The organism is Poseidonocella pacifica (assembly GCF_900111875.1).
GTDB lineage: Bacteria > Pseudomonadota > Alphaproteobacteria > Rhodobacterales > Rhodobacteraceae > Poseidonocella > Poseidonocella pacifica.
Map to the genome: position 1 here is coordinate 457,916 of NZ_FOJU01000002.1, position 57,148 is coordinate 515,063.

The 57,148-nt window shown below is 60.2% G+C and carries 54 protein-coding genes, 1 tRNA gene and 1 pseudogene (1 of these 56 only partly in view); 27 read left to right on the forward strand and 29 right to left on the reverse strand.

Annotated features, from left to right (window positions below):
* Positions 1–108: 108 nt before the first annotated feature.
* Positions 109–1,047, reverse strand: a complete 939-nt coding sequence (locus BM234_RS07350; RefSeq protein WP_092062527.1) for an ArdC family protein — start codon at positions 1,045–1,047, stop codon at positions 109–111.
* Between the two features lie 411 nt (positions 1,048–1,458).
* Here BM234_RS07350 and BM234_RS07355 point away from each other — a divergent pair, with 411 nt between their 5' ends.
* Positions 1,459–2,019 carry a hypothetical protein gene (locus tag BM234_RS07355; protein ID WP_092062530.1) on the forward strand — a complete coding sequence of 187 codons (561 nt, stop codon included), beginning with the start codon at positions 1,459–1,461 and terminating at the stop codon, positions 2,017–2,019.
* A 35-nt stretch (positions 2,020–2,054) separates the two neighbouring features.
* On the opposite strand, the gene BM234_RS17250 is transcribed toward BM234_RS07355, so the two are convergent.
* Both BM234_RS17250 and BM234_RS07360 read right to left on the reverse strand, forming a co-directional pair.
* On the reverse strand, positions 2,055–2,783 hold the full coding sequence (locus BM234_RS17250; protein WP_139226778.1) for an E2 domain-containing protein: 729 nt from the start codon (positions 2,781–2,783) through the stop codon (positions 2,055–2,057).
* 65 nt (positions 2,784–2,848) lie between these two features.
* The gene (locus BM234_RS07360) at positions 2,849–4,450 is read right to left on the reverse strand and encodes a nucleotidyl cyclase domain-containing protein (protein WP_092062533.1); all 1,602 of its coding nucleotides are present in this window, start codon (positions 4,448–4,450) and stop codon (positions 2,849–2,851) included.
* Between the two features lie 129 nt (positions 4,451–4,579).
* Between BM234_RS07360 and BM234_RS07365 the strand changes: the two genes are divergently transcribed.
* The 5 genes from BM234_RS07365 to BM234_RS07385 all read left to right on the forward strand — a co-directional run bounded on the left by BM234_RS07365 (position 4,580) and on the right by BM234_RS07385 (position 10,755).
* A complete protein-coding gene (locus BM234_RS07365) occupies positions 4,580–5,455 on the forward strand; it encodes a WYL domain-containing protein (protein WP_175501216.1) in 876 nt (291 codons plus the stop codon).
* Complete coding sequence (locus BM234_RS07370) at positions 5,434–6,339, forward strand: cyclic nucleotide-binding domain-containing protein (RefSeq protein ID WP_092062539.1); 906 nt, start codon at positions 5,434–5,436, stop codon at positions 6,337–6,339. The genes BM234_RS07365 and BM234_RS07370 overlap by 22 nt, the downstream gene beginning before the upstream one ends.
* A 760-nt stretch (positions 6,340–7,099) precedes the next feature.
* A complete protein-coding gene (locus BM234_RS07380) occupies positions 7,100–9,217 on the forward strand; it encodes an HD domain-containing protein (protein WP_139226779.1) in 2,118 nt (705 codons plus the stop codon).
* Positions 9,210–9,500: a hypothetical protein gene (locus BM234_RS17255; protein ID WP_139226780.1), complete on the forward strand. Its 291-nt coding sequence runs from the start codon at positions 9,210–9,212 to the stop codon at positions 9,498–9,500. The genes BM234_RS07380 and BM234_RS17255 overlap by 8 nt, the downstream gene beginning before the upstream one ends.
* 247 nt (positions 9,501–9,747) lie before the next feature.
* Positions 9,748–10,755, forward strand: coding sequence for a hypothetical protein (locus BM234_RS07385; protein ID WP_139226781.1), 1,008 nt, complete (start codon positions 9,748–9,750; stop codon positions 10,753–10,755).
* Between the two features lie 17 nt (positions 10,756–10,772).
* Here BM234_RS07385 and BM234_RS07390 read toward each other — a convergent pair whose 3' ends face one another.
* Positions 10,773–11,531 carry a hypothetical protein gene (locus BM234_RS07390; protein ID WP_092062552.1) on the reverse strand — a complete coding sequence of 253 codons (759 nt, stop codon included), beginning with the start codon at positions 11,529–11,531 and terminating at the stop codon, positions 10,773–10,775.
* Positions 11,532–11,732: 201 nt separating this feature from the next.
* Between BM234_RS07390 and BM234_RS07395 the strand changes: the two genes are divergently transcribed.
* Both BM234_RS07395 and BM234_RS07400 read left to right on the forward strand, forming a co-directional pair.
* The gene (locus tag BM234_RS07395; RefSeq protein ID WP_092062554.1) at positions 11,733–12,071 is read left to right on the forward strand and encodes a hypothetical protein; all 339 of its coding nucleotides are present in this window, start codon (positions 11,733–11,735) and stop codon (positions 12,069–12,071) included.
* A pseudogene (locus BM234_RS07400) lies at positions 12,068–13,063 on the forward strand (recombinase family protein); the annotation flags it as partial. The gene BM234_RS07395 and the pseudogene BM234_RS07400, both read left to right, overlap by 4 nt.
* A 535-nt stretch (positions 13,064–13,598) precedes the next feature.
* On the opposite strand, the gene BM234_RS07405 reads toward BM234_RS07400, so the two are convergent.
* Positions 13,599–13,685 (reverse strand) — tRNA-Leu (locus BM234_RS07405).
* Positions 13,686–13,803: 118 nt separating this feature from the next.
* Entirely contained in the window at positions 13,804–15,423 is a 1,620-nt protein-coding gene (locus BM234_RS07410) for a peptidoglycan-binding domain-containing protein (protein ID WP_092063284.1), read from the reverse strand.
* Between the two features lie 142 nt (positions 15,424–15,565).
* Here BM234_RS07410 and lipB point away from each other — a divergent pair, with 142 nt between their 5' ends.
* Together lipB and ctaD are read left to right on the forward strand one after the other, a co-directional pair.
* Complete coding sequence (gene lipB / locus BM234_RS07415) at positions 15,566–16,276, forward strand: lipoyl(octanoyl) transferase LipB (RefSeq protein WP_425439238.1); 711 nt, start codon at positions 15,566–15,568, stop codon at positions 16,274–16,276.
* 133 nt (positions 16,277–16,409) lie between these two features.
* On the forward strand, positions 16,410–18,086 hold the full coding sequence (gene ctaD / locus BM234_RS07420; RefSeq protein ID WP_092062560.1) for a cytochrome c oxidase subunit I: 1,677 nt from the start codon (positions 16,410–16,412) through the stop codon (positions 18,084–18,086).
* Between the two features lie 204 nt (positions 18,087–18,290).
* Here ctaD and BM234_RS07425 read toward each other — a convergent pair whose 3' ends face one another.
* On the reverse strand, positions 18,291–18,725 hold the full coding sequence (locus BM234_RS07425) for a CBS domain-containing protein (protein WP_092062563.1): 435 nt from the start codon (positions 18,723–18,725) through the stop codon (positions 18,291–18,293).
* 182 nt (positions 18,726–18,907) lie between these two features.
* Here BM234_RS07425 and BM234_RS07430 point away from each other — a divergent pair, with 182 nt between their 5' ends.
* Positions 18,908–20,215, forward strand: coding sequence for a cytochrome-c peroxidase (locus tag BM234_RS07430; RefSeq protein ID WP_092062566.1), 1,308 nt, complete (start codon positions 18,908–18,910; stop codon positions 20,213–20,215).
* On the opposite strand, the gene BM234_RS07435 is transcribed toward BM234_RS07430, so the two are convergent.
* Positions 20,212–21,705 (reverse strand): CRTAC1 family protein, encoded by a 1,494-nt coding sequence (locus tag BM234_RS07435; protein WP_092062569.1) that lies wholly within the window; start codon positions 21,703–21,705, stop codon positions 20,212–20,214. The two genes, BM234_RS07430 and BM234_RS07435, sit on opposite strands and share 4 nt — an antisense overlap.
* Complete coding sequence (locus BM234_RS07440) at positions 21,702–22,961, reverse strand: ROK family protein (RefSeq protein ID WP_092062572.1); 1,260 nt, start codon at positions 22,959–22,961, stop codon at positions 21,702–21,704. The genes BM234_RS07435 and BM234_RS07440 overlap by 4 nt, the downstream gene beginning before the upstream one ends.
* Before the next feature lie 218 nt (positions 22,962–23,179).
* Here BM234_RS07440 and xylF point away from each other — a divergent pair, with 218 nt between their 5' ends.
* From xylF to lpxK, 10 genes are all read left to right on the forward strand, one after another.
* Positions 23,180–24,205: a D-xylose ABC transporter substrate-binding protein gene (gene xylF / locus BM234_RS07445; RefSeq protein WP_092063288.1), complete on the forward strand. Its 1,026-nt coding sequence runs from the start codon at positions 23,180–23,182 to the stop codon at positions 24,203–24,205.
* 80 nt (positions 24,206–24,285) lie between these two features.
* Complete coding sequence (locus tag BM234_RS07450; RefSeq protein WP_092062575.1) at positions 24,286–25,581, forward strand: sugar ABC transporter permease; 1,296 nt, start codon at positions 24,286–24,288, stop codon at positions 25,579–25,581.
* A gap of 3 nt (positions 25,582–25,584) precedes the next feature.
* Entirely contained in the window at positions 25,585–26,352 is a 768-nt protein-coding gene (locus BM234_RS07455; protein WP_092062578.1) for an ATP-binding cassette domain-containing protein, read from the forward strand.
* Positions 26,352–27,791, forward strand: coding sequence for a xylulokinase (xylB, locus tag BM234_RS07460; protein WP_092062581.1), 1,440 nt, complete (start codon positions 26,352–26,354; stop codon positions 27,789–27,791). The genes BM234_RS07455 and xylB overlap by 1 nt, the downstream gene beginning before the upstream one ends.
* Complete coding sequence (gene xylA, locus BM234_RS07465) at positions 27,788–29,086, forward strand: xylose isomerase (protein ID WP_092062584.1); 1,299 nt, start codon at positions 27,788–27,790, stop codon at positions 29,084–29,086. Before xylB ends, xylA begins: the two co-directional genes overlap by 4 nt.
* Before the next feature lie 174 nt (positions 29,087–29,260).
* Complete coding sequence (locus tag BM234_RS07470; RefSeq protein ID WP_092062587.1) at positions 29,261–30,607, forward strand: TldD/PmbA family protein; 1,347 nt, start codon at positions 29,261–29,263, stop codon at positions 30,605–30,607.
* Entirely contained in the window at positions 30,600–31,382 is a 783-nt protein-coding gene (locus tag BM234_RS07475; protein ID WP_281247938.1) for an inositol monophosphatase family protein, read from the forward strand. The genes BM234_RS07470 and BM234_RS07475 overlap by 8 nt, the downstream gene beginning before the upstream one ends.
* Positions 31,383–31,441: 59 nt before the next feature.
* The gene (locus BM234_RS07480; protein WP_092062589.1) at positions 31,442–31,684 is read left to right on the forward strand and encodes a DUF4170 domain-containing protein; all 243 of its coding nucleotides are present in this window, start codon (positions 31,442–31,444) and stop codon (positions 31,682–31,684) included.
* Positions 31,685–31,688: 4 nt separating this feature from the next.
* Positions 31,689–32,846 (forward strand): 3-deoxy-D-manno-octulosonic acid transferase, encoded by a 1,158-nt coding sequence (locus tag BM234_RS07485; RefSeq protein WP_092062592.1) that lies wholly within the window; start codon positions 31,689–31,691, stop codon positions 32,844–32,846.
* Entirely contained in the window at positions 32,846–33,829 is a 984-nt protein-coding gene (gene lpxK / locus BM234_RS07490) for a tetraacyldisaccharide 4'-kinase (protein WP_092062595.1), read from the forward strand. Before BM234_RS07485 ends, lpxK begins: the two co-directional genes overlap by 1 nt.
* A gap of 2 nt (positions 33,830–33,831) precedes the next feature.
* On the opposite strand, the gene BM234_RS07495 is transcribed toward lpxK, so the two are convergent.
* Positions 33,832–34,506: a DsbA family protein gene (locus BM234_RS07495; protein ID WP_092062598.1), complete on the reverse strand. Its 675-nt coding sequence runs from the start codon at positions 34,504–34,506 to the stop codon at positions 33,832–33,834.
* 15 nt (positions 34,507–34,521) lie between these two features.
* Positions 34,522–35,025 (reverse strand): DUF721 domain-containing protein, encoded by a 504-nt coding sequence (locus BM234_RS07500; protein WP_092062600.1) that lies wholly within the window; start codon positions 35,023–35,025, stop codon positions 34,522–34,524.
* A gap of 81 nt (positions 35,026–35,106) precedes the next feature.
* Here BM234_RS07500 and BM234_RS07505 point away from each other — a divergent pair, with 81 nt between their 5' ends.
* Together BM234_RS07505 and BM234_RS07510 are read left to right on the forward strand one after the other, a co-directional pair.
* Positions 35,107–36,162: an A/G-specific adenine glycosylase gene (locus BM234_RS07505; RefSeq protein ID WP_092062602.1), complete on the forward strand. Its 1,056-nt coding sequence runs from the start codon at positions 35,107–35,109 to the stop codon at positions 36,160–36,162.
* 32 nt (positions 36,163–36,194) lie between these two features.
* Positions 36,195–37,343: an alkane 1-monooxygenase gene (locus tag BM234_RS07510; RefSeq protein WP_092062605.1), complete on the forward strand. Its 1,149-nt coding sequence runs from the start codon at positions 36,195–36,197 to the stop codon at positions 37,341–37,343.
* 63 nt (positions 37,344–37,406) lie between these two features.
* Here the strand turns inward: BM234_RS07510 and ftsH are convergent, their stop codons facing one another.
* From ftsH to BM234_RS07575, 13 genes are all read right to left on the reverse strand, one after another.
* Positions 37,407–39,323 carry an ATP-dependent zinc metalloprotease FtsH gene (gene ftsH / locus BM234_RS07515; RefSeq protein ID WP_092063295.1) on the reverse strand — a complete coding sequence of 639 codons (1,917 nt, stop codon included), beginning with the start codon at positions 39,321–39,323 and terminating at the stop codon, positions 37,407–37,409.
* Between the two features lie 80 nt (positions 39,324–39,403).
* Positions 39,404–40,636, reverse strand: a complete 1,233-nt coding sequence (tilS, locus tag BM234_RS07520; protein ID WP_092062608.1) for a tRNA lysidine(34) synthetase TilS — start codon at positions 40,634–40,636, stop codon at positions 39,404–39,406.
* Entirely contained in the window at positions 40,633–41,457 is an 825-nt protein-coding gene (gene ybgF / locus BM234_RS07525; RefSeq protein ID WP_092062611.1) for a tol-pal system protein YbgF, read from the reverse strand. Before ybgF ends, tilS begins: the two co-directional genes overlap by 4 nt.
* A 14-nt stretch (positions 41,458–41,471) precedes the next feature.
* Positions 41,472–42,002 (reverse strand): peptidoglycan-associated lipoprotein Pal, encoded by a 531-nt coding sequence (pal, locus tag BM234_RS07530; protein ID WP_092062613.1) that lies wholly within the window; start codon positions 42,000–42,002, stop codon positions 41,472–41,474.
* Positions 42,003–42,105: 103 nt separating this feature from the next.
* Positions 42,106–43,431 (reverse strand): Tol-Pal system beta propeller repeat protein TolB, encoded by a 1,326-nt coding sequence (tolB, locus tag BM234_RS07535; protein ID WP_092062616.1) that lies wholly within the window; start codon positions 43,429–43,431, stop codon positions 42,106–42,108.
* On the reverse strand, positions 43,428–44,567 hold the full coding sequence (locus BM234_RS17445) for an energy transducer TonB (protein ID WP_175501217.1): 1,140 nt from the start codon (positions 44,565–44,567) through the stop codon (positions 43,428–43,430). The genes tolB and BM234_RS17445 overlap by 4 nt, the downstream gene beginning before the upstream one ends.
* A gap of 6 nt (positions 44,568–44,573) precedes the next feature.
* Positions 44,574–45,053 carry a protein TolR gene (gene tolR / locus BM234_RS07545; RefSeq protein WP_092062619.1) on the reverse strand — a complete coding sequence of 160 codons (480 nt, stop codon included), beginning with the start codon at positions 45,051–45,053 and terminating at the stop codon, positions 44,574–44,576.
* A gap of 1 nt (position 45,054) precedes the next feature.
* Complete coding sequence (gene tolQ, locus BM234_RS07550; RefSeq protein ID WP_092062622.1) at positions 45,055–45,750, reverse strand: protein TolQ; 696 nt, start codon at positions 45,748–45,750, stop codon at positions 45,055–45,057.
* A gap of 120 nt (positions 45,751–45,870) precedes the next feature.
* Positions 45,871–46,257 carry a tol-pal system-associated acyl-CoA thioesterase gene (gene ybgC / locus BM234_RS07555; RefSeq protein ID WP_092062625.1) on the reverse strand — a complete coding sequence of 129 codons (387 nt, stop codon included), beginning with the start codon at positions 46,255–46,257 and terminating at the stop codon, positions 45,871–45,873.
* Positions 46,247–48,550 carry a ribonuclease R gene (gene rnr, locus BM234_RS07560; protein ID WP_092062628.1) on the reverse strand — a complete coding sequence of 768 codons (2,304 nt, stop codon included), beginning with the start codon at positions 48,548–48,550 and terminating at the stop codon, positions 46,247–46,249. Before rnr ends, ybgC begins: the two co-directional genes overlap by 11 nt.
* Positions 48,551–48,604: 54 nt before the next feature.
* Positions 48,605–49,213 carry a TIGR04282 family arsenosugar biosynthesis glycosyltransferase gene (locus tag BM234_RS07565; RefSeq protein ID WP_245752542.1) on the reverse strand — a complete coding sequence of 203 codons (609 nt, stop codon included), beginning with the start codon at positions 49,211–49,213 and terminating at the stop codon, positions 48,605–48,607.
* Positions 49,182–50,333 (reverse strand): succinyl-diaminopimelate desuccinylase, encoded by a 1,152-nt coding sequence (dapE, locus tag BM234_RS07570; protein WP_092062631.1) that lies wholly within the window; start codon positions 50,331–50,333, stop codon positions 49,182–49,184. The genes BM234_RS07565 and dapE overlap by 32 nt, the downstream gene beginning before the upstream one ends.
* A gap of 3 nt (positions 50,334–50,336) precedes the next feature.
* Positions 50,337–50,675, reverse strand: a complete 339-nt coding sequence (locus BM234_RS07575; RefSeq protein WP_092062634.1) for a hypothetical protein — start codon at positions 50,673–50,675, stop codon at positions 50,337–50,339.
* Positions 50,676–50,743: 68 nt separating this feature from the next.
* On the opposite strand from BM234_RS07575, the gene BM234_RS07580 reads away from it, so the two are divergent.
* From BM234_RS07580 to BM234_RS07595, 4 genes are all read left to right on the forward strand, one after another.
* Positions 50,744–51,130, forward strand: a complete 387-nt coding sequence (locus tag BM234_RS07580) for a rhodanese-like domain-containing protein (RefSeq protein WP_245752543.1) — start codon at positions 50,744–50,746, stop codon at positions 51,128–51,130.
* A 68-nt stretch (positions 51,131–51,198) separates the two neighbouring features.
* Entirely contained in the window at positions 51,199–52,812 is a 1,614-nt protein-coding gene (locus tag BM234_RS07585) for an FAD/NAD(P)-binding protein (RefSeq protein WP_092062639.1), read from the forward strand.
* Positions 52,813–52,870: 58 nt separating this feature from the next.
* Positions 52,871–54,127: a hypothetical protein gene (locus BM234_RS07590; protein ID WP_092062642.1), complete on the forward strand. Its 1,257-nt coding sequence runs from the start codon at positions 52,871–52,873 to the stop codon at positions 54,125–54,127.
* On the forward strand, positions 54,124–54,855 hold the full coding sequence (locus tag BM234_RS07595; RefSeq protein WP_092062645.1) for a COG3904 family protein: 732 nt from the start codon (positions 54,124–54,126) through the stop codon (positions 54,853–54,855). Before BM234_RS07590 ends, BM234_RS07595 begins: the two co-directional genes overlap by 4 nt.
* A 265-nt stretch (positions 54,856–55,120) precedes the next feature.
* Here the strand turns inward: BM234_RS07595 and rpmD are convergent, their stop codons facing one another.
* The 5 genes in view from rpmD to rpsH are tightly spaced (at most 12 nt apart) and all read right to left on the reverse strand, a layout consistent with a single transcriptional unit that may run on beyond the window.
* Positions 55,121–55,306, reverse strand: coding sequence for a 50S ribosomal protein L30 (rpmD, locus tag BM234_RS07600; RefSeq protein WP_092062649.1), 186 nt, complete (start codon positions 55,304–55,306; stop codon positions 55,121–55,123).
* A gap of 12 nt (positions 55,307–55,318) precedes the next feature.
* Positions 55,319–55,882, reverse strand: coding sequence for a 30S ribosomal protein S5 (rpsE, locus tag BM234_RS07605; protein WP_092062652.1), 564 nt, complete (start codon positions 55,880–55,882; stop codon positions 55,319–55,321).
* An 11-nt stretch (positions 55,883–55,893) separates the two neighbouring features.
* Positions 55,894–56,253 (reverse strand): 50S ribosomal protein L18, encoded by a 360-nt coding sequence (gene rplR / locus BM234_RS07610; protein WP_092062655.1) that lies wholly within the window; start codon positions 56,251–56,253, stop codon positions 55,894–55,896.
* An 11-nt stretch (positions 56,254–56,264) separates the two neighbouring features.
* A complete protein-coding gene (rplF, locus tag BM234_RS07615; protein WP_092062658.1) occupies positions 56,265–56,798 on the reverse strand; it encodes a 50S ribosomal protein L6 in 534 nt (177 codons plus the stop codon).
* Between the two features lie 10 nt (positions 56,799–56,808).
* Positions 56,809–57,148: the 3' portion of a 30S ribosomal protein S8 gene (gene rpsH / locus BM234_RS07620; RefSeq protein WP_092062661.1), read on the reverse strand. 53 nt of this gene lie beyond the right edge of the window; only the last 340 of its 393 coding nucleotides appear in the window; its start codon lies beyond the right edge, outside the window; the stop codon is at positions 56,809–56,811.

The following is a 57,148-nucleotide window of genomic DNA, read 5'->3' on the forward strand; positions in this document are numbered from 1 at the left end:
TACTTTGGGCCTGCCTCTACGGCGTAAGCGCTGCGGCGCAGAGCTTCGGCTATAATCCCTATAACGACTATTACACAGAGATGATGCTCATGCGGCTTGGCATGATGCTCATCGCCCCCACCCGCAAGGGCAAGGGGGTTTCGCATACGCGGCAACCTCCTTGTCGTCTTCGATGAGCGGCTGAAGTCCGTGCAGATAGTCGGCGGCACGCTGGGCATGCGCGGCGGCGGCAAAGATCGCGCGCTTGTCATTCTTCAAAACCTTCAACCAGCTCTGGATATAGGCCGCGTGATCTTCGCCTGGCTCAGGGGTGAGACCCAGATCAGCACACAGGAACGCCGCGCCAAGCTCGGCAACCAGCTCTTCGCGGGCGTAGCCTTCATCGCCCCATTTCTTGCGGCCAAAGTCACGGGCAAGGCGCGTGTCGTGCTTCGTCCAGTGGGTGAGCTCATGCGCCAAGGTGGCATAGTAAGCTTCGGGGCTCATGAAGCTTTCAAAGACGGGCATCTGCACATGATCGCTGCCACCTGCGTAATGGGCAGAATTCCCACCATGGCGGATGTCGGCACCGGTTGTCGCAAAAAATGCATCTGCATGCGCGATCCGTGACGCTGGGTCAATCACCGGATCGGGCTTGGTGTAGTAATGATCCGGTAAGCCCTCGATCTGCTCGACGTTGAACACGGTGTATCCCTTCATAAAGGGGATAGAGCGCTCTTGCTCGCTGCCGTCGTCCTGCTCCTCGGTTTTGGTGATGGTGTTGGCATAGACCACGAGATTGCCGCGCTCGCCTTTTTTCACTTGGGCGCCAAGCTCCTTGGCCTGCTTGAAGGTCATCCAGTACGGGGAGAAAAATCCGCCTTCGATCGCTGCTCCCCACAGCATCAGAATATTGATGCCGTTATAGGGTATGCCGCTATGGCGTAGCGGCTTGATGATCCGCCCATCTGCGTTGCCTGAGTTCCAAGGCTTCAGCCATGAGAGCTCGCCCTTTTCGAGATCGGCAATAATCTTGTCGGTGACTTTCTGATAAACATCTTGTTTCATTGGCTTTTCCTTTCCTAGGTTACCGGTTGCGCATGCAACCGGGACTAGGCCCGCGCCAATGAGCGGGGGGATGGCCGTCAAGACCGTGTCCGGTGGAGGGGGATCACCCGACCTGCACTGACCGAAGGGAAGGAAGGTTGGGGAGACCGCCGGACACGCCCGAAGCCAAAGCGAAGGGCTTGGTCTTGATGGCCTGGGGGCTGCAAGCCCCAAGCAGAACAACAGAGCTGTCAGCCCCAAAGGGCTGGTATTGTTCTAGAAACACGCAAGGGATGGATGCCGGATGGCCGAGACTGTCTGCCAGGCTCGGTTTACGACAGCCCGACCACGTGAGGGGTGCGCCCAACGTTTTCACAGGCCAAAATATGCGGTATGATGGATGTAAAGAAATTATAGCCGAATGATGAACTCATGCCATTAACCATACAAATTGTTCCCTGCAACTTTGTCGGTGATTTCAAGGTTGGCGACAATCTTGTATATAACGCTGGCGTTCTGACGGATCTCGCACAAAATAACGAGGATGGACGCTTCAATAAGCTAATCTCTTTGCAAGCGGGTTCTATCCTGGAGGCCTCGATGGCGGAGATAATCTTCCGTGCGCAGAATTTTAACCGAGAGGGCGTGCCAAATATTTTGGAGGCAGACAGGCAAGAGATTGCAGGAAAGAAGATAGACAAATTTAACAACACAATCGATGTCTTCCGGAAGTATAGTATTATAGACGGTATAGGTGGAGGCATTTATGAAGATCTTCACGTGATCCGGAAATTCAGAAACAAGATCCATGTTCAAGACGATATCAGTATTGCGGGTGTATCGCGTGATGAGGTCATTGCATTCGACAATGGCCGAATGGAATGGATCGCCAACAAATCGTATGAAACCATCTTCTTCCTATCCCAAAATTACTCCAGACCAAGGGGCATCGCAAACTTCGTCGGAGACCTTAGGCTTCCACGCTTTGATTAGTGCTTTGAAAAAGTGAGCTGGGGCGCTTTGATCGATTAGCTTTTCCTGAGCGGGCAACGCTTCATAGTGCCGCAGCAAACTCGGCGCTCTACTTTCAAACTATCGACTATGCGAGTTTCGATGCGCTGTCGTTCATGCTCGTTCAGCACCAAGTCTTCAATAACTTTTCGGTTAGGACATTCCGCACGCAATATTGGCTTATGCGCACGATTACAGCCAGCGTCACAGCTAGTGACATAGCAGGACGCTTTCCTAAGGAGTTTGTGTTTCCAGGTGCAACCGCGCGGGCAAGGGCTTCGGGCATTGACAACCCTGTCCCTCTGTTTGGAAATACGGGGCAACTGTTCAGCAAGCCAACCTTTGCCGCGGAAAATGGCATTCCATAGATCATCCTTCCAACCTAGCGGCTCTGCCAGTGCTTCCATTTTGATCTGTATGTGCGCTGCATCGCCGTGGCTTAGACCTGATCCCAACGGCCATATGCCTCGCTTTTTCGCGTAGACTTGGTTTGCAAGATAAACTGCTAGGTAAGACCACCACGTCTTCGCGGCCTCCGTATCCTCTAGCGGATGCTCCGAACGAAAGAACACGCAAAACGTGCTGTCAGGATTGATATGTCGTTCCAGACAAAATTCAGGAAGCTGACGTTGGTCCTGCACCTCACTGACCGCGACGCCTCCATGCTCAGATACCTCTAGCATCAGCCAAAACCCGCCAGGAAATGAGCCGCCGAGGCCGGGCGGCGAAGCCAGAACGGTTGCCATCTCTTGCTGTCTTTCCTTGATGCTCACCCATTCTGGTACGCTCCGGAGTAGTTGTTGGACGGCATTCATTTCGGCTTGAAGTGTGCCCGTGGCTGAGGAACCTGGCTAGGGACGTGAGCCCTCGCATAATTCGGGCTGGCTACCGCCGCCGGAGCGACCGAAAGACAGACAGCAACATCATCGTAGTCGAGGCTGGCGGCATATCCGTCCTTGTCCAGAAGGTCTTCGAGCGCGACGGGAGCGACGCGCAGAGCCCGAGGCCCAAGTTTGACGCCATTATCATCGCACTCGCGCTGCATCTGCTCCGAACGCGTGGTGGCGACGCTCGATGCTACTCGGACAGAGCGATCTCCGCGAATACCGATGCGAGAAATCGGAGTCTGCCCAAGCTCCATACCGATGGCCAAGCCAAGACTCTCAAGATTACCAAGTACAAACTTGCACAGGTCGAACGAAGAGTGCAGGCCGCCAGCGCACTGAGCAGCAGTCGAAACGCTCATGCGCTCATCAGTTTCGATGCGGCTTCCTTCTGCCAGGAGCGCATGGATACAGTCTCCGATGAACCTTACCTTTCTGCCACCAAAGTCTTTCTCGACAACGTTCTGAAATTCTGAACGAATAACGTGGAGCGCCCGAACAGCTTCACGAATAGCCCCTGAGGCGACCGCACGGTCGATGTAGTCTGTATATCCAGACAGGTCAGCGTACATGGATACCAAGGGCATCCTGATTGAACGGCTCGGCGAAAGCTCAGCGTAGTCGATCTTGCTGAGTGGGGGCTCCCTGTAGGAGAAGCTGAAACTCGGATCGGTGAAGTCAGGAAATTCTCCGCGGCGGATTTCTTCTTTCCAGCCAGCAACAACGTCCTGAGTATAGCCTTGACGATCCTGGACACCGAACACCATCCTCCCGCTCGCATCTTGCCGAGCAGCATTAGTGACAATGTCTGTTTGCGACAGTGCTACGAACTCGTTGATGATGCCGAACTCTTGAAGTTTCAGGAGCGCGCGCACCTTGTCCGATACATAAACCCCGGGTTCCTTGCCAAAAGCCAGCTTTGCAGAGTGATTGGCAGCGCTGCCGAGGAACATCGGCTCTTGCTCGCAGCCTGTTCCGTTGTTGATGGCAACGCATGTGCCAACATCAATGCCGATACGAAACTCAGCGCTGAATTCACTTCTGGCAAGCTCTCGGTTCGCCGCATCAGCAACGCGCTGGAAGTCATCGATAAACGCGAAGGCCTGAGCTAGGGTGTCGCGGGTAACGCCATGTTTTCCGGGCTCCAGCACAACAGCGTGAACGCGCCCGTTGTGGAAATCCACGCGCTGCGCGGCTGAGGTCTCAATAGCGCGGTCCGCCGCACTATAATAGAGGTGAAGCAGACGCATGGCACGCTCATGTGAAGCTTCTGTCTCGTGGCCCTCCTCAAGGCGGAACTCGTCGTAGTTGGTAATCGCAATGTAAATCTGGACGGTGTCCACCACGATTGCCTTACCTCTTGGCAAGCTGAACAGTGGCGGCGTGGAGGGCAGCTTCTGCGCTGCGCGCATAGCCATGTCTTCCTGATACAGGCGGTAATAATCTTCGAAACGCAGAACATTAAAGTCCGGCGCCTCCCCCTTGAGCTTGTTGATGCGCGCAAGCGCTGTTGCCTCGTTCCAGGCCATCACCATCTTCCTTTCTGCGCCACCGGATGACCCGCCGCGCCGATTCTATTTTTTGCTACTATCCTATATTTTAGGACTATTCTATTGATTGTCAATATGCTATTCTTTGCGGGGGAGGATAGGAGCGCCATGAAGCACGAAATCATCAAGCCGAGCCAACGAAAACGTTATGAATTCATTGAGTTCCAGTTGATGTGGGGTGGAACAATCGGGCGTAAGCTACTCAAGGACAAGTTTGAGATATCCCTGCAGCAAGCGACTCTCGACCTCACATCCTACCTCGACCTCGCCCCCAAGAACATGTCCTACGATCCGCGTCAGAGGACATATGTGGCTCGGACCAGCTTCCGCCCCGTGTTCATCAAGGGGGAAGCCAAAGAGTACCTTCACCATTTGGAGATGTTGCATTACGGCTACCGCGACGCTGACGAGATATGGCCCGCCAGCATTCCCGCTTTCGATGCAGTTGCTGCCTCCTCCAGAAACACAGACCCCAAAACACTGAAAGCAGTCCTACGGGCAATAAGAGACCGTCATTGCCTCGAAGTCATGTATGTCTCGCTCAGCTCTGAATCGGAGAGACCTCGCTGCTTATATCCACATGCAATTGCGAGCGATGGTCACCGCTGGCATATGCGGGCATATGATGAAGACAATGATCGACACTCTGATTTTGTCCTCTCAAGGGTCGAAACGATCAAAGCCAAAGAGGACAGCGCGAGAGACTTACCCGAAGACAAAGAGTGGTCAACAATTGTGGATATTCGACTGCGGCCTGACCCTTCCTTGGGCGAGAGGCAGCGCAGGCGCCTTGAGATCGAGTACAATATGAAGGGCGGAGAGCTTGAGATTAATGTGCGCCAAGCGATGGTTTTCTACTATCTTCGATTCTACGGCTTTAATCCGCATGAAACACAAGACGGAATGATTCGGAACGTAAGCAGCTTCTCGCTAAATATTGTTAACTTGAAAGAAATAGAAGAATGTATTGGTCGGCGAAGCTAAAGAAATTGATTGGGTGGGAAAGCGAGGCCAAACTGCCTGAGCTCTTCTCCGGCGATGGCGTACCGGACCTCGTCAAGAAAACACTTCGAGAGAACCCTGCCATTCGAGGCAACTCGACAATTATAGACAGGTTATTAGGTCAAGGAAGGGTTGAGTTTTTTCGCAGGGGCGACTGCTTGATTCATGAAGGCGGTCAGGATAATGATGTATTTTTCCTCCTCGCGGGTGAAGTGGATATCGTCTTTCGGCGCCAGCTTGGTTCAAAGCGTGTTGCTCCGAATCAAGTCGGTGAGATGGCAGCGATTGAGCTCGGAAGCAAGAGAACGGCAAGTGTATACGCCCTAACAGATGAAGTCGCGGCGCTTAAGGTCTCGGGACAAGAGTTTAACCGCATTTGGACAGACAACCCAGAGTTTCAAAAAAACCTCCAAATAGAGATGACAGCCCGCCACCGCGAACGAATTGCTGCTGGAGAAGTTGCGAAGCGTAATAATTCCTCTTCTTGGTTCTTGATTTCCGCTGGAGTGGGATTGGCGTCGTGTCTTATGACATGGCTACTTCTTATCCCGCCCTTTTGGAGCCATGATGCCCGCCTGGCAGCAACCGTGATGACTGGTTTTGGGTTGTTTGTACTGATGCTTCTTCATAACCCAGCTTTCTTTTGGAGGCGATGCTTTGGGCTCGTCTTGTTTGCGATGGTGGGAGTCTTGGCCCTTGCTCAGTTTGTGTCTGTGGAGGCAGAGAACGGATTTGGCAGTTTAAAGATTGAAATTCATTCGGGCGAAACCGAAAGTGACTGGAAGCAGAATCTTATCAATCAAGCTGCTTTCGTCTTCACTCTAAGTATTTGCGCATGGATGGATCGTAGGATTAACCCAGACTAGGATTAGGCGCTTGTAAAATAAGGCTGGCATTTAGAAGGAATGAGAGGTTGCACTGAACGAAGATTTTAATAAAGAAGTTGGATCGATTTTTAGCGACCACTGGGATTTCTTGGTGATCAAACGGGCAGCCGTTTGTGCATGGTTCGGTGCAGGTGGAGGAGGCATGTCTCCAAGCCCTGTGAGTGGCTCCAAGGGCGCGATAGCCCATGGTCTTCCTGAAAGGATCGATGGGGCGCAGGGAGAGCGAAGTCTCCTTGCGAGTGGTTGACCGGCGATACGGTCTCTTGGCTTCGGAGGGGTTCAATGCCCTGGAGGAGCCAACGGCCGGGGGGATGCAACGGGGACGCGCAGCGGGTCCCTTTGCCAAGATGTGTGGTACTACCACACACATCTTGCGGCTTCGCAGAAGTCGGAAGTTGCCCGAAGGGTCGCAGCGCTATCGGGTCAGCACGACCCACATCTCGCGCCATCTCCAATGATGAAGATAGCTTAACGGCCGAAGTACTTGCGGTCGAACTTCTATCCTAGTTAAGGGAAGCGAGGGCTCTGCGCACTAGTCGTATAGAAAATTGCTACGAATGGGCGCATAAGATCCAAGTCACGGTTCGATATTCGTCATTGTGATACTGGCTTTGTCTTTCCAGAAAAGTGAGGCGCAGAAGGAACATAGCTGATACTTATAGCGTTATCTAAGGAGCTTTCAGCTTGACAGAAAGGCCAGATAGCGAGTTTCCTGCGGGAATAGAAACAGGAGATAAACTTGCCAGTCGTAGGACTTTCTCACCCCCGCGCCATCACGCCGATCTCAGACCCTCTTCATGGTAGGATGGAGTTCACTATTTTTGATCGCGACCTGATCGACTCTCAGGTATTTCAACGACTTCACTTCGTTCTTCAGAACTCGATAAATTATGTATCTTTCCCTTCGAACAAGAACACAAGGTTCCCCCATTCACTTGGAACTGCCCACCTTTGTGGCCAAATGTTTAAATATGGCCTCTCAAATTCTCAACCCGAAACTCTCGACGCCTTCCTTAATGATGCTGCAGATTTTTTAAAACATCTCGTCGAAGTCTTGGCCAAGGCGCCGGGTGGAACATCGCTAGGTGAGGCAAATGAAGATTCCATTATTAGATCTTGTCTAAGCGCTCATAAAGCCACGATTTCGGGTAGAAGCAACTTTCTGCATGCGCCCCTGCAAGAAAAAAGATCAATAGATAGAGTAAGACTTACAGATACTTTTGGCGAAGCGAAATTTACTGCAGAATTTATTTCAGATACCTACTGGCAAGCATTGAGGCACTACGCATTATCGCACGATCTCGGCCATCTCCCTATGAGCCACGCGTTTGAACGAGCTATTGAAAGTGCATCAGAACTGATGCGATTCTATGGAGGGAGCAGCGAACTAATCGACGAATACGATATGCATCACAGTGAGCTTCGCAAGGATTTCTACGGCATTCGAAAGAATAGAGATAGGTATCTAGAAGAGTTTTCAGAAATTCTCAAGGTTGAGAACTCGGCACTATCTACCGAAGCATCGCTCAAAGAAGTTCACGAAATAAGAAGCATCTTTCTATACAACTACTTTGCCATGGAAGAGAGCGCCCCCACACTCGGATTTGAGGAGAAGCGCCTAGGAGCTAGTAGCAAGGACATTGAAATATATAGCGATATAATTCAAAGATTGTCGCTATCAATTACACTCTCCAAAACCACGACTAAGTCGAAACGAGAAAAAGTTCACCCCTTCTCCTTCTTGAACTCGTTGAGGTGCATAGTAGACGGATGCGTAGATTGCGATAGGTTAGATTATTCGGCGCGTGACCTACTTGAAGCGGGGGCGCGATTCGGAAATTTCGATTTAGAAAGAATTGTAAAGAGCTCTGTATTAGTATCTAAGAACTACGATGATAAGGGGCGAGTTTACGCACTTGGGTTCCACCATCGCGGCACTCATGGAATTGAGCAATTCTTCGAGAGCCGCTATCAAGGATATAAATACGTAATCAACCATAGAGCAGCCTTCAGGTCAAACGCTTGCATGGAGAGGCTGATTGGACTTTTGATTGCTTATTCATACATTTTTCCAGATCGAAGGATCTCAAAAATTCTGACGCGCTATGGATATATATCATTTGATGAGAGTACAGGACGGATATCTGCGCTTCTTCCTGCGCTAAGGGAATTCATTAATAGAATAGAAGACAACTCACTTCGTTCAATGCTTTACGAAGTGAAGCAAGCGTGCAGCGATCTCCGTAAAACGAGCGATCCAGAAGAGGCTTCATTTACGCGCAATTCTACGGCTCAGCCTAAAGATATGTTGGACGAGATATCAAATCTAGCAGATGTAATACTATTCCGTGACTTCTCGAAAATTGCTACCCTTTTCAAAGATTGGTCAATTCTCGAGGTTCTTGAACGCGCGACGAACACTCCACTGAGGAATCAAAGGTCAAAATTCAAATCTTTTGTAGATTGGATGACAGAGGAACGAGACCTTAATACTGAAAATTTTCAGAAATTTGTTTTTAAAGAGTCGTTGAGAGAATTTGGAAATCCTGTTATTGTATTTCTAGGTACCCTCAGTCCAAAGGGAGTAGACATTAAAGACTCCACCTTCTTTTTTGAAGAGCAAGTCTGGATTGAAGATAGTTTTGGCCGCATACAAACGGCGCTTAACTATTCTTCTGGGTTGAGGCTGATGAAAAATCGTGCGGGCCGTGAGGAGCGTATACGAGTTTACGCGATCTCTGACGACATGAAGTCTAAGAGCTCTGATAAACTTGAAGCGCTCGAAAGGTACGCGCTCGAGTATCTTAATGAACGATGGCAAAGTTGGAATCAAGAAAAGGAGAAAGATCATGCATAACTTATCAGAACGGCAAAAGTATGTTGCGCTCAGCAGTTTAGCTTCATCAGAGAGAGCTCTCGGCTACGATGAATTGATTGCAAAAATGACTGAGGTCTCGATCGAAGAGTTTAACACTAAGAGCTCCGTTGAAACTCCGAAATTTCTACCTTCTCTTATCACCGAGTTGGTCCGTGAGGACTTTGCCGTGATGGCAGCACCGGATCGATGGAAAATTACGGACCGTGGAGCGCGCGTGTTGAAGAGAATTTCCAGTCGAATTCGACCTAAATCACCTGCCTAACACTCACAATTTTTTTGGTCTTTCGGAAGCTATGGGACCTCTTTTCTGAGGCTCTCGTTTTTGCGCTTCGAGACGCTTCGTTCACTTAGAAGGTTCCGCCGACCTATTCTTTAAATCAGCACCTTGGGACATGATCATTCACAGAACTTCGAGTTTGCAAATTGCACCTCCCATCGAGAAGATGCTTCTTTCACTTAAAGATTGAATACCAGATAGGGTTAGCACAAATACGAGGGACCTGTTTGAGTTGAACGAGGAGCGAATACTTCGCACGGCATTGGATTCGGCCATTAGTCGCTATTATGGCCGCGTCGGCGAACCTTTTCACTCTAATGTGAAACTTGACCCGATCGATCGCCCTGATTTTCACGCTGTCGTCTTTCCTACTACGGATGGTATATGTATCGAAGCAAGCAACAGCGTGGTCGAGCGCCTAGCGGCAGTTTGGGAAAAGGTAAACGCACTCTCTTCGGACCTACCAGCGGAGCATCAGCTCCAACTGCTCGGCGATCCTGATCATGTCGTCGATATGGCGCTCCGCTGGCTGATGCAGCATGAATTGAACCATGCTGCCGTCGGCCATTTCAAGCTGACGGATGGCGCAGCGCTTGTCGAAGGCGGCGGCGAGAAAGCCTTCAGTGCAGCCACACGGCGCTCACGAAAGCCTTCTCCCTTGGAAGCTTTGCCGGAAACTGATCAAAAGCTGGCTTCTCTTTGCTTGGAACTCCAGGCCGACCACGATGCGACCGAAATCGTCCTGGGGGCCTATTCTGCCGAGAACCACACCCTGTTTCGTTACTACGCGATATGCATCGCGCTTGTGATCTTTGTCATCGAGCAGGTCGATCGGGAGAACGCCAGGGAAGAGATCACGCATCCCAAGGCTTCCACGCGACTGTTTCAGCTTCTCGCTTATCTTGTCGAGCTGCCTTACATCCCCGCCTACAAGCGAGCCTATGCGGAAGGCCTTACGGAGATGCCCGAAGACTATCTTCCGCCGCGCGACGAATTGGAGCGATATAGCGCAGATGTGTTCGCGCCGGTCTTCGCCGCATGCGAAATTATGGCCGAAGCGATCGAGCTCCCCGGCATCATCAATGAGCTCGGCGGTGTTGAGGCCTTCTTCGCGGATATCAACCGCGCCGTGTTTGAGGGGCATGACAGCATCGACGCCTTTGTGACGCCCTGCGCGGTTCAATGGGCGTCACTCAAGCCGCTCAATGAGCGCCTGCTCAAGATGCTGGGATGGAAGTAGACCTCTTGGCTTAGCCCCTACGGGATAAAGAGGACATGCGCCTCGTAGACGTTGAGCGTCTTGTCCTCATATCGCCGTGCCAGCTCACCAATGTTTGTTGCCATGCGCTTGTCAGGCGAGGTGACAATGACAAAGCGATGCTCGCCGGAATCATCGACCTCGTAGAGCGGGGCCGGTTTTCCCTTGGCGTCGCGCGGAAGTAACGAAACCCCTTCGCCAACAGGTATCCTGAAGTGCTCTTCACTTTCTCCAAGTGCGAGCGGATGCCACACCTTGCCATAGCGCTCGAACCCGATGGCAAAGCCGGGACGGTCCGATGTCAGTTCCAGACAATAGGCTTGTCCCATACGGAGCCTGGTCACGTTCTGCGGGGCATCACGGACGCGCTTACCGATCCCGAATTCCACGCGGACCTTTACGATCTGTAGACCGCCCGGCTGTTTGCGGTGATCGATAAAGCGCTCGAAAGCCACAAGCGGCGATAGGGCGAACAGCTCTTTATCCTTGGCGTGCGCCCGCTCGAAATGGTGGTCGATGATCCACTTGTGGATCAACTGCGCGCGGGTAGCCGAGATCTTCCCCGCCCTGAAGTTATCCGCGTAACCTGTGCCCAAGACAACCTTGGGACCGATGGCTGCGAGGATTATTGCCTCTATGTGTTGGCCGGTGATTGAAGCGATCTCACGTGCGACCGTGTAGAGCCGCTTGATCCATTCAACCCGGTCTTCGCGCGGCAAGCCCTTCCAATCGATATCTTCAAATTTTTTGTCCATCATCAATACCCGCTCTCACCCGCAGAATACCGGGGATTGAAGCCTGTTTGTCCGTCTAATCTCAAGCCCGATTTGCTGCTTCACGGCAAATAACGCTTTGAGAATTAGGACTTTTGTCCTAAGATGTTCTCTTTATGTTCTCGCAACGGGACAAAGGAGAGCACGAACCAGACAAAGGCCCAGAAGGGCGGAAAGGATAAGCCGATGACACGGGCAGAAGAGACGAGCACAGCGCGCAGCGCATCCCCCACACTGACCATCGATTGGGAGGCTTACGCCGCCCTGCTGGAAGAAGGGGAGCATAGCGAGGCAGAGGCGCGCGAGTTGATCGAAACGCTCTGGAGCATCGTTGTCGCCTTTGTCGATCTGGGCTTTGGCATCCATCCCGTCCAACAAGCCTGTGGAGAAGGATCGGAAAATGCGGAAAGTCTCACGCCCGATGTGCTATCCTCATTCCTGAACTCAGCAAAGCAAGAGCAACAGGAAACAGCTGCGACGGAGGAGGACCACCCTCGTGACGCAGGCGAAAGGAGTCCATCATGAAAGGAGAGGCAACCATTCAGTCCCAGAAGGCCGTGATCTATTGCCGCGTATCCGGCGCCAAGCAGGTGCGCGAGGGCGATGGCCTGCATTCCCAGGAAACCCGCTGCCGGGAATATGCGAAGTATAAAGGCTATGAGGTTCTAGACGTCTTCACCGACGACATGACCGGCAAGGCCTCGGCCCGACCGGGCATGCAATCCATGCTGGGCTTTCTGCAAATGAATGCAGACGCCTCATCGAAGATCGTGGTCATCATCGATGATATCAGCCGCTTGGCCCGTGGCCTGACCGCCCACCTGGAATTGCGTCAGTCTCTCCTGCAAGCGGGCGGCAAGCTGGAAAGCCCGTCCATCGAGTTTGGCGAGGACAGCGACTCCATTCTTGTCGAAAACCTCCTCGCCTCCGTGGCCCAGCATCAGCGGGAGAAGAATGGCGAGCAGACGGCCAACCGTATGCGGGGGCGTTTGCTCAACGGCTATGCCGTCTTCCCCGCCCCGATCGGCTATCGCTATGAGAAGCGCTCCGGTGAAGGCAAGCTGCTGGTGCGGGATGAACCCTTGGCCTCCATCGTGCAGGAAGTATTGGAGGGCTATGCGTCTGGCCGGTTTGAAACACAGGTCGAGATCACCCGCTATCTGGAATCCATCCCTGCGTTCCCGAAAGACCTGCCCAATGGCAAAATCCGCCAACAGAAGGTCAGCGATATTCTGAACCGCGTGATCTATGCAGGTCATATCGAACATGAGCCCTGGGGCGTCACACGCCGGAAGGGTAAGCATGAACCATTGATCTCATTGGAGACCTATGAGCGCATCCAGGCACGCAAGGCGGCGCGGAACGTCGCGCCCATGCGCAAAGACCTGAATGAAGACTTCCCCTTACGTGGCTCACTCACATGCGCGGACTGCGGAAAGCCTATGACCTCCTGCTGGTCGCGGAGCAGCACCGGCAAGCGATATCCCTATTATTGGTGCAAGACGAGCGGCTGCACCGCCTATCGAAAATCCATCCGCAGCGAGAAAATCGAGGGGCAGTTTGAGACGATGTTGCGCAACCTCTCTCCAACGAAAGGCCTGCTCTCGATTGTCACTGCCATGTTCAAGGATGCCTGGAGTCAGCGGCAGGATCAGATCGATGCCAGCCAAACCGATCTCAAGCGCCAGATCACGGAGATCGAGTCAAAGACAGCGAGCCTGCTCGATCGCATCGTCATGAGCGAAAACCCAAGTGTCATCGCAGCCTATGAGAAGCGCATCACGGAACTGGACAAGGAAAAGCTGATCCTGGCCGATAAGCTCGATCAAGACAGCAAACCGCTGCACCCCTTCGCCGAGATGTTCGAACTTTCTTTGGACTTTCTCTCAAGCCCTTGGAAACTCTGGGAAAGCGGCTCACTTGCGCTGCGCAAAACAGTCCTTAGACTGGTCTTGAACGAGCCTTTGTCCTTCGATCCCAAAACGGGGCTTCGAACGCCGCAAGTGACTGTTCCGTTTCGATTTTTAGGGATGAGCACAGAAAACTGTGAAATGGTGCGGTCGAGAAGACTCGAACTTCCACGGGTGTTACCCCACAGCGACCTCAACGCTGCGCGTCTACCAATTCCGCCACGACCGCACTGTCTTGACTTGGTGAGGCGCTCTTTAGCTGAGGCATCGGGGCACCTCAAGAGACATTTTCCAAAAATTCGCACGACATGGGGCGGGCACGCGATTGGCGCCCGCCGGCAGTCTTGTCACTCTGATATCTGGAAGGTCGGCAGGCCGACACTCGCCTCGACCGGCTGCGGCATCGTCCCGCCCCCACCAAGTTGGACGGCTGCGGCTTGGATGAGGTTAACCCGCTCCGGCTGACCGGGCGCGAAGACCGCGGCCGCGCCGCCGGAAATCGCGGAGGTTGCACCGTCATACCAAGCGGTTGCCATATCAGCCCGCTCAGGCGCGCCGAACCCCAAGGCAAGGTGATGCCCCAGCAATTCGCCGTAGGGAGCCTCCCCCATTGCGCTAAGCAACAGCGCGGAGCCGATCGCCACATCCATATCCTCGGTGCGGTATCCCGTTCCAAGGCAGATCTTTGCCGTTCCGGACAGTTGCGCGGCATCCAATCCACTGTTGAGGACGAAGGCTCCGACATCCCGCAGCACCTCATCGCGCGGCTTGATCGCGATGGAGGCGGCATAGGGCTTGAGGGCCGGGCCATACTGACCGCACATCTGCGCCACTTGTGCAGCGCTCACACCTTGAAGCGCTTGGCCCATCTGATCCGAAACCTCCATCGAGAAAGCCCGGGCGAGACAGAATTGCTCGTTCAGGACGAGCATGGGCTCGCCCATCGTAGCCAAGGTGACGAAACCGCCATTGGCGTTGGTCAGCAGACTGACCTTGCTACAATGACTGCCCAGCGTTGGCTTGGCAGAGGCAAGACCGGTGGTGGGGAGCAAAGGCAGAGCCGCCATAACCGTACCCGGGGTCTCGGTTGCGGGTGCCGGAGTGGGCATGGGGGCCGCCGGTGCGGCCGCGGGAATTGGCGTCTGCGCAATGGAACACGTTGCGCCAGAACACGAGAAATTGGCCGGGACCGGATTCGAAGCCAGCATGTTGTTGCGCGCATAGCCATTCGAGGTGGAGACGAAGACCATCGTCTGACACTGGTTCGCACCACACCAATAGCTCGACCCGCTATAGGAGGTATCGAGAATGTAGTCGGTCCGGCCATCCCCGTTCAGATCAGCAAGCTGGATGAACCCCGACCGCTGAAGGAGTTGTTCAGCAGAAGGGTCCGAGCTTTCGGCGACCTCATCCACTGCTTGCGAGACTTCGATCGGCAGCCCGGAGTACCCAGCTTTTGGCACCTCTACCGCTGCGACCGTGCCGCCTGACATGATGTCCCGCTGTGCCTTGAGCAATGCCTTCGCGCCCAAGGGACTGGTGGAGACAAGCCGCATCGCGTCCGCTGCGCCGCTGGTGCCACGATGATAGGCACCGACAAGGACAGATCGTTCGTATTCGTTGAGCGTGCCCGTCACGGGAAACGCCATGAACGCCTGATAGCTCGACACCGCGCTGCGCGTCCGGCTGCCCATCACACCATCCGGGGACCCAGCGGGAAATCCGAAATAATTCAGGGAGGTCTGCAGTTCCCGCGTTTGCGCCCTTGCGGGGGATGGTTTGGCGGTCCGATACACTGTGCGGGTTTGGGTTCGCGGCTGTTGGCGCTGATTGTTCATGATCGCGCCGCCGATCATCCCGCCGATGATCCCGCCGACAATATCGGCCCCATCCGCTGCGGCTTGTTGCACTGGCGCCAAGGCCACGCCAGCCGCCACGGCCATTCCAATAACGGATTTGCTCACCATGATCTGTCCCTCGAATTGATCCACCACTAAAGGGATAAATCTACCACGATTCCTTGCCGTAGGGTTAAGAAATTCGATTATTGGTGCCACCGGCGCTTCTCGATTGAATCGCAGTGAATTGACAATGAACTTCAAGCGGGCCATGCCGCTGGCCTCGTCAGGAGGGCATGAAATGGTGGAATGGATCGTCAGCGAGGGACTCACCGACTATGCCGACGCGCTGGCGCGGATGGAAGCACGCGCCGAAGCCATCGCGACCGGAAGCGCCGAAGAAGCCATTTGGCTGCTGGAACACCCCCCTCTTTACACCGCTGGCACGAGTGCTCAGCCGCAGGATCTTGTCGATGCTGATCGGTTTCCGGTGCACCAGACGCGGCGCGGCGGCCAGTATACCTATCACGGGCCGGGCCAGCGGGTCGCTTACGTCATGCTGAACGTGGGCCAGCGCGGCAAGGACGTGCGGCAATTCGTGAAGCACCTTGAAAGCTGGGTGATCGCAACTCTGGCGGAGTTCAACCTGCGTGGCGAGATCCGACAGGGCCGCGTGGGCGTATGGGTCCCTCGCCCCGACAAGCCGCTTGGGCTTGATGGCGCACCACAGGAGGACAAGATTGCCGCCATCGGCATCCGCTTGCGCCGCTGGGTTTCGTTTCATGGAATCTCGATCAATGTGGAGCCAGACCTCAGCCATTTTGACGGAATCGTCCCCTGCGGCATTCGCGAACACGGCGTCACGAGCCTCGTGGACCTCGGCCTTCCGGTGAGCATGGCCGATCTTGACCTTGCTTTGATGAAGAGTTTCGAGTCGATCTTTGGAGATCGACCCATGCAGGCGGCCCACAGCGCGCCATGAGACGCACCGCGAAAAAATATGTTGCTGCGGCAAAAGCGTGCATTGCCCCCCCGAAGCACGCATTCTAAAACATGCATTGAAGCACCGCGCGTGAGGCGACTCCCGCGGCCACAATTCAATTGAGGAGGCAGACATGGCGGACGCAGCCATTCACGGCCACGAACACCACGATCAGCGGGGCTTCTTCACCCGTTGGTTCATGTCGACCAACCACAAGGACATTGGCATCCTCTACCTCTTCGTAGCGGGCGCCGTCGGGTTCATCTCGGTGGCCTTTACCGTCTATATGCGGATGGAACTGATGCACCCGGGCGTACAATACATGTGCGCGGACGGGTGGCGTTTCTTCGGCGGAATGGGTGGAGAAACCTGCGCACCGAACGGGCACCTGTGGAACGTGATGATCACGTACCATGGCGTGTTGATGATGTTCTTCGTGGTCATTCCTGCGCTCTTCGGCGGTTTCGGCAACTACTTCATGCCGCTCCAGATCGGCGCGCCGGACATGGCGTTCCCGCGGATGAACAACCTCAGCTTCTGGCTCTACGTCGCCGGCACCTGTCTGGGCATCGCGTCCCTGCTCGCTCCCGGCGGCAACGGACAGCTCGGCTCAGGGGTTGGCTGGGTGCTTTACCCGCCGCTCTCGACCTCCGAGGCCGGAATGTCGATGGATCTGGCGATTTTCGCGGTGCACGTCTCCGGCGCATCCTCGATCCTCGGCGCGATCAACATGATCACCACCTTCCTGAACATGCGCGCTCCCGGCATGACGCTCTTCAAGGTGCCGCTTTTCGCGTGGTCGATCTTCGTGACTGCATGGCTGATCCTTCTGGCCCTCCCCGTCCTGGCCGGCGCCATCACGATGCTGCTGACCGACCGTAACTTCGGCACGACCTTCTTCCAGCCTTCTGGCGGCGGCGACCCGATCCTTTACCAGCATATCCTGTGGTTCTTCGGACACCCCGAGGTCTACATCATCATCCTGCCCGGCTTTGGCATTATCTCCCACGTGATCGCCACGTTCTCGCGCAAGCCGGTCTTTGGCTATCTGCCGATGGTCTGGGCACTGATTGCGATCGGCGTGCTGGGTTTCGTCGTCTGGGCGCACCACATGTACACCGTGGGCTTGTCCCTGACGCAGCAGAGCTACTTCATGATGGCCACCATGGTGATCGCGGTACCTACGGGGGTGAAGATCTTCTCCTGGATCGCGACGATGTGGGGCGGATCGATTGAGTTCAAAACCCCGATGCTCTGGGCCTTCGGCTTTCTGTTCCTCTTCACCGTGGGCGGCGTGACGGGCATCGTGCTGAGCCAGGCCGGGGTCGACCGCGCCTATCACGATACCTACTATGTCGTTGCGCACTTCCACTATGTGATGTCGCTCGGGGCGGTGTTCTGCATCTTTGCGGGGATCTACTTCTACTTCCCCAAGATGTCCGGCCGCATGTATCCTGAATGGGCCGGGAAACTGCACTTCTGGATGATGTTCATCGGTGCAAACCTGACCTTCTTCCCCCAGCACTTCCTGGGCCGTCAGGGCATGCCGCGTCGCTACATCGACTATCCTGACGCGTTCGCAACGTGGAACTATGTCTCATCATGGGGTGCCTTCCTCTCCTTCGCATCCTTCCTCTTCTTCATCGGCGTCATCTTCTACAGCCTCGCTCGCGGGCCCCGCGCAACTGCCGCGAACCCGTGGAACGAATACGCCGATACGTTGGAGTGGACCCTGCCCTCACCCCCGCCGGAGCATACGTTCGAACAGCTCCCGAAACGGGAAGACTGGGACAAACACCCGGCACACTGATCGCCAAAGGCCCGGAGGAAACTCCGGGCCTTCTTGTTTGGTGCCGACAACGAAGTCTTGGTTAGATTTCATTCTTTTGAATCGGATGCAGTGTCACTGCTCCTGTTCGGCAGACGTCACCTATCCTTGCATTGGTCAGAATCAAAAAGGCCCGGACGGGGCGTGACGATCCCCCTTCCGAGCCAAAGAGACTTGGGTAATCGCTCAGCCGTATACGGCTTGCATCCCTGAGTAGTCGCGGAACCGTTCCACGAGAAGGCGGTTCTCGGTCGGGATATCCCGCATGGAAATCATCCCGATCAGCTTGTTGCCGGCATCGCAGACCGGCAGGTGGCGAAACTGGCCAGCCAACATGATATCCATCGCCGAGGCGGGGCTATCTTCCGGCCCGAGGGTCACGGGTTCACGGGTCATCACCTCGGAAACGAGCGTGGTCGACGTGTCTCTTCCACCGATGACACAACGTCGAATAACATCGCGCTCACTGAGAATACCGACCAGACGCCCGTTTTCCACTACGGGTAGAGCGCCAATATTGCGCGTGCTCAGGATCATGCAGGCCTCCCCCACCGTGCGAGTCGCGTCGATCGAAAACATGGGCCTATCGCTGAGCAGTTCGGAAATTGATTTGATATACATGGGTTTAATCCGCCACTGAAAGAATAACCCTTACGTAACACTTTCTTCGCGAACGTCAGAGTGAGAGATTCCTGACCTTCCGGGCAGGACGCCACTGAAACCTCCCGAGCCAACTTCGTTGCCCAAGAGCCTTGAACGAAATCCAACGGTGGTGTTCTCTGCGCCCGTCTTGGGAGTACGCGATGAAACTGTCGAAAATCATAGGCGCTTTGCTGGTGCTTCTCGCGCGCCCCATCGCCGCGGACCCTCTCCCCGACCCTATCACCGGCGACGCCTACCGAAAGACCGACCCGGTCGCCGTTCGGCTTGGCCAGCTTCTCTTCTATGATCCGATCCTGTCGGGAAACCGCAACATATCCTGCGCCTCCTGCCACCATCCCCGGTTCGGGACGGGAGATGGCGTCTCGCTGAACATCGGTGAAGGCGGGCTGGGTCTTGGCCCTGACCGTGTGGCCGACCCGCTCAACCCGCCAGAGGAACTGGTTCCCCGAAACGCACCCGCTCTGTGGAACCTCGGCGCGCATGAATTCACGGTGCTGTTCCACGACGGTCGCATCGAAACAGACCCCTCCCGCCCAACTGGATTGCGCACGCCGCTAGAGGATGAGATGGTCGAAGGGTTCGCCAATGTACTTTCGGCGCAGACAATGTTTCCGGTCCTCAGCCAGGATGAGATGGCCGGGCACTATGCCGAAAACGATGTGGCAAAGGCGACGAGACAAGGGTTGATCACTGGCCCCGGCGGATCTTGGGACCGTATTGCCCGGCGGGTCACCGCATTGCCCGAGTACCGGGCGGGATTCGAGGAATGGCTCGGCAAGCCTGGGGCAGAGGTCACTTTTGCGGATATCTCTAATGCGATTTCCGACTTTATAGCCGCAGAATGGCGCGCGGATCAAAGCCCGTTCGATGCACATCTTCGCGGAGATATGCCTTTGGAGGGCAGTGCCCTGCAAGGTATGACACTCTTTTATGGCGAGGCCGGCTGTTCCTCCTGCCATTCAGGGCCGTTTCAAAGCGATCACAGTTTCCACGCCATGGGCGTCCCGCAATTTGGCCCTGGAAAAGCGGCGAGGTTCGAACAGCACACCAAGGATCTTGGGCGCATGCGCGTCACCGGTCGCGCCGAGGATGCTTACGCGTTTCGCACCCCGAGCTTGCGCAATATTACGGTCACCGCTCCCTATGGGCATACGGGAAGCCACCTGAATCTGCGGGCATTTTTGTTGCACCACATAGATCCCCGGAGGCCCTACGATCCTGCGCAGGCGGTGCTTCCCGTCGCCCTCCACGATCCCTTCAGGCCATTGCTGGACCTCGACGAGGCGGAAGCCATCCTTGCGGCTGTCCCCACGTCAGAGATCATACTGGATGAAGCAGAGATTGATGCGATCCTCGCATTTCTGAATGCTTTGACCGATGAAGGCGCGGTCGCGGGGCGGCTTGGGGTCCCCCACACGGTCCCCAGCGGCCTGCCAGTCGATCGCTAACGCACCAAGTCGATTCGCGTGTTGGCATCGACGTTCTGCCATGCACTGTGCGTCCCATCGGGCCAACGGACTCGCACCTCGACCTTGGCGGCGTTGCCCAAACCGAAGTGCCGCGGGAGCAGACTTCCACTGACATGCCCGCCGCCCACGGTGATCTCCTGCACCATATTCTTGCCCGGCAGACGCACCTCTACCCGCGCGCCCACCGCATCCCGGTTCGGACCCGCCTGTCGGGGTCGAACAGCGATCCAATTCCCCGCCTCGCTGAGGTTGCGGTACATCTCTGCGGGAGCGCGACGGTTCACGACGATGAGGTCCAATCGACCGTCAAGATCCAGATCCGCCAATGCCGCGCCCCGAGAGCGCGCAGTACTGGCAACACCTGCAGAATTGCCCGCCTCTTCGAATTGGCTGTCCGCCGTTTGCATGAGCAGGTTGTTTGGATCGTAGCTCGCATTCGAAGGCATCTGATCGACGTTGCCTTTGGCGATGAACAGATCATCTCGGCCATCATTGTCGATATCGCCGAACTCGGCGTGCCAACCGGTAGATGGGCGGCCATCGTCGCCCAGAAATGGCCGCTGGGCATAGGTGCCGATATCGTAAGGCGCTTGATCATACCCGCCATCAGGCCGCGCGATCTGAAGCAGTTGATCCCCCATGGAGGTAAGCATGACCTCCGGACGGGCGTCGCCGGTAATGTCACGGCTGGCGATCCCCATGCCCCAGATCGAAATTCGTTGCCAGCCGTCATCCTCCGACAACCAGTCAAGGTCGGACAAGCTCAGCAATTGCTCGTGCCCGTCCCGCAAATAATAGTGGCGGTCATTCGAGATGCGCAGATCAGCCGGGCCGTCCCTACCCCGGTCGGAGAAGAGCATGGAGAGGGCACAAAACCCCGGCGTCAAAACGTGAGGTGGGCCAAATCGCCGTCCTTCGGGGCGATAGAGCGCGTTGTCATCACAGGTACCGAATGGTCCGTCGGGATCTTCGCGGTCCACGTAGTTTCCCACGGCGAGGGTGGGCCATTCTGCGCCCTGCTCCCATGTGGCTGAGAACGCAGTGGACCATGCGGTGCCGCCGTCAAATCCCCATTCATCGTTGGCAAGCGCGAACTGACAGCCCCCCAGCCCGCGATAGAGGTGATTCTCACCCACGCGGAGCACCGCAAGATCGAGATGGCCATCGCCGTCGATATCAAGCGGATAGGCCCCCGTCACGCCTGTCTCAGGTTCAAAATCGCCACGTTCGAAACGAAACCCACCCCGATTGAGGTAGAGCGCCGCCGGGTTCGTGCCGCCGGCCATAAACACCTCCGGCAGGTCATCCCCGTTACAGTCAAATGTCGCGACCCCGCCACCGACGAAATGCTCCCATCCGCCGTCGTAGACGTGCGGCGACGGGAGTGCCTCCATCAGATCAAAGCGCGGATCGGCCTGCGCGGCCCCGGCAAGAAGCCCGCCAAGGAGAACGATACTCGCATACCTCATACCACGACCTCTGGCCGCGCGGTGCGCCGGGCCGAGGCCGCCGCAAGCGCGAGTGTGGCCGCCCCCCGAGCCCAGACGAGCCCGCCCCAGGCGTTGATCTCAATGTCCGGCACATTGCGACCTGCATCGACGGCCAGCTGGCGCGTCTCATTCAAAACGTCCTCGGCATAGAGGTAATCGAACTTCATCCGTGCACCTGACAGGACGATCAGTTCCGGATCGAAAAGGGATATTACGTTCGCGAGCCCGACAGCGAGGAAACGCCCCGCCCGGCGAAAGATCGTGCGCGCAGCTTCGTTGCCTGCCTTGGCCTGATCGTACAGGCTTTCGAGTTGCACCTGAGCCGGGACGGGTTTTCCGCGCACCTGTTGCATGGCGACGGAAGCTTCGCGGACCAGCGCATAGTCGGCGACGTAGGCTTCAAGACACCCACGCTGACCGCAACGGCACAGAGCCCCATCCAGTTGCACCTTGGTATGCCCAAGCTCCAGCGCGGCACTATGAGTTCCGCGATAGAGCTTGTGCCCGGTCACGAGACCCATCCCCAAACCATTCTCGATAGTGATGACGGCAAAGCTTTCGACGCGCCGCCCCGCCCCGTACCAAAGCTCCGCGAGGGTGACGAGATTGGCATCGTTGTCCACTTCGACCGGAACCCCCAGCCGCGCGGACAAAAGCTCCGCCATGGGGACGTTCCGCGCCTGCATGATGGGCGACCACAGGATCGTGCCGTTTGCATTGTCGACAACACCCGGCAATCCAAGCCCCAGGCTGTCGATCTGTTCCATACCTATGCCTGCCGCCATGGCGAGCTTGAGAAAGACCCGCTCAGCCTCGTCAACCAAGGAGACATCCGCCCCCGGCCTGCGAGGGATGGCCACGTCGGCAATGGCCTTGCCCGCATAGTCGAGGATGATCCCCGAGTGCACCTCATCGCTAAGCATGACACCGGCGACATATCCCGCTTCGCCGCGCACCTTGAGCGCGACCGGCGGGCGACCCCGGTTACGGTCGCGTTTGGTGCCCGTCTCCACCTCTTCGAGCAGGCCCTGCTCCAAAAGTTCGGCGACGAGGTTGGTGACAGTGGCGGGACTGATCGCCAACCGCTTGGCTACGTCGCGACGTGAAATCCGGCCACATGATCGCACGCAATCATAGACCTTTTGCCGGAGAGCCGGTGTATCTTCGGTCTGAACCGGTACCATCGGCCCGATTCCATCCCTCGGCAGCTTGAGTTCCCGCAGGCGTCCGCGCATCTCCACCCTTAATTTTTCTCGCAAACAAATTCAGGGCAGCAATCCTGCCATTCGCCTGCGAACCTCCCCTTTGAAGACAGGTTATGCCACGTATTACGCATCGTGAAGACAAAAAAGACAAAATTTATTTTGACAGATAAATTAAGTTGCGCGATGCTTCAGCCCGCGTGGCACGATCTGCCGCGTCGTCAGAAATGGCGATCACATGGGAGGAAATCATGCGTAAAGCATTTCTCGCGGCGGCGCTTGCGTCGTCCGCGCTGACTACAGCCGCATTCGCACAGGACATCACCGTTGGCGTAAGCTGGTCCAACTTTCAGGAAGAGCGCTGGAAAACCGATGAGGCCGCCATCAAGGAGGCCCTCGACGCAGCCGGCGCCGCCTACATCTCATCCGACGCACAATCGTCTTCGGCCAAGCAACTGGCAGACATCGAAAGCCTGATTGCTCAGGGCGCCGATGCGCTGATCATCCTCGCGCAGGACTCGCAGGCCATCACCCCCGCTGTTCAGGCTGCTGCCGACGAAGGTATTCCGATCGTGGGCTATGACCGTCTGATCGAAGACGCCCGCGCCTTCTACCTGACCTTCGACAACGTCGAAGTTGGCCGGATGCAGGCCCGTGCCGTGCTCGAAGCCGCGCCCGAAGGCAACTACGTCATGATCAAGGGCTCCCCCACTGACCCCAACGCGGATTTCCTCCGCGGCGGTCAGCAGGAAATTCTGCAGGAAGCCATCGACAGCGGTGCGATCACCATCGTCGGCGAAGCCTATACCGATCAGTGGTTGCCCGCCAACGCACAGCGCAACATGGAATCGATCCTGACCGCCAACGACAACAACGTCGACGCGGTTGTCGCTTCCAATGACGGCACCGCCGGTGGCGCGGTGGCAGCACTTGCCGCCCAAGGCATGGAAGGCATTCCCGTTTCCGGACAGGATGGCGACCACGCGGCGCTGAACCGCATCGCCAAGGGCACCCAGACGGTTTCGGTCTGGAAAGACGCCCGCGACCTCGGCAAGCGCGCCGCGGAAATCGCTGTGGAGATGGCAAACGGTACGGAAATGACCGCCATCGAGGGCGCGGCGGAATGGACCTCTCCTGCCGGAACCACGCTCGTGGCGCAGTTCCTCGAGCCCGTTCCGGTGACGCAGGAGAACCTCTCCGCAGTCGTCGATGCCGGCTGGATCGAGAAAGACGCATTGTGCCAAGGCGTCGAAGCTGGCCCGGCACCCTGCAACTGATCCCGCTCCGGATCTTGTGAACCTACCGCCTTCACCCCCTCGCGGGTGAAGGCACAACCGCCCGTACGGGACTTCTCATCATGACCGACACCAAAGAGACTGCCGCCCGCGCGCGGAAGAAGCAGAGTGCATTCGCAGCCCTTGAAATCGACACCCGCCTTCTGGGAATGATCGGGGCCTTTATCGCCGTCTGCCTCGTTTTCAACATCCTCACCGAAGGGCGCTTTCTCACGCCCCGCAACGTGTTCAACCTGACGATCCAGACAGTGTCCGTGGCCATCATGGCAACCGGTATGGTCTTTGTGATCGTCACCCGGCATATCGACCTGTCCGTCGGGGCCTTGCTGGCAACCTGTTCGGCCGTCATGGCGATGACCCAGACAATGGTGGTGCCCGAATGGCTTGGCCTCGGGTTGGGTCATCCGCTGACCGCGCCTATTGCAATCGCCGTGGGCTGCGTCGCCGGAATGGCGATCGGGGCCTTCCACGGGTGGCTCATCGGGTATCTGACGATCCCGGCATTCATCGTAACGCTTGGCGGTCTGCTCGTCTGGCGCAACGTGGCATGGCACCTGACCAGCGGCCAGACCATCGGCCCCCTCGACGAGACCTTCCAACTCTTCGGCGGCATCAACGGAACGCTGGGCGAAACATGGAGCTGGATCTTCGGTATCGTCGCAGTTCTCGCCGCATGGTTCGGCCTCTTTACTGCGCGTCGCTCCAAGATCCGGCATGAGTTCAAGGTCAAACCGATCTGGGCGGAACTTGTCCTTGGCGGGCTCATCGCTTCGGCGATCCTTGGTTTCGTGTCATTGCTCACAGCCTATGAAATCCCGACCCGACGCCTTGAACGGATCTTCGAAGCCGCGGGGCAGGTCATGCCCGAAGGTCATACGCAGGGTTATGGCGTGCCGATTTCGGTCCTCGTGCTGATCGTCGTGGCGATCATCATGACCATCGTGGCACAGCGCACGCGCCTTGGCCGGTACATCTTTGCCACGGGCGGCAACCCCGACGCCGCCGCGCTTGCGGGGATCAACACGCGGATGCTCACGGTCAAGGTCTTCATGATCATGGGGCTTCTCTGTGCGATTTCCGCCGTGGTCGCTTCGGCCCGCCAGACCTTTCACTCCAACGATATCGGCACGCTGGATGAACTCCGCGTCATCGCCGCCGCAGTGATCGGCGGAACAGCCCTCGCGGGCGGCTCTGGCACCATCTACGGCGCGATCCTCGGCGCGCTCATCATGCAGTCACTGCAATCGGGCATGGCCATGGTGGGCGTCGACGCCCCTTATCAGAACATCGTGGTCGGCATGGTCCTCGTCCTCGCCGTCTTCGTCGACATCCTCTATCGCCGCCGTACAGGAGACTGAGCCATGGCCAAAGTTGACCGCTCGGGCACCCCGCTCGTCGAACTTCGCAACATCTCCATCGCGTTTGGCGGCGTTCATGCCGTGGATGACGTCTCCGTGGATCTCTATCCCGGTGAGGTCGTCGGGCTTCTGGGCCACAACGGAGCCGGCAAATCGACCCTGATCAAGTGCCTCTCGGGCGCCTATCAGGCCGATTCCGGGGAAGTTTTCGTGGATGGCAAGAAGGTGTCGATCCGCAACCCACGGGATGCGCGGGATCATAACATCGAGACGATCTATCAGACTCTCGCGCTTGCCGACAATCTGGACGCGGCCTCCAACCTGTTCCTCGGGCGGGAGATCACCAGCGGCATCGGGCTGGTGGATGATGCCCGGATGGAAGCCGAGACGCGCAAGATCATGGGGCGTCTCAACCCCAACTTCCGCAAGTTCAATGCCCCTGTTTCCGCTCTTTCGGGTGGGCAGCGTCAGTCCGTCGCGATCTCCCGCGCGGTCTACTTCAATGCGCGCATCTTGATCATGGATGAGCCAACCGCAGCGCTCGGGGTCGAAGAAACCCGTATGGTTGCGGAGCTTATCGATGAGTTGAAACGGCAGGGTCTCGGGATCTTCCTGATCGATCACGACATCCATCAGGTAAAGACACTTTGCGATCGGGCGTCCGTGATGAAGAACGGCAAGCTTGTGGGAACCGTGGATGTCGATGACGTGACCGAGGACGACCTGCTCGGGATGATCATCCTCGGCAAACAGCCGGAAAAGGCTGCCTGATGTATCTCGGTCTTGATCTCGGCACTTCCGGGCTGAAGGGCGTCCTTATCGACGATGCGCAGCGCATTGTTGCCGAGGCCACGACCCCGCTGTCCGTGTCCCGCCCGCATTCCGGGTGGTCGGAGCAGGTCCCTGCGGATTGGCTGTCGGCCGCCGGCAACGTGATCGATGCCATCGCGGCGGAGTGCGACATGGCGTCGGTGCGCGCCATTGGCCTCTCGGGGCATATGCACGGGGCAACCCTGCTGGATGCCTCCGGCAATGTGCTGCGTCCCTGCATCTTGTGGAACGACACGCGCGCGTACGCCCAAGCGGCACAGATGGATGCCGACCCCAAGTGGCGCGAGATTACGGGGAACATCGTCTTCCCCGGTTTCACCGCCCCGAAAATCGCTTGGGTTCGGGCGCAAGAGCCGGACATCTACGCGCAGATCGACAAGGTTTTGCTTCCAAAAGACTACCTGCGTCTTTGGCTGACTGGTGAGGCCGTCTCCGAAATGTCGGATGCTGCGGGGACCAGTTGGCTCGACACCGGCGCGCGGGACTGGTCCGATACATTGCTCGCGGAAACCGGACTGTCGCGCTCGGCAATGCCGAGGCTTGTCGAAGGTTCCGCCCCCTCCGGTACACTTCGGGCGGAATTGCAAAGCCGCTGGGGATTCGGGTCAAACGTAATCGTCGCGGGCGGCGGGGGTGACAATGCCGCCTCCGCGGTGGGTGTCGGCGTGGTCCGTCCGGGCGAAGCTTTCGTCTCGCTCGGCACATCGGGCGTGCTTTTCGCCGCCTGTGAAGCCTACCGCCCGGATGCCGCAAGCGCGGTGCATACCTTCTGTCATGCGCTGCCGGATACGTGGCATCAGATGGGGGTAATCCTGTCGGCCACGGACTCTCTTAATTGGTACGCCGGGCTGACCGGGACCGATGCCGCGACCCTGTCGGGGGAACTCGGCGACTTGACCGGCCCCGGATCCGCCCTCTTTCTTCCCTATCTCGGTGGCGAACGCACCCCCCACAACGATGCCCGTATACGCGGGGCGCTGACAGGCATCGAACACGCCACCGACCGCCCCGCAGGCACCCGCGCCGTCATGGAGGGCGTGGCCTACGCGGTGCGCGATAGCTTCGACGCGCTTCGCGCAACGGGAACGGAGATCGACACACTGATCGCCGTGGGCGGTGGAAGCCGGTCGAACTACTGGCTTCGCCTCATCGCCACCGTGCTGGATCTCCCCATCCAGGTGCCTGCGGAGGGCGATTTCGGCGCGGCCTTTGGTGCCGCGCGGCTTGCGATGATGGCCGCTGGCGACGGCGGGCCCGACATCGCCACCCGACCGGACATCGCGCGCGTTGTCGCGCCGCAGCCCGAACTCCATGACGACTTCATGGCGGCACATGCCCGCTACCGAGATACCTACCAAGCTCTCAAGGACCTGACATGACCGATTTCTTTTCCGGCATCGAGCCGATCAAATTCGACCCCGCCGCCCAGTCCGACCTCGCCTATCGGCACTATGACCCCGATGAGATGGTCATGGGGAAACGCCTGGAGGATCATTTGCGCTTTGCCGTCGCATGGTGGCACAGCTTCGTGTGGGAGGGCGGCGACCCCTTTGGCGGACGCACCTTTGATCGGCCGTGGTTCGGCAACGAAATGGACCTCGCCAAGATGAAGGCGGATGTGGCCTTCGAGATGTTCGCGCTGCTCGGCCAGCCCTTCTATTGCTTTCACGATGTCGACATCCGCCCCGAAGGCGACAGTTTCGCGGAGAACACCCGCAACCTCGAAGAGATCGTGGACTATCTCGGTGAAAAGATGGCTGCTGGCGGGCCAAAGCTTCTTTGGGGCACGGCGAACCTCTTTTCCCACCGCCGGTTCATGTCGGGCGCGTCCACGAACCCCGACCCGGATGTCTTTGCCTTCTCCGCCGCGACCGTCAAAACCTGCATGGACGCGACGCACAAGCTGGGCGGGGAAAACTATCTGCTTTGGGGCGGGCGCGAGGGCTATGAGACGCTGCTCAATACGGATCTTGGCCGCGAATCCGAGCAGATGGGGCGCTTTCTCTCCATGGTCGTCGAGTACAAGCACAAGATCGGCTACAAGGGGGGCATCCTGATCGAGCCCAAGCCGCAGGAACCGACAAAGCATCAGTACGACTATGACGTCGCCACCGTCTTTGGCACGCTCCAGCGCTTTGGCCTTGAGAAGGACATTCAGGTCAATATCGAGCAGGGACACGCGATCCTTGCGGGGCACAGCTTCGAGCATGAAATCGCCACCGCCGGTGCGCTTGGCATTCTCGGCTCCATCGACATGAACCGCAACGACTATCAGTCCGGCTGGGATACCGACCAGTTCCCGAACAACGTGCCCGAAGTCGCGCTTGCGTATTATGAAATCCTCAAGGCGGGCGGTTTCGTCACTGGCGGCACAAACTTCGACTCCAAGCTGCGCCGGCAATCGCTCGACCCGCAGGACCTGATCGCTGCGCATGTCGGGGCAATGGACGTCTGCGCACGCGGCCTCAAGGCGGCGGCAGCGATGATCGAGGACGGCGGGCTCGAAGCGGCGCGTGCCGAACGCTACGCAGGCTGGGAAACACCCGAAGGCAAGGCGCTTCTGGACAGCGATCTGAGTGCGATCGCGGACCGCGTTTTGAAAGAAGGGATCAACCCCCTGCCACGCTCCGGACGCCAGGAGCGGCTCGAAAACTACATCAACCGGTTCGTTTGATCCGGTGGCGGGGCGCGCCGCGCGTGTGCCCCGCCTTTGCACTGACCAAGGCGGGAACCCATCGGGCGACTTGATCTTGGGAACGCCCCTTTGCCGGGTCGCATAGCGAAGCCCCGGCCCTTGCACAGCGGCGTTCTTGGCTCTACCTCGGGGGGGTCACGTTCAGGAGCGCGCATGACCCAGAGCCCCGACCGCCTCACCCAAATGTTGCTTGATGCCGCGCGCAAGGCGGGAGCGGATGCCGCCGATGCCATTGCGATCGAGGGCACATCCCTGTCTATCGACGTCCGTGCCGGTACGCTCGAACAGGCGGAACGTTCCGAAGGAACAGATATCGGCCTGCGCGTCTTTCTCGGACAAAAGCAGGCTACAGTTTCCGCCTCCGACACCTCGGAGCGCACCATCTCCGAGATGGCCGCGCGGGCGGTGGCCATGGCGCGCGAGGCCCCCGAAGATCCCAATTCCGGTCTGGCCTCCCCCGACCAACTCGCTACGGCGTGGGACGAGGAGGCTCTGCAGATGGCGGATCCCGCAGCAGAACCCGATCCCGCCACTTTGCAGGAGGATGCCCGGCGCGCAGAAGCCGCGGCGCTCGCCCACGAGGGTATCGCTCAGGTGCAGCAAACCAGCGCGGGATACGGCGCGCGGCGGGTCCATCTGGCTGCCTCGAATGGCTTCCGCGGCGGCTACGCCCGCACGGACCGGGGTATTTCTTGCGTTGCCATCGCCGGAGAAGGCGCCGGCATGGAGCGGGATTACGACGGCGATGTCCGCATCTTTCAGGCCGATTTGCGCAGCCCCGAAGAGATCGGCGATCTGGCCGCGCGGCGCACCTTGGAACGCCTGAACCCGCGCCGCCCCAAGACGGGGGCCTATGCGGTTCTCTTTGACGAGCGGGTCTCCGGATCGCTTATCGGACACTTGCTGGGCGCGATCAACGGATCGGCGGTGGCGCGCGGGGCGTCGTGGCTTCGCGATGCCATGGGAGAGCAGGTGCTGCCAGAGGCCCTGTCGATTGTCGAGGATCCGCATCGCCCTCGGGTGACCGGATCCCGGCCTTTTGACGCGGAGGGCCTGCCGACGGCCCGGCGGACACTGGTAGAAAACGGTATCCTGCAGGGATGGACGCTCGATCTTGCAACAGCGCGCAAACTCGGGCTGAAAAGCACCGCAAACGCCGCGCGCGGCCCCTCTTCATCACCCTCGCCCAGCAACTGGAACATCGAACTGACCCAAGGGGAGAAATCCCGCGCTGATCTCATGGCCGAAATGGGAACCGGCCTTCTGGTCACGTCGATGATCGGCGCCACGATCAACCCCAACACCGGCGATTACTCACGCGGGGCTGCCGGGCTATGGATCGAGAACGGCGAACCGGCGTATCCTGTGAGCGGCGTGACGATTGCCGGCAATCTGCGAGACATGCTGCGCACCATTGTCCCCGCGAACGACGCGCGAACTTGGGTTTCCCGTGTGATCCCGTCCTTGCGGGTCGAGGGATTGACGCTCGCCGGTGACTGATCTCGAGCTTCTCACCGAGGCCGCGCGCGAAGCGGGCCGGATTGCCACGATGCATTTCGGTGGCGCACTGGACGTGGTCGAAAAGCCCGGCGGTGCTGGTCCCGTGACGGCTGCGGATCACGCGGTCAATTTCGCGTTGCAGGAAATTCTCTGCTCGGCACGGCCCCACTATGGCTGGCTCTCCGAGGAATCGCCGGAGGATCCCACCCGCCGCGCTGCTCCCCGTACCTTCATCGTCGATCCGATCGACGGTACCCGCAGCTTTATCGCAGGACAGAAGACATGGGGCCATGCGCTTGCCGTGGTGGAAAACGGTCAGGTCATCGCGGCCGCGGTTTACATGCCCCTGAGAGACGAACTCTTTGCCTCCGCCGTTGGTGAGGGCGCGACCAAGAATGACCTGCCAATCAAGGTGAGCCGCCGGGAGGGGCTTGAGGGCGCGGAGGTGCTGGCCACCCGGCCGAATCTCTCCCCCGACTTCTGGCCCGGCGGGGTGCCGCGCATGAATGCGCAATCGCGTCCGTCGCTTGCCTATCGCTTGTGCGCCGTGGCCGAGGGACGCTTTGATGCGACATTTACCTTCCGCCCGGCTTGGGAATGGGACATTGCCGCCGGTACGCTCATCCTGACCGAAGCAGGCGCGCAAGTGACAGATCGCGAAGGTCGCGCCCTCATCTTCAACAATCCGGCGGCACAGGTGAATGGCCTGATCGCCGGGCCACCCCGACTTCATGCCGCGCTTCAGGCGGCCTCGGCACCCCGCCCTCTACCTTGACCCCCTCGCCGCGCCCGCTAGGCTGCACGCGGCTCCCGATCAAAAAGGAATTCTGCGCCATGCCCCAACGCCTGCATCTCGTTTTTGGCGGCGAACTCGTCGACCCGACCAAGAATGCCTTCAAGAACGTCGAGGACATTCACATCGTCGGCATCTATCCGGACTATGCCACCGCCTTCAACGCATGGAAGGCCGAGGCACAGCGCACGGTAGACAACGCCCACATGCGCTATTTCATCGCTCACCTGCACAGGCTGCGCGACGAAGAACTGGCGGCCTCCCCCACCGAAGAACTGGGCTGAGGCTTTGTCACTTCCCGGACCGGAGGCGCGGACCGGGTCCGGGCCGCTGGTCTGGGCCCATGCGGAAGATACCGATACCGCCCAGTCGCTCCTGCGTCTGGGGTGGAAGCTGGATGCGGTGAACCCCGCTATCCAGCTTTTGCTTTCCTACCCCGCCGCACTCTCGCTTCCCGAGCTTCCCAAACACGAGAATACCGCGCTTGCCCCGCTCGAGGTTGAGACACCGCGCGATCTGGCGCTGCGCACCGTACCCGATCTATGTCTCTGGGCGGGAACTCTGCGCGGTCTTCGCACGCTCGGCGAGGGGCGCAGTCCCACGGTCCCCTGCATCATGATCAACGCGGATGCGGACAAAGTGGATCAGGATCGCCCGCTCTGGTTTCCCGGGCGTGGAAAAACTGCTTTTACCCATGTTCGCCGAATCCTCTGCTCCGACCGGGAGGTACAGGCGCGGCTCGTACGGCTGGGGCTGGAGGCCGGACGCATCGAACTTTCGGGGATGCTTCGCGAAGGCTCCGTCGCCCTTCCCTGCCGCATTGCCCGGCTCGAGGCGCTTTCGGCAGAGATTGGCGCCCGCCCGGTCTGGCTGGCTGCGCAGGTGCAGCCCGAAGAGGCGCCCGCCGTGGTCGGCGCGCACCGCATTGCCATTCGCGGCTCTCACCGCCTTCTGATGATACTAGGGCCTGCCGAAGGCAACGCGGCGGCCCCCCTTGCCGAACGGCTGCGCGACGAAGGATGGTCTGTTGCTGAACGCGCCCGCGATGACGCCATTGAGGAAATTACCCAGGTTTATGTGGTCGAAGGCTGCGCGGAACTTGGCCTTTGGTTCCGCCTCGCCCCGGTGAGTTTTCTCGGTTCTTCCCTCGTCAACGGGGCCGGCGGATGTGATCCGTTTCAGGCCGCTGCCCTCGGCTCCGCCATTCTCTATGGTCCGAACGTCGGACAGCATCTCAAGAGCTATTCCCGCCTCGCCAACGCGGGCGCCGCGCGGATCGTCAAGGATGCCTCCAGCCTCGCCCAAGGGCTGCAGCGCCTGTTGGCCCCGGACCTCGCCGCTGCGCAGGCTCATGCCGCGTGGGAAGTTGCGAGCGAGGGCGCCGAAACCACCGATCGCGTCGTCTCGCTGGTAACAGAATTCCTCGAAGAAACCGGAGCGATCTGATGCACCCACCTGCATTTTGGCAACGTCCGCCCGATCGCCCTGGTCTGGCCGCACGGCTTCTTTCCCCGCTGGGCAGGCTCTACGGGGCGGCGACGGCGCGGCGTCTCGCCTCGACATCCGGTGAACGGGTGGGAGTGCCGGTGATCTGCGTCGGCAATCTCAACGCTGGCGGCACCGGAAAAACGCCCACGGTCATCGCGCTGCAACAGATGCTCGCGGACCGCGCGCCCCATGTAGTGTCGCGCGGCTATGGAGGACGGCTGGAAGGCCCTATACGTGTTGATCCCCTTCGGCACACCGCGGAGGATGTCGGGGATGAACCGCTTCTGCTCGCGGCTTTTGGCCCTGTATGGGTGTCGCGTGATCGCGCCGCGGGGGCGCGCGCCGCGCAGTCGGCGGGGGCTGGCGCGATCCTGCTCGACGATGGTTTCCAGAACCCGGCCCTCGTCAAAGACCTCTCGATCGTGGTGGTGGATGCTAGCCACGGCTTCGGCAATGGATTGTGCCTGCCTGCGGGGCCCTTGCGGGAGTCTGTTGCCCAAGGGCTTCCTCGCGCCGATCTTGTCCTGTCGATCGGCAAACCAGCGGCGCAACTCACGTTCGACACGCGGTGGGCCTCGCAGATCCCCTGCGCTCGTCTACGCGGGGAATTGCAGCCCCTTGAAACGGGAATGGATTGGGCCGGAACGCCCGTGTTGGCCTTTGCAGGCATTGGCCATCCGGAGAAATTCTTTGCGACCCTACGCGATCTCGGCGCGAACCTCCTCCGGACTGAGGCTCTTGATGATCACCAACCGCTCAGCGGCGCGCTTCTGGCCCGCCTGCAAACCGAAGCCCGCCAACTTGGCGCGCAATTGGTGACCACGGAAAAGGATGCCGTCCGACTTCCTCAGGACCTGCGACGCGACGTGCTGACCCTGCCGGTTCGTCTTGTGATCGAGGACGCCGCACCGTTGCGCGCCGCCCTCGATAGGTTGTTCTGAACTTATTCGCCCAGCTCGTCGTCAAGCAACTCACGGAACTCGGCGTACGGCATGTTCTGATAGGTTTTGCCGTTGACTACGAAAGACGGCGTGGAGCGGATGTTGTGCTCCTGCGAATTAGCTTGAAACCATGCCACCATGTTCGTGGCGTTATCCGCATCCGACAGGCAGGCGTTGAGTTGATCATCGGACAGACCCGCGATTTTGCCGATCTTGCGGAGTTCCGTTTCAATCACAGCACGGTCACCGGATGCGAGCCATTCCTTCTGGCGCTCATAGAGCATTCCCGCGATCCCGAAGAAGCGCATTTCGCCACCACAGCGCGCGACGAGTGACCCCCAGAGGCCGGGCGCGTCGAAGTAGACTTCGCGATAGATGAAATTGATCTTGCCGCTGTCAATGTAGTCGGCCTTCAACTGCGGATAGACGTTCTCGTGGAAGTTCGCGCAATGGGGGCACGTGAACGACGCGTATTCGATCACGGTTACATCGGCGTCCGGATTGCCGATCTGCATCTCTGTGACATCTGCGATTTCGGCGGGGCTTTCCTGCGCATTTGCGCCCCCGGGCTGATAGGCCTCAAGCCCGGACAGTTGCTTTGGGGTCGAGGTCAGCCAAAAGGCTCCGAAGGCCACAAGCGCGGCTACGATGACGGAAATGAGAAGGGATCGCGACATGACTGTCCTTTCGGGTCAGGTTTTCTTTGTAAGAACATTTGTGGCGAGGGTTTCCAGCGCTTGGCGCAAACCCTCATCTGTGATCGGTTCCGCAAGACCATGAGCCATCCGGCTCGTCTCGGGATCGGGCGCTGGTGCAGCCGGTGCGGCGGCCCGGCCAAACTGGGCACGCCCCTCGGCAAACCCTGTCGCAGCCGTCTGGGTGATGCGAATACGGGCGATGGCGTTATAGCCGTAACATGCGTTGACCTTCTCGCGCAGACGCTCCTTCTGCATCTCCAACAGCGGCGCATTCGCCCCTGTAGTCAGAAGCGTGAGCGTGGCCCCAAAGCCCTTGCGCCCGAAGGAAACCTCAACCGGGCGCGACATCGCCGCCGCGTCATCGCCCACGATTTCCGCCCAGTGGGTCAGCAATCGAGATTGCGCGAAGCCGCGCGACTCAGAGGCACGCCGGATACGACCTTCGAGAAGGGTCGATGTCCGCCGGAAACCATATGTCGTGCTGCGCCGCTCGGGCATCTGTTGCATCCCTTCTCGTCACCCTATTCTAGTGACGGAAACGGGGACATACCAACGCCCCATGCCGAGGAGGGATAAAGATTGCGTGACAGCGGGCCAAGCGAAATTCTGCTCGACTGGTACGATGCCCACGCGCGGGATCTTCCGTGGCGGGTGGGCCCGGCCGCGCGAAAGGCCGGCATCCGGCCCGATCCCTATCGAATCTGGCTCTCCGAAGTCATGCTGCAGCAAACAACCGTCGCCTCCGTTCGGTCCTATTTCGAACGGTTCACCGCGCTCTGGCCCCGGGTCGAAGATCTGGCGGCGGCTCCCGATGCGCAGGTCATGGGGGAATGGGCGGGCCTTGGATACTATGCCCGTGCCCGAAACCTGTTGAAATGCGCCCGCGCCGTGACGTCGGACCATGGCGGCACCTTCCCCCAGACGCCGGAAAGCCTGCGCGCCCTGCCGGGCATCGGCCCTTATACGGCGGCTGCGATCGCGTCCATCGCGTTCGACTACCCGGCCGTTGTGGTGGATGGAAACGTCGAGCGCGTCATGGCACGTCTGCATGACGACCCGACCCCCCTGCCCGCGGCCAAGCCCGTGTTCACTCGCTATGCCGAAGCATTGACCCCGCAGGAACGCCCCGGAGACTACGCGCAGGCGGTCATGGACCTTGGGGCAACCGTCTGTACCCCGCGCAACCCGTCCTGCATCCTCTGCCCATGGCAAGAGCGCTGTGCGGCACGCCTTGCGAGAACGGCAAGCACTCTGCCTCGCAAGACCCCGAAGAAACCCAAACCCGTGCGCCTTGGCATCGCGTATCTCGCCCGCCGGGAGGACGGAGCATGGTTGCTCGAACGTCGGCCCGACCGGGGCCTGCTCGGAGGGATGCTCGGCTGGCCCGGCAGCGAGTGGGGCGACGCACCCGAACCGGCCCCCCCGATCGACGCCGATTGGCAAGAGGTCGGGGCAGAGGCCCGCCATACGTTCACGCATTTTCACTTGCGACTGGCCCTGCGCACCGCAGTGGTTCCGGTGGATCAGGTGCCCGAACGGGGGATATTCGTGGAGGCAGGAGAGTTTCGCTCTTCGGACCTGCCCACTGTGATGCGCAAGGCCTTTGATCTCGCATGGACGCAACGGCCTGATTGAGCGAGCGCCATGTTGCGCGGTAGACTGCACCGATGAAACCCCAGACATCGCCCCAGCCCCGCCCACTCAACACACTGCGACATGCGTTGCCGTTCTGGCTGTCCTTCGCCCTCGTGCCCGTCGCGCTGATCGAGGCGGCGTTTGGCGGATGGACACTCCTGCTGTTGCCCTTGGTGACGTGGTATCTCTTCACGCTGGTCGATGCCTTGACTGGGCTGAACCTTGAGAATGCCGATCCCGCGACGGGCGACGATGAGCTTCTGTGGTACCGGCGGATAACCCTCTACTGGCCGCCGGTGCAGATCGCCCTGCTCTTTGGCCTTATCGCCTATGCTTCTGGCGCGGCGCACCTGAGCGGCTGGGAAAAGGTCGGGCTCTTCTTCGGCATGGGGGTGATCAGCGGGACTGTGGGCATCAACTACGCGCATGAACTCCTGCACCAGCGCAACAGGACCGAAAGGTTCCTTGCCGATGTGCTGCTTGCGTCGGTCCTTTATTCGCATTTCCGTTCCGAACACCTGCTGGTGCACCACCGCTATGTCGGAACGCCGCGTGACCCCGTCACGGCGCGCTATAATGAGGGGTTTCACCGGTTCTACCCCCGTGTCCTGTGGCAATGCTGGCGATCGGCGTTCAACGCCGAAGCCGCGATGCAGGCGCGTAAGGGCAACCCTTGGTATGCGCGGGAGAACCCATTCTGGCGGTACTGGGCGCTTCAGGCGGGAATGCTCTGTACGGCCGGATTGCTCGGCGGCTGGATTGGTATCGGGCTTTTCCTGCTTCAGGCAGGCGTCGCGATCTGGCAACTCGAACTCGTCAACTATATCGAACATTACGGACTGACCCGAGAGCACCTTGGCGACGGACGCTATGAGCATGTAAAGCCGCAACATTCATGGAATGCCGCGCAGAAGGCCTCCAATTGGCTGCTCATCAACCTTCAGCGTCATTCGGACCATCATACCCGCCCTGATCGCCGCTTTCCCCTGCTTCAGATCCAAGATGAAAGCGTCGCACCGCAATTGCCTGCGGGATATCCCCTCATGACCATGGCCGCGATGATCCCGCCACTGTGGCGGCGCTTGATGAACCCACGGGTCCGGGCATGGCGGAAGCGGCACTATCCGAACATTCTTGATTGGAGTGACTACAACCGAGGCGCCACGCCCCAGCCGAAGTAGACTGGAAACGAAAAAGCCCCGCGATCCGGCTGGATCACGGGGCTTTGATTCTCGTCGTTTGGATCAGGCGGTTGGTTCCGGCTCCAATCCGTTTTCGTCCTTGGGGCGTCTCGGCTTGGTCTTTGGGATCGCCGTGACACTGGCCGCTCCGCCCGTATCTGGGGTGTCGTCGGGATCAGGCCCGGATTGCGGTGGCTCGCCGCGGATCACGCGCTTGATCTCTTCGCCCGTCAGCGTCTCATACTCGAGCAGGCCTTGAGCCAGTCGTTCCCATTCATCATGACGTTCGCGCAGGATATCCGCGGCGGTATCATATGCCTCTTGGATGAGGCGCTTGACCTCTTCCTCGATTAATTCCTTGGTGTGGGCCGAAACTGAGAAACCGGGCGTTTGACCACTATAGCCCTCATGAGCTTCTGCATAGTCGATGTTGCCGACCTTGTCGGACATGCCCCACCGCAGCACCATGGCACGGGCAAGTTGACTTGCCTGCTGGATGTCACCGGCGGGACCATTCGAAACTTCGTCCTGCCCATATTTCTGGATCTCGGCAGCCTTGCCCGCCATGGTCATGGCAAGCTTCTGCACGCATTCCGACTTGTGCCAGTTCAGGCGATCAATCTCAGGAAGCGACACCACCATCCCAAGGGCCCCGCCGCGCGGGATGATCGTGGCCTTGTAGACCGGATCGCACTTCGGAAGCGTAAGGCCGACGATCGCGTGACCTGCCTCATGATAGGCGGTCTTTTCCTTTTGATCAGGCGTAAGCACCATTGAACGGCGCTCTGCCCCCATCATCACCTTGTCTTTGGCGTTTTCGAAATCTTCCATCGTGACGAACCGGCGGCCAACGCGGGCGGCCATCAGGGCGGCTTCGTTCACGAGGTTCGACAGATCCGCGCCGGAGAACCCGGGCGAGCCGCGCGCGATGATGCGCAGATCCACGTCCGGGCCGAGCGGTGTCTTGCGCGCATGAACGGCGAGGATTTTCTCACGGCCCTTGATGTCGGGATTTGGCACCGTAACCTGACGGTCAAAGCGGCCGGGCCGGAGAAGCGCCGGATCAAGAACGTCACGACGGTTGGTGGCCGCGAGAATGATGACACCCTCATTGGCTTCGAACCCATCCATCTCCACCAGAAGCTGGTTCAACGTCTGTTCGCGCTCATCGTTGCCGCCGCCATAGCCTGCGCCACGATGCCGGCCAACGGCGTCGATCTCGTCGATGAAGACGATACAGGGCGCATTCTTCTTGGCTTGCTCGAACATATCGCGCACCCGGCTTGCGCCGACGCCTACGAACATCTCAACGAAATCGGAACCGGAGATCGTGAAGAACGGAACGCCAGCCTCGCCCGCGATGGCCCGTGCGAGCAATGTCTTACCCGTACCCGGAGGACCGACCAGAAGCGCGCCCTTGGGAATTTTCCCGCCGAGTCGGCTGAATTTCTGGGGATTGCGGAGGAATTCAACGATTTCCTCAAGCTCTTCCTTGGCTTCGTCGATACCGGCCACATCGTCAAAGGTCACGCGGCCCTGCTTTTCGGTCAGCATCTTGGCCTTCGACTTGCCAAAGCCCATCGCCCCGCCGCCGCCGCGGCCCTGCATGCGGTTCATGAAGTAGATCCACACGCCGATCAGCAGCAGGAAGGGAAGCAGCGATACAAGGAACGTCTGGAGCCCGGATTGCTCCTGACTCTCTGCGGTCACCGGAACATCGTTTCCGATCAACAGATTGGTGATCTCCGCATCTTCGGGTTTGATCGTCACATAGTCGCGACCATCGGTTCCCCGGAAGCGAACCCGCTCCCCGTCCAATGTGGCCGAACTGACTTCGTTGTTCTCCACCGACCGGACAAAATCCGAATAGCTGATGGACTGGCTCTGCATCGTCGTGCCGCCGCCGCTGAACAGATTGAAAAGCGCCAGGATCAACAAGAACAGAACGACCCAGAATGCGATATTTCGCGCGTTGCCCAAGGGGGTGTCTCCCATAACCTCCGGCCGGTGACGCATCGTGTCCCGGCAATGCATCCAACATAGAGATTATATGGGCAGCTTCAATGCGGCATTAGAAACGATTGGACGGGTTTGCCCCGGTATTCCAGCGCAACGTCACCTGAAAGGCCCGCGAAAGGAGCCGCATGCAGGGTCTCGCCTTTGAAAAGCGCCGGGCTGACGAGCAAGACCCGCCGCGGCAGGCCCACGCTGCGCCAATCGCCGCACTGCGCAAGCCCGTCCTCGCCCAGTTCTCTCGTCCGCGCCCCCTCTACTTGGGCGAACCGCCAACGATTGTCCCAGATATCTCCCGCCGAAACGGATGGTCCGAGGTATGCCGGCTCTCGTTGCAACCAGCACCAGTCGCGATGACGATAGGACAGGCACCCGGCCAAGGTTCGCGTTTCGCCGCGCACGAGCGCCGCAATAAACTCAGCTAGTGCATCCCCCCGGGGCGGATACTCCTCCGCCCCAAGCGAACGCACCATGGCCAATACGGCGCGACGGCGCAGTTCCGGTTCAAGATCCGCGAGCGCTGTGAGAGCGATCCGGAATGCACCGCACACCTGTTCGACAGTATTGGTGAGCACGGTAAAAGCCTCTCGCCGCAGAGCGGCATTTTCCGCTGCAAGATGGTGAGCGGAGATCGCGATCCCATCGGCGCCGAAGCCCAATTCCGTCATCGCGGCGAGCGCCTTTCGTGCACGCACGCGTTCAAACCGGGGATCGTCGTTGCTCGGATCATCGATCCAGTCGATGCCACGGGTGCGCAACAACTGGCGCAAGCTCTCACGCGATACACTCAGGAGCGGACGCAGAAAACGGGTGCCGTCCCGCTCAAAACTCGCCCTCATGGCCCGAAGTCCATCGCTGCCGGCGCCTCTCGCCAAGCGCATGAGAAACGTCTCTGCCAGATCGTCCTTTGTATGGCCGAGCAGGATCGCGTCACACCCCTGCGCGGCCCCGCTCAGAAGCGTGTATCGTGCGCGGCGAGCCTGATCCTGAAGGTTTCCCCGATGATCCCACCCGGTCCAGACAAGTGTCCGATGCGGGATCTGAGCCGCTTGGCAGAACCTCTCCACCAAGGCGATTTCCAGCGCTGCCCCCGTGCGAAGACGATGGTCAACCGTGAGGACCTCTAGTTGAGTGCCTGACTGCTTCGCCCAATCCTGCGCCAGCGCCATCAGGGCCATGGAATCCCCGCCGCCAGAGACGGCCAGCGCCAAGCGCTGCGGCGCAACGGGGAATTCGGCCTCCATTGCGCGCGTGAAAGCGCGCTCCGGCGCTTCCGTCATGAACAGCCGAGCCGTACCATCTCCTGACGGGCCGTGGTTGCCGGTTCGGCGCCCGGAAACCGGGTTTCGACCTCGCCCAATGTCATGCAGGCTTCGGTCCGCTGCCCCAGCGCATCAAGCGCGACGCCAAGACGCAAGAGCGCGCGCGGGGCCTGCGCCCCATCCGGAGAGGTGGAGAATGCGTCTAGGTAGGATCGGGCGGCCGCCTGCATGTCGCCCTGCTGTTCGAGAGCGGAGCCTCGGCCAAACATGGCTTGGGCGGCAAGCGGGCTGCCGGGGTAGGTCTCGTTGAAGGCGGCAAACCCCGCGGCGGCTGCGGCAAAGTCCCCCGCATCAAGCGACGCCTGCGCGCGCTCGAAATCTGCGCGTTCGGCCAGAGCAAGCTCTCCACCGTCGCCGACTTGCGGCTCCGGAGGGGCAGTCGGCGCAGGGCTTGCGACATCGACGCCGCCCAGCGACGGCGTATCCCCGAGGCTCCCGACATCGCAGCCGAATTCCAACTCACAGAGGCGGAACTCCAGATCCCCGATACGGGTCGTCCCGTCGCGCACCACCGAATCCACCCGGTGCTGCACCGCTTCGGTGCGGGAGGTCAGATCCTGTAGCGCGGCCTCGATCGTATCGACCCGGGTCAACAAATCCCCACTCGCACCGCCGCCAATTGGCGCGCCCGTCGTGCTCAACTCTCGTTTGAGGCGCTGAATGTCGTGATAGAGAACAGACAGCTCTTGCCGGATATCGGCAAGCGTCTGATCCTGATCTTGCGCCGTTGCCGCCATCGGCAGCAACAGCAGAGCGATCAACGCGATGAACCGTCTCATCCCCAATCCCCCGTTCAGCTTGTCAGACCGCCCGCGGCGATCACCGTGACGGCGCGGCGGTTACGGTTGTAACAGCTTTCCTCGCTGCAGATCGCGATAGGCCGTTCCTTACCATACGTCACCGTTTCAAGGCGGTAACCCGGAATGCCAAGCGCCGTGAGATACTCACGCACGGAATTTGCCCGGCGGGCGCCAAGCGCGAGGTTGTATTCGCGCGTCCCCTGCTCATCCGCGTGACCTTCGACCACTGCGGAATAGTCGGGATTCGCCAAAAGCCATTTCGCCTGACCATCCAGAACAGCCCGCGCTTCGGGGCTTAGGGTCGATTGATCCACTGCGAAGAGGACCCTGTCGCCGATCGTCTGCTGGAAGTAGGCTGGCGAAGAGGGATCCGATGCCCCCCCCGCACCATAAGCACCGCCGGCCCCCGCACCTGCCCCAGCTCCCACTCCCGCACCGGCCCCAGCGCCGAAACGGTCGGGATTTGTACAGGCGGCAAGGCCCATCGCCGCGAAAAGGAGGGTGACTTTGGTCAATTGCTTCATAGATCCGGTCCTGCTCTCTGCCCAAGGGGGCGGGTATGACATCTCCCGCCGATTGGGCGAGACTTTAACATGACAGGCCGCACGATACAGCGGCCAATTTCGATCAACGCAGCAACGGAGACCACGCCGGATCGGACGCGCCGCCGGGTGTGGGCACACGGCGCAAATTGCGGCCCGACACATCCACCGAATAGAGGCTCGCCTGCCCGGCTTCGCCGCGTGTTTCGCGCGTGAACATGATGACGCGCCCATTTGGTGCCCATGTCGGCCCTTCGTCGAGGAAAGACGCCGTCAATAGCCGTTCCTCGCTGCCATCGGTGCGCATGACACCGATGTGGAACCGGCCCTTGTTCTGCTTGGTAAAGGCAATCAGATCCCCACGAGGAGACCAAACCGGCGTTCCATAGCGCCCTTCACCAAAGCTGATCCGCGTCGGCTCGCCGCCACTTGCTGACATGACGTAGAGCTGCTGAGTTCCGCTGCGATCACTCTCAAAAACGATCCGCGACCCGTTGGGTGAGTAGCTCGGCGCCGTCTCGATGGAGGGCGAACTGGTGAGTTGTCGGCGCGCACCGGTCGAAAGGTTCAGCGAGTAGATATCCGTATTGGAGCCTTCGGAGATGGAAAAGATCACGGTCTGACCATCGGGTGCGAACCGGGGCGCAAAGCTCATCGTGCCGGGCTGTTCCTCCAGCACACGTCGCTGCACGGATCCTACATCGAGCAAATAGATCCGGGGGCGGCCGCTTTCATAGCTCGTATAAAGAACCCGATCGCCCGCCGGAGAGAACCGGGGCGCGAGCACGATCGAGGACGCATCCGTGAGGAACTTCTGGTTCGCCCCGTCATAGTCCATGATTGCAAGCCGCTTGGCGCGGTTGTCCTTGGGACCGGTTTCCGAGACAAAGACCACCCGGCTGTCGAAATAGCCGCCCTCGCCCGTGATCCGAGAATAGACCGCGTCGGCCACCTTGTGCGCCATACGGCGCCATCCCTCGGCCGTGCCCTCGAACTGCAAACCTTGGCCCAATTCCTGCCCGGCAAAAACGTCATAGAGACGAAACTTCACGGAAACTCCGCCAGATCCGTTCGTGCTGACCGCCCCGGTGATGAGTGCCTGCGCATTGATCGCGCGCCAGTCGGCAAATTGGACAGGTGCGGCGAAATTTGTGATCTGGCTGATGAACGCCTCCGGGCCAATCTGACGGAACAGCCCGGTACCGATGAGATCCTCACCGACGAGGCGGGTGATATCCGCCGCGAGGCTTTCCGCCCCCGACCCTTCGGCAACGAAACCCGGAAGGGCAAACGGCATGGGCTCAATCACCCCTTCGGTGATCTCAATCCGCAGCGGACCGCTCTGTGCCGGGGCCATCGCGGGCACCCCGAGTATCAATACCGCGAGCATACTCAGAAGTCTGATCATCATAGTCTCCGCATCTTCTCCGGGTCGAATGTCATTTCGATATCGCGCCAGCTATCATACTTTTCAGCCGGCAAGTTAAATCCGTTTGCCCCGCACCGCAGGATGGCGCGCCTTGCGGCCTCATAGGCTTGCCGCGCCGCCTCTTCGTTGCCGCCCGAACTGCTCAACAGGCGGAGCGAGCCGGAAACCGGTCGTCCATCCCGTGTCATCTCCACTCCCACGACGACAGTCGTTCTGAGCGCTTCGGTCGAAAGCGACCCGACGTTCCAGCATGACGAGACTGCCACGCGAAGGGCGTCGCGCTCTCCGGCGGTCAGTGGCGGACCGGCTGGAGCCGGGGCGCTGCTTTCGCCAGCAAGTGCCTGAGCCAATGCATCGGCGACCGCGTCTTCCTCTGGTGCTGGGGAAGGTACGGGTTCCGGCGCAGGGTCTGGCTCTGGCGCAGGTTCGGGTTCCGGCACCTCAGCAGGTGGCGGGGTGGGTTCCGGGTCAGGCTCAGGTTCGGACGGGGTTGGCGCAGGGGTCGCTTCGGCAACCTGAGGCGCGGGCTCCGGGCGATCAGGCCTCGCGATGGGAACCCGCGACGAGATCGGGGCCCGGCTTGGTGGTTGTTCTTCCGCCTCGGTGACGATTTGCGGTGCCGCTTCTTCTGGCGCAGTGGCTTCCTGCGGGGGCTCGGGTGCGGTGTCTGACGGCGCCTCATCAAGAGTCACGGCTTCACGCGCGATATCATCTTCGGCGGCTTCAGGCGAAGGGCGCTCAACAGGGTCGGGGGCCACGCGGCTTGCCTGCTCCGGCGCGGCTTCGGGGACGGGCGGCGCAGGGGGCGCAAGGGTCGCCGTATCGGGCGGCGGAGGCGGCGCGGGCGCGGGTTCCGGGGCCGAAGGGGCTGGCTCCGGTTCGGGAGTTGGTTCCGGGGCCGGGGGATCGGGGCGGAGGGGCGGCGCCACGGGAGCCGGGGCTGGCGCGGTGCCCTGCGCACTCGACGCCTCCACCAACGCCGCGTACTCAGCGCCTGAAATGATGGTCACATCCTGCGTCTCGAACGGCAGAGGCTCGGACTCGAAACCGATCCCCACGATCAACCAGAGGATCAGCCCGGCATGTGCCGCGCCGGAGATATACTGGCCCGTGTTCATCTGGGATCAGCCGTCCCGGCCGTCCAGCGTCGGCCCGCCGGTATCCGTCACAAGCCCCACGTCCGAAAATCCGCCCGCGTTGAGTGCGCCCATGATCTCCATGACCTCAGCATAAGGCACGGCGCCATCCGCGCGTAGAAAGACCCTGCGCCCTTCGCGCTCTGCGGCGATTGCCTGAAGCTTTGGGATCAACTCGTTGCGCGCGGTTTCTGTCGTCTGAATCTGGAGGATGCCCTCGGCGGTGAGCGTGACGGTCAGCGGCTCCTCCGCTTCGGTCGGCAATGCGCTCGCAGCAGTTTTAGGCAGTTCGACCGGGACACCCACGGTCAACAGCGGCGCGGAAACCATGAAAATGATCAGCAGAACCAGCATCACGTCGACCATGGGGGTCACGTTGATCTCACCCATGGGCTGATGCCCCCGGCGGCGGCGGCGCGCGCCCCGGCGGTGCTGACCGCTTACGCCTTTGATGACGCCTGCACCCATCTCAGCTGTCCAACTGACGGCTGAGAAGTGTGGCGAATTCGTCGGCGAAGCTTTCATAACTGCCGATGATGCGATCCGCGTCGGCAGAGAGCTTGTTATAGAAGATTACCGCGGGAATCGCCGCGAGCAGGCCCAGACCGGTAGCCAAAAGTGCCTCGGCGATGCCCGGCGCAACGACGGCCAGGTTGGTATTTTGCTGCTCTGCGATCTCGATAAAGGCGTTCATGATGCCCCACACAGTACCGAACAAGCCGACAAACGGCGCAGTCGAGCCGATGGTGGCAAGTATGGGCAGCCCGCGGGTGAGGTCCTCGCTTTCCTTGGCGATTGCGACGTCCATGTTCCGGTCGATCCGAACGGTAGCCCCGGGAATCAAACCGCCATCTCGGCGGTGCGAACGGCGCCATTCGATCATGCCGGAGGCAAAGACCCGCTGCGAAGCCCCTTTGGGCTCCGGTCCGAGCTTGTCGAACAACTCATCCAAGGGATCGCCGGACCAGAATTCCGCGTCAAATCGCTTGGTCTCTGCCCGGGCCTTCCGAAAGTCGATCAGCTTTTGGACGATGACCCCCCATGACCAGAAGGATGCCAACAGCAGCCCGATCATGACGAGCTTCACCGTAATCGTGGCGCGCGCGAACAACGCCCACATGGAGAAGTCGATCCCTTGTGCGAGACCCAATGCTTCGGATTCCATTTACCTGCTCACCTTGGTTGGGCCCTCTTTCCGGGGCACTGAAATTCGCCGCCTGCTTACAGGAAAACAGGCCCTCGCGCCAATACAACTGCGCGAGAGGCCGATCCGTTCCCAAGCTCTTCAGTGTAGTGAACGGCGGATCTCCGCCGGAAGACGCACCGGCTGACCCTCAGGCCCAAGGCAGACAACCGTCACTTCGGCCTGAAACAATGCCTCGCCGTCGCGGAGCACCTCTTGGTGCATGACCAAGCGGGCCGGGGTTACCGCCTTGAGCGTGGTTCGCACCGTCAACTCGTCGTCAAACCGCGCGGGCCGAAGATAATCCGCCTCGACCCTGCGCACCGCAAAGACAAAGCCATCTTCGCGCAATGCATTCTGGTCGATCCCCAGATGCCGCACCCAGTCGCTGCGGGCGCGCTCAATGAAGCGCAGGTAATTCGCGTAGTAGACGATGCCTGCCATGTCCGTGTCCTCGTAATAGACACGAACCGAAAACTCATGCGCCATCGTCGCGCCTCTTCCGCGCCACCTTGCGCTTGATCTTTGCGTCTTTCTTTTTGGCGCGTGCAAGGCGCCGCTTGGGAGTGCCTGCGCGCTTGGCGGGCGGGCCGCTGCGCCGCCCGCGTCCCCGCGCGGAGGCCCCGCCCGAAGGCATGTCATCCCCCTCCACCGTCAGAAGCTCAAAGGCGAGACCGCCCGTCACCGGAGCCGCTTCCATGAGCCGGACGGTCACGCGTTGTCCCAGCTTGAGCAACGTTCCCGTCTGCGACCCCATCAAGGTTCCCGCATCGGCGTCGAAGACAAAAAACTCCCGGCCAAGCGTGCTGATTGGCACCAGACCATCCGCGCCGGTTTCATCAAGCTTCACGAACAGGCCAAACCGGGCGATCCCGCTGACGCGGCCGGTGAACTCCCCACCCACCCGGTCGGACAGAAACGCCGCGAGGTAGCGATCGGTGGTGTCGCGCTCCGCCATCATGGACCGGCGCTCGGTGTCCGAAATGTGCTGCGCCGTTTGTTCCAGCCGTTCAATGTCCTCCGGGGTCAGGCCATCGTCGCCCCAGTTATGGGCCGTGATCAGCGCGCGATGCACGATCAGGTCGGAATACCGCCGGATCGGGGATGTGAAATGCGCGTAATGCGCAAGCGCCAGCCCGAAATGGTGGAAGTTGGCCGGAGAATAGTAGGCTTGGGTCATCGACCGCAGGGTGGCGAGATTGATGAGCTCCGCCTCATCGGTTCCCGCGGCCGCGTTCAGCAACTGGTTCAGATGCGCCGTCTTTAGCACTTGCCCCTTGGCAAGGGTCAAACCCGCCGATTCCGCCGTCTCTCGCAGGCTATCGAGCTTTTCGGGGGCGGGTTCTTCGTGCACGCGGAAAAGAAGTGGTGTCTTTTTCCTGGTCAGTGTCAGCGCGGCACAGACGTTGGCCGTGATCATGAATTCTTCGATCAACCGGTGCGCCGTGAGCCGGTCGCGAAACTGAACGCTCTCGACCTTGCCATCCTCAGACAGCGCGATCCGCCGCTCAGGCAGGTCGAGGTCCAGCGGTTGCCGCCGGGAGCGCGAACGGGCAAGCGCCTCGTAGCACGCGTAGAGCGGGCCGATGACCTCCTCCATCAGGGGCGCGAGACGCTCGTTCGGGTTGCCGTCCCGGCCCTCCTGCACCTCCTGATAGCTGAGCGACGCCGGGGATCGCATCAGGCCCCGGACGAACCTGTGCGAGAGGATTTCCCCTTCGGCGTCGATCTGGATACGGGCGGCGATACAGGCGCGGGGCACGCCTTCGTGAAGCGAGCAGAGATCCCCCGAAAGCCTGTCCGGCAACATGGGAACGACACGGTCAGGGAAATAGCTGGAGTTGCCACGCTTGCGCGCCTCACGGTCGAGCGCCGTGCCGGGCCGAACGTAATGCGAGACATCGGCAATCGCCACCCACAGGACGTGCCCGCCGGCATTCTTGGGGTCGTCATCCGGCTCTGCGAAACAGGCATCATCGTGGTCGCGTGCATCGGCGGGATCGATTGTCACCAGAGGCAAATCCCGAAGATCCTCACGCCCCTTGAGCCCCGCAGGTTTCAAGCGATCCGCTTCGGCCACGACATCATCGGGAAACTCGTCCGGTATGCCGTGCTGGTGTATCGCGATGAGCGACACGGCCCGCGGCGCGGTCGGATCGCCCAACCTCTCCACAACCCGCGCCCGCGGAAGCCCCATGCGCCCGCGCGGTCCGGCAAGTTCGCCCTCGACCAACTCGCCATCCAGCGCGCCGCCGGTGGCCCCCGGCGGGACATCCCATTCCTTGTCGCTGCCCTTGTCCACGGGTTTGATCCGGCCGCCTTCGGCGGTCTTGCGAAAGACCCCAAGAACTCTGCGCGGATTGGTTCCGATCCGGCGAATTAGCCGGGCTTCGTAGTTGTGATCCTCATCGCTGACCTGCGTCAGCCTTGCGAGAATACGGTGCCCTGCCCCGAGCGCGGGATCAGAGGCACGCTGAACCATGAGAACCACCGGCTCGATGCCATCCCCGTGCCATTCAAGCGGCTTGGCATAGAGATCACCGTCGGGCCCCGCCTCGGTGACTTGCAGCACGGACACCGGCGGCAAGCGGTCGGGATCCCGGTACGTCTTCTTGCGTTTTTCGAGATGCCCCTCCTCTTCGAGTTCGCGCAAGATACGCTTGAGATCGATCCGTGCAGCACCCTTGACCCCAAAGGCCTTGGCTATGTCGCGTTTGGAGGTTTGGGCGGGATTGGCGGCGATCCAGTCAAGAATCTGCGGCTTTGTGGGCATCTGGCTCATGCCGACTCGGTACCACGGGCCGCGAGAGACGTCATGCCGAAATCGCGCCGCCGCCTATAGCGCCCGAAGGTCCTCGGCCGTGTCCACGTCGCGCAGGGAGGTGACATGGGCAATACGCGCTGTTCCCAGGCTGGCTTCGGTATCCGTTCGCGCCCACGCGCTGCTCCAGCGGACACCCTCGAAGAGGCCCCGAGAGGGTGCGGAACTGCGCTTCATACCGATGAGCCAATAGCCCCCATCCGGGGCGGGTCCGATCACCGCATCATGCGATCCCAAAGATCGGAACGCGCCGGAGATATGATGCCGGTTTACCCCCGGGATGTCAGAGCCGATGATACAGGCCGGACCGGGCGGCAAACTGCGAAAGATGCGCGCCATGCGCGCGCCCAGATCCCCCGTCCCCTGCCCCACGCGCGGCAGGTTCGCAGGCCAGACCCGGCTTTGCATCGCGCTGTCCGGCCCGACCGCGAGAAGCAATTCCCACCTTGGGTCACGCACGCTCCGAAGCAGTCGCGCCACCTGATGCCGATACCACCAAGCCGCGCCAACGGCGCCCATTTCAGCCCCAAGACGCGTCTTGACCCGCCCCGGCCGGGGCTCCTTGAGCATGACGACGAGGCGGGCGCGCCGATCAGGCGAAATAGTCGGCGAGGATACGCGCATAGATGGCCTTCAGTTCTCGGATCTGACGGGTATCCACGTGCTCATCGACCTGATGCATCGTGCGACCGACAAGACCAAACTCCACCACGGGGCAGTGATCCTTGACGAAGCGCGCATCAGATGTGCCGCCGGAGGTGGAGAGGGTCGGTTGTCGACCGGTTTCCGCTTCGACAGCGCGGCCCACGAGGTCGGAAAGCTCCCCCGGAGGGGTAAGAAAGCTCTCGCCCGAGATGCGTACATCCACCGTGATCGAAACGCCAGTTTCCGTGGCGACGACCGCCGCTTCGGCTCGCAGCCAATCAGTCAGGCTTGCGCCGCTGTGAGCATCGTTGAACCGGATGTTGACCCCCGCGCGTGCCTCTGCCGGTATGACATTGGTTGCACTGTTGCCAGTATCCATTGTCACGACCGCGAGGGTCGACGCGTCGAAATGTTCGGTCCCCTGATCGAGTTCCGATGAGGCGAGCCGGTCCACCAGCCGCGCCATGGCATGGCACGGATTCTTGGCACGGTGCGGATATGCCGAATGGCCTTGCACGCCGCGAAAGGTCAGCCGGGCATTCAACGACCCGCGCCGACCGATCTTCATCATCTCGCCCATCTCCTCGGGGCAGGTCGGCTCCCCAACGAGACAGACCGACATCGCCTCGCCCTGTGCCTGCATCCAGTCGAGCAGCGCGACAGTGCCGTCAGTGGCGTCGCCTTCTTCGTCCCCGGTGATGGCAAGGATCAGCGCCCCGTCAGGCGCGCTGTTCCGCACATGATCCACCGCCGCCGCGACAAAGGCCGCGACCCCGCTTTTCATGTCGGTTGCCCCGCGCCCGTAGAGCAGGCCATTTTCCTCAACAGCGCCGAAGGGCGGTTTGGTCCATGCGTCGGCGTCCCCGACGGGGACGACATCGGTATGCCCGTTGAAGCCAAAGCTGCGGGCGTGCCCCTTTTCTCCCCACCTCGCGAAAAGGTTTGAAGTCTCCCCCCGATCCACGCGCCAGCATTCGAAACCGGCGCTTTCGAGAAGCCATTGCAGGAGTTGCAAAGCGCCGCCTTCGTCTGGGGTGACGGTAGGGCAGCGGATGAGATCGGCGGTCAGCGCCACGGGATCAAGCGGTGAATGTGTCATGGGTCAGTCCGGATAAAGCGGGTCCATCTGGGCGACGATCACCGCGTTCTCATCACGGGCGCGATCCATGAGGGAGGCTTCCTCACGACCAATCTCCTGCCCTTGCTCTTCGCGTTCGGTGCGCGTGCCATAGCCCGTGACATCAAGCGGGGCGAGGTCCGCCTGCTTGAGCACAGCCACGGTTTCACGCACAGCCTCGGCCTCGTCGATGCCGCTGGCATAACAAACCAGCGCCGCCCCAGTCGCGCCGTCGGGAAGCCCATCGCCATCCTTGCGTCCGACCTGCACGAGAAGCGTGTAGATCTCTTGCTGCCGCGCCGTCTTGTCCTTGCCGTTCGCCATCGTCTACCCTCGCCAAACGGGAGGAGACCTGCGCGCTTCGTCCCGTGAAGTCAAGATAGGGGAACGCCGTGAAACGAGTGAGTGATATGGTGGCGGCCGCCAATGAGCGCGTCGATCATGCCCCGGCGGCTGATCTGCTGACGCTACACGGTCAACCGGGCGTGACCTTCGTCGACCTGCGTGATCCGCGAGAAATCGACCGCGAGGGCATGATCCCCGGCGCGTTTCACTGTCCGCGCGGAATGCTGGAATTCTGGATCGATCCCGAAAGCCCCTACGCGAAACCACAGTTTCAAAGCGGTGAGCGTTTCGTTTTCTATTGCGCCTCGGGCTGGCGCTCGGCCCTCTCCGCCCTCACGGCTCAAGAAATGGGATTGGACGGCGTCAGCCATATCTCTGACGGGTTCAAGGGTTGGCGGGACGCGGGCGGCCCGACTGGCCCCAAGACCCGTTGAACACCGCTGTCTTTCCCTGCGTCTCGGCCTAGGTTGGACACGATGGGCAAGAGCAGCAGGAGCGTGGAATGCATATCGCGGTAATCGGCTTCGGCCCCCGAGGGCTCGGCGCGCTCGAAGCGCTTGCGGACACGCTGCACGGACAGTCCGCGACGGTCGATATCTTCGACCCCTTCGCCCACCCCGGCGCCGGTCCGAACTTCAGCCCTGAGGATTCCCCCTTATGCCTCGTCAACATCCCCTTGCGGGACATCGACCTTGGCGGCGAGCATCGGGCCGGTGTTTCGCAATGGCTTGGCCAAGACGCGAACCCCGATGAGTTCCTGCCCCGCGCGACGCTTGGCCGTTATCTTGGCGACAGGTTCGCCGCTCTGCTCGAAGCCGATGGCTTGGAAATCACGCACCACCGCCGGGGTGTTTCCCGGATCGACGAGGAAGGCGGCAAGTGGGTGCTGCGCTCCGAGGACGACCGATTTGGCCCCTATGACGAGGTTCTGCTGACCTTGGGCCAACCGGCGACCGCCCCGGATGACCAACTCGCCCGCTGGCAAGACCACGCAAGCAAGACAGGCGCGGACTTGGTTCCCGCCTACCCCGCTGCGAATTTGCTGCGCGCTGCGGAAAGTTGGGCGGGACAGCGCGTTGCAATCCGTGGTCTTGGGCTTTCGACTTTCGATGTGCTGCGCCTGCTGACCGAAGGGATGGGTGGCAGCTTCGAGGACGGCCAATATATCCCTTCGGGGCGCGAACCGGCTTGTATCCTGCCCTTCTCCCTCAACGGGCATCCGCCCGCGCCGAAGCCTGCAACCGGGGCTGTGGATGACGCTTACGAGCCAACCCAGGCGGAGACCGAAGCTTTCGCCGACGCGCTTGCTCGTGCCCTCGCCGGTCCGACGGAAACTGCGCTTGTCATGCTGACAGATGCGCTGTTTCCGGTGCTGCTCCGGATCCTGCATGACACGGGAAGCCCCGACGGCGCGACGGAAGTGCGGCAATGGCTGGAGGTCGAACGCGACGATTCCGGAACACAGGAGGCGCGGGATCCGGTAAGCGCTTTGCGTCATGTGACCGAGATGGCCGCGGGCACCACACCACCGGATGCGGGATTTGCCGCGGGTCAGGTCTGGCGCAAATGGCAGAATACCCTTCGGCGGGGGTTCAACCCCACCCTGACAAGCGCGGAAACCGCGCGGGCATTCCTGCGATTTGACGACGGGATGAAGCGCTATTCCTACGGTCCGCCGATCAGTGCCGCCCGTGATCTCCTTACGCTGATCGAGGCGGGTCGGGTCGATCTGCGGATTGCGGACGATCCGGGTATCGGCCTGCGCAAAGACGGCTGGCAACTGATTGAGGACGACGAAACTGCGCATGTGGTGGCTATGGTCGATGCGGTGCTACCGCCGCCAGACCCGGAGCGGATCACAGATACGCTATTGCGGGACCTGATGACGCGCGGTCGCCTCACGGCTCCGGGCGACGGGCTTGCCGCTCGGACCGAGCCCGATGGGCAGCTTCTTTCGCAAGATGGGACGCCGCAACCGGGGCTTACGCTGCTCGGGCGGCTTGCTTTGGGCAGCGTGATTGCCAGCGACTCCTTGCATGATTGCTTCGGCGCCGCATCTTCGCGTTGGACGGACGGGGTCATCCAGCGGCAGTCACGAAACCGTGAACCCGGATGATGCGGCGGCGTCACCCCATATATTGGACCGGATTTTCGCATATTCCCGAGGGGGTCGCGTGACAGATAGACAAGTTTCAGGCGACCACGACGATCATGAGGGCGCGCGCTACGCCCGAGAGCTCAACACCCACCTGCGATGGTTGGACAGTTTCACCGGCGCCGCGCTTGGCGTGCTGGCCTCCGCCTCGGGTATCTACACCTATCTGGGCGTACGCTCCCTTCTTGACGACACCGGGGCTTGGACCACCTTCGCGGCGCTCTCATATTCCCTCGCCGTTTCGGTTGGCATCTTCGTGTTCTGGTCCTACCTCATGCGGCTTTTGCCTGCGGTACGGTCGGCGGCGTCCAAGATCGGGCTGTTTCTATGCATGGCGCTCGGGTCGCTCGCGATCATCGCCATGTCCTCCTGGCTCAACGCCGCTGCGCTCGCCGGTGCCGCCGCAGTGGAGCAACACCTTGCCCATACCGTCCAGACCTATCAAGGCGCGCTGGAGCGGACACATTCCAACGCGATCGCGGGTCAAGCGCTCGGGCGGGACGTCGCCCGCGTCCGGGAGACCCTGAGCGACCTGTCCGAGCAGGAAGCGGTCGGCGATCTCTCTGGACTTGCCGGTCGCGGGGCAGTTTTCCGGGTCCTGACCCAGAAGTCCGCCGAACTTGACGGACTTGAGGCACAGATCACTTCGCAGGAACGGGCGGTCGAAGAGGCCTTTGCCCAAGGCAACGCAATACTCAGCCGCATGCGAAGCCTCACGGTGGAGCCGGGCGCTGTTGACGGACGATCCGTACGCTTCGCAGAAGAGGCCGTACGCCTTTCCGGCCTCATCGCCGAGTTGCGGCAGTTGAACGTCGCGCCGCTGGTCAGCCGAGCGGCAGCCGACCTGCGCGATTCCGTCATTCTTCCCGACCTTGATGCGGACTCCGCAGAAGGCCGCGTGAGCCAGCAAAGCACCATAAATTCCGTCCTCACCCTACTCGGTGACCGCGCCACCACGCTCGAACAAGCGGCGGAAGAGGTTCAGGCGCTGCCCGAAGCGACCGAGATCGAATATACCCCGCTCTCTGCCGCTGATGCCGTGATCCGGTACGCGGGCAACTTCGTCCCATCCTGGGCGGGCGCCATCGCCATCGACCTGCTGCCCGCCGTGCTGGTTTTCATTCTGATGGTCACGCATTCGGCCATTCGCACGGGGCAAGGTGCCTACTCGATCGAAGATACAATGACCGTGGCCGAAATGCGCGCGGCGCTCGAAGCATCCAAATCCCTTGATGTGGCCCGCAGGCCCCCACACACGGGCGCCGCGCCGGAATGAGCGGCGGCTCAACAGGCCCCGGAACCATTCGGCGCGCAATCACTGCTCTTGTCGCCGTACAGATCGCCATTGGGGCGGCGCTTATGCTGATGGATCTGAACCAGAGCTTTCCCGGCGGCGATCCGTTGACTGCGCCGCGCCCGACCGGCCCTGCCACACGCCCCTTCCGACCGGACCGAGCCCCCGGTCCAAGTGAGCCCCCCGGGGGCGGACGAATGGCCGATCGGTTGGAAATCGGCGGAGAGGGCACGGAAATGACCCTCAGTGGGCAAATTGCGCCGGGGGATGGCGCTCGCGTCGCAGAAGCGCTCGCATCGCGCAGCCCCGCGGCAAGCTCGGTGCAGTTGCACAGCACGGGCGGATCAGTCTCCGACGCGCTGGAGATCGGCGAAGCCTTGCGCGCAGGGGGCATCGATACGGTGATCGGTGAAAATAGCGTCTGCTATTCCGCCTGCCCTTACGTCTTTGCCGGCGGGGCTACTCGGGAGGTGGCGAGCACGGGGCGCCTTGGCGTTCATCAGCATTATTTCGGACAGAACGCCTACCTGCCGGCCTTCACCGCCGTGGAGGATGTCCAGAGGGGACAGGCGGAGGTCATGGCCTACCTCGGGCGAATGGGCATCGAGATCGCGGTCATGGAACACGCCCTGCGAACGCCACCGGAGCAGATCTACATCCTGTCGCGCGAGGAATTGGAACGCTACCGCTTCGTTCCCGCCAAGGACTGAAACGTAGGAAGGGGCGGAATGGGAGACATCGCAAGATGTCGATCTAAGGTTCGCAGTCCAACCGACGGCTCATCCGAACATGCGTCATAGTCCATTTAAGTGGCGCACAAGAGCCTCTCCGGCTGCACCGAGCCTGACGATCAAGCCGACGGAGACGGCCCGCGAACGGCGCACACCCTCAGACAGCGCGGAGACGCAAAATGCAAAAACGTCCCGGCCATTTCTGACCGGGACGTTTTCAATTTCTCACATCTAAGCGGTGGGCTTAGGCGCGCTCTTCCACAATCTCTACAAGGTGCGAAATCTTGTTGACCATGCCGCGAACCGCAGGCGTGTCTTCAAGCTCACGTGTCTTGTGCATCTTGTTGAGGCCGAGGCCGATCAGCGTCTGGCGCTGAATGGCGGGACGGCGGATCGGGGAGCCGATCTGTTTGACGACGATAGTTGCCATATCAGTGTCTCCTTACGCTTCAGCCGTTTCGGGCTGCGGTTCATCCTTACGAAGGATGTCCGCGACCTTCTTGCCACGACGCTGTGCAACCATACGCGGGCTGGTCTCTTTGGTGAGACCGTTCAGCGTGGCACGGATCATGTTGTAGGGGTTCTGGGAGCCGATCGACTTGGCAACCACGTCCTGAATGCCAAGCATTTCGAACACGGCGCGCATCGGTCCACCCGCGATGATCCCGGTACCCGTTGGGGCGGTCCGCATCACGACGCGTCCGGCGCCATGACGGCCTTCCATGTCGTGGTGCAGGGTCCGACCCTCACGCAGCGGAACGCGCATCATCTGGCGCTTCGCTTGTTCGGTCGCCTTGCGGATGGCCTCGGGGACCTCCTTGGCCTTACCCTTACCAAAGCCAACACGGCCCTTCTGATCGCCTACGACAACCAGTGCCGCGAAGCCAAAGCGCTTACCGCCCTTGACCGTCTTCGACACCCGGTTGATCGCAACCAGACGATCGGCGAATTCCGGCGTTTCGTCGCGATCGCGACGGTTGCCCCGGTTTTGTCCATCTCTTGCCATATCGTCTCTCCTCAGATCTTCAGGCCGCCATCACGGGCTGCATCGGCGAGTGCCTTGATGCTGCCGTGATAGAGGAAGCCACCGCGGTCGAAATATGCTTCTTCCACACCGGCTTTCTTGGCGCGCTCGGCAATCGCGGTGCCGACCTTGGCAGCCGCATCCACGTTGTTCTTGCCAATAACCCCGAGATCCTTCTCCAAAGTGGAGGCGGATGCCAGCGTTACGCCGTTCACATCGTCGATCAGCTGCACGCTGATGTTCTTGTTGGAGCGGTGAACGGAGAGGCGCACGCGCCCTGCATTCACCTTGCGAAGTTTGTTCCGAACGCGCAGGCGGCGTTTCTGGAACAGTACTCTCTTGCTGTTTGCCATCACTCGCGTCCTTACTTCTTCTTGCCTTCCTTACGGAAGATGTACTCGCCCTTGTAGCGGATCCCCTTGCCCTTGTAGGGCTCCGGGCGGCGCCAATCGCGGATATTCGCCGCGACCTGCCCCACGAGTTGCTCATCGTTGCCCTCGACAACGATTTCCGTCTGCTTCGGGCAGGTCACGGTGACCCCCTCCGGCACAGTGAAATCGACATCGTGGCTGAGGCCGAGGTTGAGTTTCAGCACATTGCCCTGAAGCTGTGCGCGGTAACCCACACCCTGGATCTCAAGCTCTTTCTTGAAACCGTTCGTGACGCCCTGAACGAGGTTCGCCACGGTGGTGCGGGACATGCCCCACTGCTGACGGGCGCGCTTGGATTTGCCGCGCGGCGTCACAGTGATGGCGTTGTCCGCGACCTCGAGGGTCACATCGTCGGTGAAGGTGAAGCTACGAGCGCCTTTCGGGCCCTTTACCTCAACGGTCTGGCCAGAGACATTCGCCTCGACCCCGGAGGGCAGCTCGACCGGTCGTTTCCCAATACGAGACATTCCTACCTCCTTAGAAGACCGTGCAGAGCACTTCACCACCAACATTGGCGGAACGTGCTGCTGCATCAGACATCACACCCTTGGGGGTGGAGACAATCGACACACCGAGGCCCTGACGGACGGACGGCAAGTCCTTCACACCCATGTAAACGCGGCGGCCGGGGGTCGAAACCCGCTTCAGCTCACGAATGACAGGGGTACCCTCATAGTACTTGAGGCTGATTTCGAGTGCGGGGTGACCGTCTGCGCCGGTCACTTGCTCGTAGCCGCGGATGTAGCCTTCGTCGGCCAGCACGTCGAGAACCCAAGCGCGAAGCTTGGACGCCGGCGTGATAACAGTCGACTTGTGG

Bases quoted from the DNA above. Each gene is read 5' to 3' on its own strand.
- BM234_RS07350 (WP_092062527.1), bottom strand. From the start codon at position 1,047: ATGAAACAAGATGTTTATCAGAAAGTCACCGACAAGATTATTGCCGAT.
- BM234_RS07355 (WP_092062530.1), top strand. From the start codon at position 1,459: ATGCCATTAACCATACAAATTGTTCCCTGCAACTTTGTCGGTGATTTC.
- BM234_RS17250 (WP_139226778.1), bottom strand. From the start codon at position 2,783: ATGGCAACCGTTCTGGCTTCGCCGCCCGGCCTCGGCGGCTCATTTCCT.
- BM234_RS07360 (WP_092062533.1), bottom strand. From the start codon at position 4,450: ATGGCCTGGAACGAGGCAACAGCGCTTGCGCGCATCAACAAGCTCAAG.
- BM234_RS07365 (WP_175501216.1), top strand. From the start codon at position 4,580: ATGAAGCACGAAATCATCAAGCCGAGCCAACGAAAACGTTATGAATTC.
- BM234_RS07370 (WP_092062539.1), top strand. From the start codon at position 5,434: ATGTATTGGTCGGCGAAGCTAAAGAAATTGATTGGGTGGGAAAGCGAG.
- BM234_RS17255 (WP_139226780.1), top strand. From the start codon at position 9,210: ATGCATAACTTATCAGAACGGCAAAAGTATGTTGCGCTCAGCAGTTTA.
- BM234_RS07390 (WP_092062552.1), bottom strand. From the start codon at position 11,531: ATGATGGACAAAAAATTTGAAGATATCGATTGGAAGGGCTTGCCGCGC.
- BM234_RS07395 (WP_092062554.1), top strand. From the start codon at position 11,733: ATGACACGGGCAGAAGAGACGAGCACAGCGCGCAGCGCATCCCCCACA.
- BM234_RS07410 (WP_092063284.1), bottom strand. From the start codon at position 15,423: ATGGTGAGCAAATCCGTTATTGGAATGGCCGTGGCGGCTGGCGTGGCC.
- lipB (WP_425439238.1), top strand. From the start codon at position 15,566: ATGCCGCTGGCCTCGTCAGGAGGGCATGAAATGGTGGAATGGATCGTC.
- ctaD (WP_092062560.1), top strand. From the start codon at position 16,410: ATGGCGGACGCAGCCATTCACGGCCACGAACACCACGATCAGCGGGGC.
- BM234_RS07425 (WP_092062563.1), bottom strand. From the start codon at position 18,725: ATGTATATCAAATCAATTTCCGAACTGCTCAGCGATAGGCCCATGTTT.
- BM234_RS07430 (WP_092062566.1), top strand. From the start codon at position 18,908: ATGAAACTGTCGAAAATCATAGGCGCTTTGCTGGTGCTTCTCGCGCGC.
- BM234_RS07435 (WP_092062569.1), bottom strand. From the start codon at position 21,705: ATGAGGTATGCGAGTATCGTTCTCCTTGGCGGGCTTCTTGCCGGGGCC.
- BM234_RS07440 (WP_092062572.1), bottom strand. From the start codon at position 22,961: ATGCGCGGACGCCTGCGGGAACTCAAGCTGCCGAGGGATGGAATCGGG.
- xylF (WP_092063288.1), top strand. From the start codon at position 23,180: ATGCGTAAAGCATTTCTCGCGGCGGCGCTTGCGTCGTCCGCGCTGACT.
- BM234_RS07450 (WP_092062575.1), top strand. From the start codon at position 24,286: ATGACCGACACCAAAGAGACTGCCGCCCGCGCGCGGAAGAAGCAGAGT.
- BM234_RS07455 (WP_092062578.1), top strand. From the start codon at position 25,585: ATGGCCAAAGTTGACCGCTCGGGCACCCCGCTCGTCGAACTTCGCAAC.
- xylB (WP_092062581.1), top strand. From the start codon at position 26,352: ATGTATCTCGGTCTTGATCTCGGCACTTCCGGGCTGAAGGGCGTCCTT.
- xylA (WP_092062584.1), top strand. From the start codon at position 27,788: ATGACCGATTTCTTTTCCGGCATCGAGCCGATCAAATTCGACCCCGCC.
- BM234_RS07470 (WP_092062587.1), top strand. From the start codon at position 29,261: ATGACCCAGAGCCCCGACCGCCTCACCCAAATGTTGCTTGATGCCGCG.
- BM234_RS07480 (WP_092062589.1), top strand. From the start codon at position 31,442: ATGCCCCAACGCCTGCATCTCGTTTTTGGCGGCGAACTCGTCGACCCG.
- lpxK (WP_092062595.1), top strand. From the start codon at position 32,846: ATGCACCCACCTGCATTTTGGCAACGTCCGCCCGATCGCCCTGGTCTG.
- BM234_RS07495 (WP_092062598.1), bottom strand. From the start codon at position 34,506: ATGTCGCGATCCCTTCTCATTTCCGTCATCGTAGCCGCGCTTGTGGCC.
- BM234_RS07500 (WP_092062600.1), bottom strand. From the start codon at position 35,025: ATGCCCGAGCGGCGCAGCACGACATATGGTTTCCGGCGGACATCGACC.
- BM234_RS07510 (WP_092062605.1), top strand. From the start codon at position 36,195: ATGAAACCCCAGACATCGCCCCAGCCCCGCCCACTCAACACACTGCGA.
- tilS (WP_092062608.1), bottom strand. From the start codon at position 40,636: ATGACGGAAGCGCCGGAGCGCGCTTTCACGCGCGCAATGGAGGCCGAA.
- ybgF (WP_092062611.1), bottom strand. From the start codon at position 41,457: ATGAGACGGTTCATCGCGTTGATCGCTCTGCTGTTGCTGCCGATGGCG.
- pal (WP_092062613.1), bottom strand. From the start codon at position 42,002: ATGAAGCAATTGACCAAAGTCACCCTCCTTTTCGCGGCGATGGGCCTT.
- tolB (WP_092062616.1), bottom strand. From the start codon at position 43,431: ATGATGATCAGACTTCTGAGTATGCTCGCGGTATTGATACTCGGGGTG.
- BM234_RS17445 (WP_175501217.1), bottom strand. From the start codon at position 44,567: ATGAACACGGGCCAGTATATCTCCGGCGCGGCACATGCCGGGCTGATC.
- tolR (WP_092062619.1), bottom strand. From the start codon at position 45,053: ATGGGTGCAGGCGTCATCAAAGGCGTAAGCGGTCAGCACCGCCGGGGC.
- tolQ (WP_092062622.1), bottom strand. From the start codon at position 45,750: ATGGAATCCGAAGCATTGGGTCTCGCACAAGGGATCGACTTCTCCATG.
- ybgC (WP_092062625.1), bottom strand. From the start codon at position 46,257: ATGGCGCATGAGTTTTCGGTTCGTGTCTATTACGAGGACACGGACATG.
- rnr (WP_092062628.1), bottom strand. From the start codon at position 48,550: ATGAGCCAGATGCCCACAAAGCCGCAGATTCTTGACTGGATCGCCGCC.
- BM234_RS07565 (WP_245752542.1), bottom strand. From the start codon at position 49,213: ATGCGCGTATCCTCGCCGACTATTTCGCCTGATCGGCGCGCCCGCCTC.
- dapE (WP_092062631.1), bottom strand. From the start codon at position 50,333: ATGACACATTCACCGCTTGATCCCGTGGCGCTGACCGCCGATCTCATC.
- BM234_RS07575 (WP_092062634.1), bottom strand. From the start codon at position 50,675: ATGGCGAACGGCAAGGACAAGACGGCGCGGCAGCAAGAGATCTACACG.
- BM234_RS07585 (WP_092062639.1), top strand. From the start codon at position 51,199: ATGCATATCGCGGTAATCGGCTTCGGCCCCCGAGGGCTCGGCGCGCTC.
- BM234_RS07595 (WP_092062645.1), top strand. From the start codon at position 54,124: ATGAGCGGCGGCTCAACAGGCCCCGGAACCATTCGGCGCGCAATCACT.
- rpmD (WP_092062649.1), bottom strand. From the start codon at position 55,306: ATGGCAACTATCGTCGTCAAACAGATCGGCTCCCCGATCCGCCGTCCC.
- rpsE (WP_092062652.1), bottom strand. From the start codon at position 55,882: ATGGCAAGAGATGGACAAAACCGGGGCAACCGTCGCGATCGCGACGAA.
- rplR (WP_092062655.1), bottom strand. From the start codon at position 56,253: ATGGCAAACAGCAAGAGAGTACTGTTCCAGAAACGCCGCCTGCGCGTT.
- rplF (WP_092062658.1), bottom strand. From the start codon at position 56,798: ATGTCTCGTATTGGGAAACGACCGGTCGAGCTGCCCTCCGGGGTCGAG.